The organism is Paracerasibacillus soli, assembly GCF_042432965.1.
GTDB lineage: Bacteria > Bacillota > Bacilli > Bacillales > Amphibacillaceae > Paracerasibacillus > Paracerasibacillus soli.
Map to the genome: position 1 here is coordinate 9,019 of NZ_JBHLWL010000016.1, position 57,671 is coordinate 66,689.

General features: G+C 36.7%; 61 protein-coding genes, 1 tRNA gene, 1 other RNA gene and 2 pseudogenes (1 of these 65 running past the window's edge). 10 read left to right on the forward strand and 55 right to left on the reverse strand.

Annotated features, from left to right (window positions below):
- Positions 1–567: 567 nt before the first annotated feature.
- The 6 genes from ftsH to spoIIE form a co-directional block, all read right to left on the reverse strand.
- Complete coding sequence (gene ftsH / locus ACFFIS_RS04430) at positions 568–2,652, reverse strand: ATP-dependent zinc metalloprotease FtsH (RefSeq protein WP_390186320.1); 2,085 nt, start codon at positions 2,650–2,652, stop codon at positions 568–570.
- Between the two features lie 137 nt (positions 2,653–2,789).
- The gene (gene hpt, locus ACFFIS_RS04435; protein WP_320380877.1) at positions 2,790–3,335 is read right to left on the reverse strand and encodes a hypoxanthine phosphoribosyltransferase; all 546 of its coding nucleotides are present in this window, start codon (positions 3,333–3,335) and stop codon (positions 2,790–2,792) included.
- Positions 3,336–3,338: 3 nt separating this feature from the next.
- Positions 3,339–4,736 (reverse strand): tRNA lysidine(34) synthetase TilS, encoded by a 1,398-nt coding sequence (tilS, locus tag ACFFIS_RS04440; RefSeq protein WP_320380876.1) that lies wholly within the window; start codon positions 4,734–4,736, stop codon positions 3,339–3,341.
- 100 nt (positions 4,737–4,836) lie between these two features.
- Complete coding sequence (gene prkT / locus ACFFIS_RS04445; protein WP_390186321.1) at positions 4,837–5,757, reverse strand: serine/threonine protein kinase PrkT; 921 nt, start codon at positions 5,755–5,757, stop codon at positions 4,837–4,839.
- Entirely contained in the window at positions 5,726–6,463 is a 738-nt protein-coding gene (locus ACFFIS_RS04450; protein ID WP_390186323.1) for a VWA domain-containing protein, read from the reverse strand. The genes prkT and ACFFIS_RS04450 overlap by 32 nt, the downstream gene beginning before the upstream one ends.
- A 371-nt stretch (positions 6,464–6,834) precedes the next feature.
- On the reverse strand, positions 6,835–9,279 hold the full coding sequence (spoIIE, locus tag ACFFIS_RS04455) for a stage II sporulation protein E (RefSeq protein ID WP_390186325.1): 2,445 nt from the start codon (positions 9,277–9,279) through the stop codon (positions 6,835–6,837).
- A gap of 441 nt (positions 9,280–9,720) precedes the next feature.
- On the opposite strand from spoIIE, the gene ACFFIS_RS04460 reads away from it, so the two are divergent.
- Positions 9,721–9,794 (forward strand) — tRNA-Met (locus tag ACFFIS_RS04460).
- Positions 9,795–10,007: 213 nt separating this feature from the next.
- On the opposite strand, the gene ACFFIS_RS04465 is transcribed toward ACFFIS_RS04460, so the two are convergent.
- From ACFFIS_RS04465 to metG, 26 genes are all read right to left on the reverse strand, one after another.
- Positions 10,008–10,391, reverse strand: coding sequence for a S1 domain-containing RNA-binding protein (locus tag ACFFIS_RS04465; protein WP_390186326.1), 384 nt, complete (start codon positions 10,389–10,391; stop codon positions 10,008–10,010).
- A gap of 99 nt (positions 10,392–10,490) precedes the next feature.
- Positions 10,491–10,871, reverse strand: a complete 381-nt coding sequence (locus ACFFIS_RS04470; RefSeq protein WP_320380870.1) for an FtsB family cell division protein — start codon at positions 10,869–10,871, stop codon at positions 10,491–10,493.
- 3 nt (positions 10,872–10,874) lie between these two features.
- Positions 10,875–11,471, reverse strand: coding sequence for a spore cortex biosynthesis protein YabQ (gene yabQ, locus ACFFIS_RS04475; RefSeq protein ID WP_320380869.1), 597 nt, complete (start codon positions 11,469–11,471; stop codon positions 10,875–10,877).
- Positions 11,468–11,767, reverse strand: a complete 300-nt coding sequence (gene yabP, locus ACFFIS_RS04480; RefSeq protein WP_320381518.1) for a sporulation protein YabP — start codon at positions 11,765–11,767, stop codon at positions 11,468–11,470. The genes yabQ and yabP overlap by 4 nt, the downstream gene beginning before the upstream one ends.
- 362 nt (positions 11,768–12,129) lie before the next feature.
- Positions 12,130–12,405 (reverse strand): RNA-binding S4 domain-containing protein, encoded by a 276-nt coding sequence (locus ACFFIS_RS04485; RefSeq protein ID WP_320380868.1) that lies wholly within the window; start codon positions 12,403–12,405, stop codon positions 12,130–12,132.
- Between the two features lie 3 nt (positions 12,406–12,408).
- Positions 12,409–13,863 (reverse strand): bifunctional methyltransferase/pyrophosphohydrolase YabN, encoded by a 1,455-nt coding sequence (gene yabN, locus ACFFIS_RS04490; protein WP_390186327.1) that lies wholly within the window; start codon positions 13,861–13,863, stop codon positions 12,409–12,411.
- A 2-nt stretch (positions 13,864–13,865) separates the two neighbouring features.
- Positions 13,866–15,446 carry a putative polysaccharide biosynthesis protein gene (locus tag ACFFIS_RS04495; RefSeq protein ID WP_320380867.1) on the reverse strand — a complete coding sequence of 527 codons (1,581 nt, stop codon included), beginning with the start codon at positions 15,444–15,446 and terminating at the stop codon, positions 13,866–13,868.
- 109 nt (positions 15,447–15,555) lie between these two features.
- Entirely contained in the window at positions 15,556–16,092 is a 537-nt protein-coding gene (spoVT, locus tag ACFFIS_RS04500; protein ID WP_320380866.1) for a stage V sporulation protein T, read from the reverse strand.
- Positions 16,093–16,371: 279 nt separating this feature from the next.
- The gene (gene mfd / locus ACFFIS_RS04505; protein WP_390186330.1) at positions 16,372–19,893 is read right to left on the reverse strand and encodes a transcription-repair coupling factor; all 3,522 of its coding nucleotides are present in this window, start codon (positions 19,891–19,893) and stop codon (positions 16,372–16,374) included.
- Positions 19,894–20,046: 153 nt separating this feature from the next.
- Positions 20,047–20,277: an anti-sigma-F factor Fin gene (gene fin, locus ACFFIS_RS04510; protein ID WP_320380865.1), complete on the reverse strand. Its 231-nt coding sequence runs from the start codon at positions 20,275–20,277 to the stop codon at positions 20,047–20,049.
- A gap of 105 nt (positions 20,278–20,382) precedes the next feature.
- Entirely contained in the window at positions 20,383–20,946 is a 564-nt protein-coding gene (gene pth, locus ACFFIS_RS04515) for an aminoacyl-tRNA hydrolase (protein WP_320380864.1), read from the reverse strand.
- A gap of 126 nt (positions 20,947–21,072) precedes the next feature.
- Entirely contained in the window at positions 21,073–21,696 is a 624-nt protein-coding gene (locus tag ACFFIS_RS04520) for a 50S ribosomal protein L25/general stress protein Ctc (protein WP_390186331.1), read from the reverse strand.
- Between the two features lie 111 nt (positions 21,697–21,807).
- Entirely contained in the window at positions 21,808–22,761 is a 954-nt protein-coding gene (locus ACFFIS_RS04525; RefSeq protein ID WP_390186332.1) for a ribose-phosphate diphosphokinase, read from the reverse strand.
- 20 nt (positions 22,762–22,781) lie between these two features.
- Positions 22,782–24,161, reverse strand: a complete 1,380-nt coding sequence (glmU, locus tag ACFFIS_RS04530; RefSeq protein ID WP_320380862.1) for a bifunctional UDP-N-acetylglucosamine diphosphorylase/glucosamine-1-phosphate N-acetyltransferase GlmU — start codon at positions 24,159–24,161, stop codon at positions 22,782–22,784.
- Between the two features lie 307 nt (positions 24,162–24,468).
- The gene (gene spoVG / locus ACFFIS_RS04535) at positions 24,469–24,759 is read right to left on the reverse strand and encodes a septation regulator SpoVG (protein WP_320380861.1); all 291 of its coding nucleotides are present in this window, start codon (positions 24,757–24,759) and stop codon (positions 24,469–24,471) included.
- A 299-nt stretch (positions 24,760–25,058) separates the two neighbouring features.
- Positions 25,059–25,883 (reverse strand): pur operon repressor, encoded by an 825-nt coding sequence (gene purR / locus ACFFIS_RS04540; protein WP_390186334.1) that lies wholly within the window; start codon positions 25,881–25,883, stop codon positions 25,059–25,061.
- Between the two features lie 63 nt (positions 25,884–25,946).
- Positions 25,947–26,798, reverse strand: a complete 852-nt coding sequence (gene ispE, locus ACFFIS_RS04545; RefSeq protein WP_390186335.1) for a 4-(cytidine 5'-diphospho)-2-C-methyl-D-erythritol kinase — start codon at positions 26,796–26,798, stop codon at positions 25,947–25,949.
- Positions 26,799–27,041: 243 nt separating this feature from the next.
- Positions 27,042–27,221 (reverse strand): small, acid-soluble spore protein, alpha/beta type, encoded by a 180-nt coding sequence (locus ACFFIS_RS04550; RefSeq protein ID WP_320380858.1) that lies wholly within the window; start codon positions 27,219–27,221, stop codon positions 27,042–27,044.
- A 110-nt stretch (positions 27,222–27,331) separates the two neighbouring features.
- Positions 27,332–27,688, reverse strand: a complete 357-nt coding sequence (locus ACFFIS_RS04555; RefSeq protein ID WP_390186337.1) for an SCP2 sterol-binding domain-containing protein — start codon at positions 27,686–27,688, stop codon at positions 27,332–27,334.
- 133 nt (positions 27,689–27,821) lie between these two features.
- A complete protein-coding gene (gene veg / locus ACFFIS_RS04560) occupies positions 27,822–28,082 on the reverse strand; it encodes a biofilm formation stimulator Veg (RefSeq protein WP_320380854.1) in 261 nt (86 codons plus the stop codon).
- Positions 28,083–28,365: 283 nt separating this feature from the next.
- Positions 28,366–29,235 (reverse strand): sporulation peptidase YabG, encoded by an 870-nt coding sequence (yabG, locus tag ACFFIS_RS04565; RefSeq protein ID WP_320380853.1) that lies wholly within the window; start codon positions 29,233–29,235, stop codon positions 28,366–28,368.
- 168 nt (positions 29,236–29,403) lie between these two features.
- Positions 29,404–30,294: a 16S rRNA (adenine(1518)-N(6)/adenine(1519)-N(6))-dimethyltransferase RsmA gene (rsmA, locus tag ACFFIS_RS04570; protein WP_390186339.1), complete on the reverse strand. Its 891-nt coding sequence runs from the start codon at positions 30,292–30,294 to the stop codon at positions 29,404–29,406.
- Positions 30,284–30,853, reverse strand: coding sequence for a ribonuclease M5 (gene rnmV, locus ACFFIS_RS04575; protein ID WP_320380852.1), 570 nt, complete (start codon positions 30,851–30,853; stop codon positions 30,284–30,286). Before rnmV ends, rsmA begins: the two co-directional genes overlap by 11 nt.
- 267 nt (positions 30,854–31,120) lie before the next feature.
- The gene (locus ACFFIS_RS04580) at positions 31,121–32,332 is read right to left on the reverse strand and encodes a resuscitation-promoting factor (RefSeq protein ID WP_390186340.1); all 1,212 of its coding nucleotides are present in this window, start codon (positions 32,330–32,332) and stop codon (positions 31,121–31,123) included.
- A gap of 257 nt (positions 32,333–32,589) precedes the next feature.
- Positions 32,590–33,363 (reverse strand): TatD family hydrolase, encoded by a 774-nt coding sequence (locus ACFFIS_RS04585; protein ID WP_390186342.1) that lies wholly within the window; start codon positions 33,361–33,363, stop codon positions 32,590–32,592.
- Positions 33,364–33,467: 104 nt separating this feature from the next.
- Positions 33,468–35,429: a methionine--tRNA ligase gene (gene metG / locus ACFFIS_RS04590; protein ID WP_390186344.1), complete on the reverse strand. Its 1,962-nt coding sequence runs from the start codon at positions 35,427–35,429 to the stop codon at positions 33,468–33,470.
- Between the two features lie 301 nt (positions 35,430–35,730).
- On the opposite strand from metG, the gene abrB reads away from it, so the two are divergent.
- Complete coding sequence (gene abrB / locus ACFFIS_RS04595; RefSeq protein ID WP_320380847.1) at positions 35,731–36,012, forward strand: transition state genes transcriptional regulator AbrB; 282 nt, start codon at positions 35,731–35,733, stop codon at positions 36,010–36,012.
- A 68-nt stretch (positions 36,013–36,080) separates the two neighbouring features.
- Here the strand turns inward: abrB and rsmI are convergent, their stop codons facing one another.
- The 16 genes from rsmI to ffs form a co-directional block, all read right to left on the reverse strand.
- Positions 36,081–36,956 carry a 16S rRNA (cytidine(1402)-2'-O)-methyltransferase gene (gene rsmI, locus ACFFIS_RS04600; protein WP_390186345.1) on the reverse strand — a complete coding sequence of 292 codons (876 nt, stop codon included), beginning with the start codon at positions 36,954–36,956 and terminating at the stop codon, positions 36,081–36,083.
- On the reverse strand, positions 36,956–37,228 hold the full coding sequence (locus ACFFIS_RS04605; RefSeq protein ID WP_320380846.1) for a GIY-YIG nuclease family protein: 273 nt from the start codon (positions 37,226–37,228) through the stop codon (positions 36,956–36,958). Before ACFFIS_RS04605 ends, rsmI begins: the two co-directional genes overlap by 1 nt.
- A complete protein-coding gene (locus ACFFIS_RS04610) occupies positions 37,221–37,961 on the reverse strand; it encodes a tRNA1(Val) (adenine(37)-N6)-methyltransferase (protein WP_320380845.1) in 741 nt (246 codons plus the stop codon). Before ACFFIS_RS04610 ends, ACFFIS_RS04605 begins: the two co-directional genes overlap by 8 nt.
- Positions 37,962–38,501: 540 nt before the next feature.
- A complete protein-coding gene (yabA, locus tag ACFFIS_RS04615; RefSeq protein WP_390186347.1) occupies positions 38,502–38,861 on the reverse strand; it encodes a DNA replication initiation control protein YabA in 360 nt (119 codons plus the stop codon).
- 15 nt (positions 38,862–38,876) lie between these two features.
- Positions 38,877–39,704, reverse strand: coding sequence for a PSP1 domain-containing protein (locus tag ACFFIS_RS04620; RefSeq protein WP_320380844.1), 828 nt, complete (start codon positions 39,702–39,704; stop codon positions 38,877–38,879).
- A gap of 11 nt (positions 39,705–39,715) precedes the next feature.
- A complete protein-coding gene (gene holB / locus ACFFIS_RS04625; RefSeq protein ID WP_390186349.1) occupies positions 39,716–40,699 on the reverse strand; it encodes a DNA polymerase III subunit delta' in 984 nt (327 codons plus the stop codon).
- Positions 40,700–40,746: 47 nt separating this feature from the next.
- Positions 40,747–41,190 carry a YaaR family protein gene (locus ACFFIS_RS04630; protein ID WP_390186351.1) on the reverse strand — a complete coding sequence of 148 codons (444 nt, stop codon included), beginning with the start codon at positions 41,188–41,190 and terminating at the stop codon, positions 40,747–40,749.
- Between the two features lie 192 nt (positions 41,191–41,382).
- Positions 41,383–41,712, reverse strand: coding sequence for a cyclic di-AMP receptor DarA (gene darA / locus ACFFIS_RS04635; RefSeq protein WP_320380842.1), 330 nt, complete (start codon positions 41,710–41,712; stop codon positions 41,383–41,385).
- A 16-nt stretch (positions 41,713–41,728) separates the two neighbouring features.
- On the reverse strand, positions 41,729–42,361 hold the full coding sequence (gene tmk / locus ACFFIS_RS04640; RefSeq protein WP_320380841.1) for a dTMP kinase: 633 nt from the start codon (positions 42,359–42,361) through the stop codon (positions 41,729–41,731).
- Between the two features lie 840 nt (positions 42,362–43,201).
- Entirely contained in the window at positions 43,202–43,396 is a 195-nt protein-coding gene (locus ACFFIS_RS04645; RefSeq protein WP_320380839.1) for a sigma factor G inhibitor Gin, read from the reverse strand.
- Between the two features lie 111 nt (positions 43,397–43,507).
- Positions 43,508–43,774: a pro-sigmaK processing inhibitor BofA family protein gene (locus ACFFIS_RS04650; protein ID WP_320381516.1), complete on the reverse strand. Its 267-nt coding sequence runs from the start codon at positions 43,772–43,774 to the stop codon at positions 43,508–43,510.
- Between the two features lie 139 nt (positions 43,775–43,913).
- On the reverse strand, positions 43,914–44,132 hold the full coding sequence (locus ACFFIS_RS04655) for a YaaL family protein (protein ID WP_390186353.1): 219 nt from the start codon (positions 44,130–44,132) through the stop codon (positions 43,914–43,916).
- Between the two features lie 12 nt (positions 44,133–44,144).
- Positions 44,145–44,741: a recombination mediator RecR gene (recR, locus tag ACFFIS_RS04660; protein ID WP_390186355.1), complete on the reverse strand. Its 597-nt coding sequence runs from the start codon at positions 44,739–44,741 to the stop codon at positions 44,145–44,147.
- Positions 44,742–44,753: 12 nt separating this feature from the next.
- The gene (locus tag ACFFIS_RS04665) at positions 44,754–45,074 is read right to left on the reverse strand and encodes a YbaB/EbfC family nucleoid-associated protein (protein WP_320380835.1); all 321 of its coding nucleotides are present in this window, start codon (positions 45,072–45,074) and stop codon (positions 44,754–44,756) included.
- An 84-nt stretch (positions 45,075–45,158) separates the two neighbouring features.
- Entirely contained in the window at positions 45,159–46,847 is a 1,689-nt protein-coding gene (gene dnaX / locus ACFFIS_RS04670) for a DNA polymerase III subunit gamma/tau (RefSeq protein ID WP_320381515.1), read from the reverse strand.
- A gap of 244 nt (positions 46,848–47,091) precedes the next feature.
- Positions 47,092–47,356, reverse strand: an RNA gene (ffs, locus tag ACFFIS_RS04675) — signal recognition particle sRNA large type.
- 235 nt (positions 47,357–47,591) lie between these two features.
- Here ffs and ACFFIS_RS04680 point away from each other — a divergent pair.
- Positions 47,592–48,341, forward strand: a complete 750-nt coding sequence (locus tag ACFFIS_RS04680; protein WP_320380834.1) for a class I SAM-dependent methyltransferase — start codon at positions 47,592–47,594, stop codon at positions 48,339–48,341.
- A gap of 73 nt (positions 48,342–48,414) precedes the next feature.
- Here ACFFIS_RS04680 and ACFFIS_RS04685 read toward each other — a convergent pair whose 3' ends face one another.
- Positions 48,415–48,672 (reverse strand): hypothetical protein, encoded by a 258-nt coding sequence (locus ACFFIS_RS04685; RefSeq protein WP_390186358.1) that lies wholly within the window; start codon positions 48,670–48,672, stop codon positions 48,415–48,417.
- Between the two features lie 588 nt (positions 48,673–49,260).
- Between ACFFIS_RS04685 and ACFFIS_RS04690 the strand changes: the two genes are divergently transcribed.
- From ACFFIS_RS04690 to ACFFIS_RS04710, 5 genes and pseudogenes are all read left to right on the forward strand, one after another.
- Positions 49,261–49,932, forward strand: coding sequence for a hypothetical protein (locus ACFFIS_RS04690; RefSeq protein WP_390186360.1), 672 nt, complete (start codon positions 49,261–49,263; stop codon positions 49,930–49,932).
- 214 nt (positions 49,933–50,146) lie between these two features.
- Positions 50,147–50,800, forward strand: a complete 654-nt coding sequence (locus tag ACFFIS_RS04695) for a class I SAM-dependent methyltransferase (protein WP_320380832.1) — start codon at positions 50,147–50,149, stop codon at positions 50,798–50,800.
- A gap of 140 nt (positions 50,801–50,940) precedes the next feature.
- Positions 50,941–51,069 (forward strand): annotated as a pseudogene (locus ACFFIS_RS04700) (IS1595 family transposase); the annotation flags it as partial.
- Between the two features lie 303 nt (positions 51,070–51,372).
- The gene (locus tag ACFFIS_RS04705) at positions 51,373–52,188 is read left to right on the forward strand and encodes a class I SAM-dependent methyltransferase (RefSeq protein WP_390186405.1); all 816 of its coding nucleotides are present in this window, start codon (positions 51,373–51,375) and stop codon (positions 52,186–52,188) included.
- A 37-nt stretch (positions 52,189–52,225) separates the two neighbouring features.
- Positions 52,226–52,573, forward strand: a pseudogene (locus ACFFIS_RS04710) (GNAT family N-acetyltransferase); the annotation flags it as partial.
- A gap of 172 nt (positions 52,574–52,745) precedes the next feature.
- Here ACFFIS_RS04710 and aac(6') read toward each other — a convergent pair.
- Both aac(6') and tadA read right to left on the reverse strand, forming a co-directional pair.
- Positions 52,746–53,180, reverse strand: coding sequence for an aminoglycoside 6'-N-acetyltransferase (aac(6'), locus tag ACFFIS_RS04715; protein ID WP_320380829.1), 435 nt, complete (start codon positions 53,178–53,180; stop codon positions 52,746–52,748).
- Between the two features lie 230 nt (positions 53,181–53,410).
- The gene (gene tadA / locus ACFFIS_RS04720; protein ID WP_390186362.1) at positions 53,411–53,869 is read right to left on the reverse strand and encodes a tRNA adenosine(34) deaminase TadA; all 459 of its coding nucleotides are present in this window, start codon (positions 53,867–53,869) and stop codon (positions 53,411–53,413) included.
- 144 nt (positions 53,870–54,013) lie between these two features.
- On the opposite strand from tadA, the gene ACFFIS_RS04725 reads away from it, so the two are divergent.
- Together ACFFIS_RS04725 and ACFFIS_RS04730 are read left to right on the forward strand one after the other, a co-directional pair.
- Positions 54,014–55,300 (forward strand): glycoside hydrolase family 18 protein, encoded by a 1,287-nt coding sequence (locus ACFFIS_RS04725; RefSeq protein WP_390186363.1) that lies wholly within the window; start codon positions 54,014–54,016, stop codon positions 55,298–55,300.
- Positions 55,301–55,391: 91 nt separating this feature from the next.
- Positions 55,392–55,769, forward strand: a complete 378-nt coding sequence (locus ACFFIS_RS04730) for a tyrosine-type recombinase/integrase (protein ID WP_390186364.1) — start codon at positions 55,392–55,394, stop codon at positions 55,767–55,769.
- 481 nt (positions 55,770–56,250) lie between these two features.
- Here the strand turns inward: ACFFIS_RS04730 and ACFFIS_RS04735 are convergent, their stop codons facing one another.
- The 4 genes in view from ACFFIS_RS04735 to ACFFIS_RS04750 are tightly spaced (at most 19 nt apart) and all read right to left on the reverse strand, a layout consistent with a single transcriptional unit that may run on beyond the window.
- A complete protein-coding gene (locus ACFFIS_RS04735) occupies positions 56,251–56,481 on the reverse strand; it encodes a hypothetical protein (protein WP_320380826.1) in 231 nt (76 codons plus the stop codon).
- Complete coding sequence (locus tag ACFFIS_RS04740; RefSeq protein WP_320380825.1) at positions 56,474–57,259, reverse strand: hypothetical protein; 786 nt, start codon at positions 57,257–57,259, stop codon at positions 56,474–56,476. The genes ACFFIS_RS04735 and ACFFIS_RS04740 overlap by 8 nt, the downstream gene beginning before the upstream one ends.
- 19 nt (positions 57,260–57,278) lie before the next feature.
- Complete coding sequence (locus ACFFIS_RS04745; RefSeq protein ID WP_320380824.1) at positions 57,279–57,509, reverse strand: hypothetical protein; 231 nt, start codon at positions 57,507–57,509, stop codon at positions 57,279–57,281.
- Between the two features lie 2 nt (positions 57,510–57,511).
- A protein-coding gene (locus ACFFIS_RS04750) for a hypothetical protein (RefSeq protein WP_390186367.1) crosses the window boundary here: on the reverse strand, positions 57,512–57,671 show its end. The gene runs 338 nt beyond the window's last position; 160 of the gene's 498 nt are visible here — the last part of the coding sequence; the start codon falls outside the window, past its right edge — the gene reads right to left on this strand; its stop codon occupies positions 57,512–57,514.

Sequence of the window (57,671 nt, forward strand, 5' to 3'; positions counted from 1 at the left end):
GTTTATTGCTCATTAATTAATTATATACTCGGATTTTACACATTAAAATGCGTACTTTGCATTTTTGAGGAGTCAACGGTCCTCCAATCCAAACAACCGCCATGATTATGCTAGTCAATCTTTGTAAGTCTTTTAAGAAACATACTTCAAAGGGAAAATACTTGTGTACAATTGATTTGCATGCATTGGTAGGGAATTTACCCTTTATTAAATACTGTCACTTAGCGTAGGCAGAATACGTAGACTCCTGCGGGAACAGCACGAGTCTGAAGACCCCACAGCGGTGGTCTTCCGCGAGGAGGCTGAGGCCGTGCCCGCGGAAAGCGAAGTATTCTGCCGAAGCGATACAGCAAGCTAATTAAGTTTAAAGGCAAGTTTTCACTACTGAACAGTTTAAGTCGAATGAATCTTTATATACGTGCTTAGTCATTGCTATTCCGTTTGATTTAATGTTATCTTTTCAAATATACCATAATTTATCCATAGCTGGCTTTTAAGGTGCTTGATTTAGTTACGAAAGTGAAAAAACAGCCGCTCACGATTGTTGTGAGGGCTGTTTTTTAATTATTACTTTTTATCTTCGTCGTCTTTGTTATCTTCGTTTGGCTTACCTTTATTGGTATCTTCCAAACCTTTAATGATGTTTGATAGGCCATCGTCATGCGTTTCCTTCGCATGCTCATTAAGTCCTTTTTTTAACTTCTCATCCGACTTTTTCTTCGCCTCTTCGTAAGATACGGATTCAATCTCTTCTTCATCATCTTTAGATTGAATATTTACCTTCACATCATCTTTTGAATCCTCTTCATCACGTGGATATTCTGGTTCAGGTAAAATACCATCTTCAAAGAGTGATTTTATTTGTTTAGCATCAAGTGTTTCCACTTTAAGCAATGTCTGTGCAATTAACTCAAGCTGTTCTTTATGTTCTGTTAGGATTTCTTTTGCTCGATCATAACAGTGGTTAATAAAGTTTTGCATTTCTGTATCAATATCATGGGCAATGGTGTCACTATAATTTTGGTCATTTTGGATGTCACGACCTAAAAATACTTCTCCACCGCCACCAGAAAATTGTGTTGGTCCTATTTTATCACTCATACCATATTCGGTAATCATTTTACGTGCAATGCTTGTAGCACGTTGGAAGTCATTTGATGCACCAGTACTTACTTCGCCAAAGATAATTTCTTCGGCAACACGGCCACCTAATAGACCTGTGATTTTATCAAATAATTCCGGTTTTGTCATAAAGTAACGATCTTCACGTGGCAACATAACTGCATAACCGCCAGCTTGACCACGAGGTACAATTGTTACCTTGTGAACCATATCGGCATCATCCAATACCATCCCGATAACAGTATGACCACTTTCATGGTATGCAACAATATTACGTTCTTTTTCGGAAATTACCCGACTTTTCTTAGCGGGACCAGCAATAACACGGTCAATCGCTTCGTCCACCTCTAGCATACTAATTGCTTTTTTATCTTGTCTAGCAGCTACTAGCGCCGCTTCATTTAATAAGTTCTCTAAATCCGCACCTGAAAACCCTGGTGTACGCATTGCAATAGTCTTCATATCCACTGTTTTATCAAGTGGTTTATTGCGTGCATGGACTTTTAAGACAGCTTCACGACCTCTAACATCTGGACGATCTACTGTAATTTGTCTATCAAAACGTCCTGGACGTAGTAAAGCTGGGTCTAAAATATCCGGACGGTTTGTTGCTGCAATGATAATAATTCCTTCATTTCCGTCGAATCCATCCATTTCAACAAGTAACTGGTTTAGCGTTTGTTCACGCTCATCGTGTCCACCACCAACACCGGCACCACGTTGACGACCAACCGCATCAATCTCATCAATAAAGATAATACATGGGGCATTTTTCTTCGCATTTTCAAATAAGTCACGAACACGGGATGCACCGACCCCAACAAACATTTCAACAAAGTCAGATCCACTAATCGTAAAGAATGGTGTACCTGCTTCTCCAGCAACCGCACGTGCTAATAAAGTTTTACCCGTACCTGGAGGTCCTACTAAAAGGACACCTTTAGGAATTCTTGCTCCTAATTCCGCAAACTTACGTGGGTCTTTTAGAAATTCAACTACTTCTACAAGTTCTTGTTTCTCTTCATCTGCACCGGCTACATCTTTAAAGCGGACCTTTTTCTTATCTTCACTGTACATTTTCGCTTTACTCTTACCAAAGTTCATCACTCGGCCGCCACCGCCACCTTGTGCTTGACTAAGAATAAAGAAGAAAAATAGTCCAAGTATGAGAAACGGTATAATTCCGGTTAAAAATGTGACTAAACCGCTAGGAGTCTCTTCCTGCTTCACATTTAATACACTTTGATCCATACCCTTTTCCGTAATATCACGAACGAAATCTGGGTTATCTGGTACTTGTGTAACAAATGGCTTTTTATCCTTATCTGCCAATTCACCAGTAATTCGTATAATGCCATGTGCTGGCTGCATCGTCATTTCCTTGATTTCGCCACTATTTAAAGACTGCATAAATTCTTTTACGTTTAATTCTTTCGCTTGATCACCTTTACCATTTACCATTGTAATGATTCCTATCACAATGACTAGCAAAACCAAGTAAAAGAACGTTGTTCGAAATATCCGACTCATTACGTACCTCCTCCCAAGCGGGAAAAACTATATAACATACTACCATAGTAAAAAGTTAGAATACAACTAATTTTACTTTTTATCTTGATTAAATTTACATATAACAAAACTAGTGACAATTAGCATAAATTCTGGTCTCATTCACCACCATAAATCTTTGGTTTCAAAACACCTATATAAGGAAGGTTACGATACTTCTCATCATAATCTAACCCATATCCAACTACAAATTCATTTGGCACTTCAAAGCCGACAAGGTCTGCTTTTAGATTTGCAGTACGGCCAGAAGGTTTATCAAGTAATGTCACAATTTTAATGGAGTTTGCCTTCCGGTATTTAAATAAATCAACAAGATAACTTAAAGTTAGTCCACTATCGATGATATCCTCGATAATTAACAAATCACGGCCTTCTACTTTTGTGTCTAAATCTTTTACGATTTTCACTTCGCCTGATGACTGCATACTCTTGCCGCCATAACTTGATACGTCCATAAAGTCCATTTCCAAGTATGTTTCCGTATGGCGTAATAAATCTGCCATGAACGGCATTGCACCCTTTAATACCCCAATTGCTAAAGGAAATTTATCTTTATATTCTTCCGTTAGCTGTTTTCCTAATTCTTTGCACTTATCCTGGATTTCCTCTTCGGATATAAGTATTTTCTCTATATCATTATGCACGATTTAGTCCCTCCTATGATTGTTTTGTACCTTAAGCTGAATGTATCGGGTTCCTTCCCCGCGAAATGATTGTTCCTTCTTTCTAAGACCAACTAACCATAAGATGGTATTTGATTCATCTACAATAATTGGCCAGCTTTCTCTTTGGTGCATCGGTATTTTTTCATCAATGAAAATATCCTTCAACTTTTTACTACCATTCAATCCGTACCAGCTCATGCGATCTCCAGATTGTCTCGTTCTAGCATAAAGTGGTAATTGCACCTCATCCACAGCAAGCATATAGCTCGTGTTGTCCTCTTTTTCATACTCCTCTTTATATGTGGCTGTTAGGATTGTCCCATTAGGAAGTGAGAGTTCCCCTGGTATTTCAAGTTTCTCGTAATAAGAGGAAGCTGGAAGTGGATGCTGAAAGTAAATATTGATAACCTGATAAGACTTTTCAATAATTAACTTATTTGGAAAATCTATTTGTACGTGACTTTGTTTATTTTTTAACAATGAAAAAAAATAATCATCATGTACATAAGATAATTTTTCAGGTAACTCATGATACAGATAGTTTAATATTAGATGAAAGGCTCTTCTTTGTAAAGCAGATGAATGCGTCGTAAATTCATCGATAAAAAGGGATGCTTTTCTATCCTTTTCGTTATATTTCACGACACGATCTACAACCTTTTTTGCCTCTTCCTGTAGAAAGGCTTCATCTTCCATTAACGTATCGGATAAATGCTGTGCAGTGATATGTATATTCTCGTTTTTTTCCTTTAGTAAAGGTACAACTAATTTCCTAAAATAATTTCGAGTATAATTCGTTTCCTTATTGCTTGGATCAATGCGTGGTTGAATATGATGTGCCTCACAATATGCTATAATTTCATCCTTCGTAACAGCCAACATCGGCCGCACAATATAACCATTACTGAATGGCCTTTTAGCCGGAATACCCGAAAATGCACTTGCATTCGCAGTTCGAACAAGTCGCATGATAAGCGTCTCTACTTGGTCATCACCATGATGTCCAAGTGCTAAATATTGTGCATGATGTTTTTCCATTTGTTCTTTGAAACATGCATAACGTAATTCTCGTGCCGCAAGCTGCGTTCCAATTTGCCTTTCTTTTTTATAGTGCGGAACATCCACACTTTCTCCAATAAATGTTATATCCCACTGTTCACATATCTTTTTTACATAGTGGAGGTCTTCTTTACTTTCTTCTCCCCGCAGTTGGTGATCAACCGACAATGCTATTACTTTTAAATTCCATGCGGCTCGAATGGTGTGGAAATAATGAAGTAAAGCTAAGGAGTCTGGACCACCTGATACGCCTACCATAACTGTAGAACCTTTATTAATTAATCCGTGTTTCTCTATAAAACCAGTAATTTTTTGTTCCAACTTGTCCATCTCCAGCATGTATAATCTACTATATATTTTAGCATAGCTCATACAGACATACCCAATCGTAAGACTTTCTATTATAGTTTTATAGTTAAGATTATGGTATGAGTAAAGAAGTAAAATAATACCCACTACTAATGACCGTTAAACCAATGATCTCTATTAAAAACGGTAAGCGATCTACCCGCTCCCGTTTTCCTTTTTGTAATCGCTGTAACAAATAAATCAAATCACGCTTCATTTCCTGACTTGTATCATATTTACCTAATAATGCTTGTTGTAAACACTGCCTATAAGATTTTAACGCAGGAATCTCCTGTAACTTTTTCATAAGTGTTAATTTAGGGTGTTTTCCTTTTTCGAATTGTCGCGGATAGAACAAATTAATCCACACCATGACAAAGGCAAATAAATCATAACTTGGCTCCGCTTTTCGTGATCCCATCCCCCAATATCCACGGTCATAAAATTCTGTGTACTCTTTGATTGCCCTCCCAATTTGTGTCGTACCTCCTACATCAATCCAGCGAATCCTTGCTGGAGATGAGGACGTAACAAGTAAATTATCAACTTTTAAATCACCAAATATCCAACCTGCTTGATGTAGCTTTTCAAGATCATCGAGTAGTTGTAACATGAAAACACCAATCCATTCATGCCCGTTCTGTTGCATATAGGTTGGCAAAGTAACACCACGGACATACTCCATGACATAAAAAGTATATGTTTGGCCATTTGATAGGACCCAATCATCTACATCTAATAAAGAAGGCCCAAGATGACTTCCTTGGACCTTCGCTAGTGATTTTAGTACATTTACTTCCATTGTCATTGAAGTACTATTTTCACTTATTTTTAATGCGGCTTCCCGACCATTATACTTTACAAGATAAACAGAACCAATCGCACCACTACCTAATAATTGTTTAATCATGTATTCATTTTTATGCCATTTTCCCTTTATATACATCCCTGGTGTAATAAGACTAGTAAGCTTCTTCGATATCTTGTTCATCATGTTTTCGGAAGCTCCTTAACAAACTCTTCTTACCAAATTGATACATCGCTTCTCTCAATGCTGGACCAGTAGGCGTAATTCCTCCACTTGTAAGCTTTGGGAAAATGGTTGAGATAGAATCGAGTCTAGGTGACCAATCGAATATCTTTTGAATATCCTTTCGTTTTCCTGGGAAACTAAAGATAGAGAATCTATTCCTGCCAATTCTAGCATTAAGACTTATTGATAAATCAATTAAAGCCTCTTTAACCATTGATATTTTATTTGTCATACTCGCACTTGTATCAACCAAAACGAGTACTTCCAAATCACATGTTTCACCAAGATCCTCAACGACTTCCATGATTTCCCCCCGCTTATCAGGTGCTAAATCTTCCATCGATTGCTCAGGACCTAGAATTTGTTGCAATTCCATATTAACAAATCCTTGTAGCGTTTGTGTCATCGCTTGTTTTGTAACCATTTGTACGGTTTGCGAAAGTGATTCCTTATAAACAATCTGACTGACCCCTCCACCTGACAGAGCAATATCTTCTACTTCCCTTAGTCCATGGGCATGTTCATCCTGTTCATCGTCTAAAATCCCGATGACATTTACCGTAATGCCTTGTTCAAAAGCCAATGCAGCAACTGCCGATGGATCTTCTCCTTTATTCGAGCATCCATCCGTCAATAAAAGGATCTGTTTCAAAGTCCCCTTTTTCATGCTAAACACCTCCACGTTTTCCACTACCATCATCACCAAAATAAAGGTAGAATATACGTGGTCTTTCATAATTTCATAGTTACGTTAATGGGGATATATGGAGACATGTTGAACAATGTGAATATAAGTAACATAATCCTATTTACAATCTATTTTAAACACCTCAATTACGAATGATTTTAAAATGAAGGCTGTCTTTCTAAATATAGTTTTCATATAATTATTTGCGTAAGAATCGCCCAAACCTTTTAGCGTTATAATCTTCAAAATGCATATTTCACTATTCATAGCAAGTATTTACGAATAAAATAGATTTATATAAAATTGAAATTAAAAAGAGCGCATATCCTTATGCGCCCTAGCTAGTAAAATTATAACGCTTTTCCTTGATACATCGATACTGGTGACCACTTCGGAATATGCTTTTCTACCTTAGCAACGAGGACGGTCATATCATCCTCAATTTTCCCAGCTTGCGTTCGAACAACTTCTTCCAAAAGAAGATCTGCAATTTCCTGTGGATCATTCGTCTCCATCTCGGCAATCTTTCGTTTTAACCATTGGTCTTTATTTTCAATATGCTTTGGTCCATCAAATATACCGTCACTCATCATAATTAATATATCACCTGAAGCTAGCTGTTCCCCAACAATATCAACATCAAACTCTTGAATAATTCCCATTGGCAAATTGCCTGCTTCAATTTTTATTAATTGATTTCCCCGTTTGATAAAACTCGGTGTAGAACCAATCTTTAAAAATCTCACAAAGGCATTGTGCAAATTAATAATTGCTAAATCCAATGTGGCAAACATTTCATCTGTTGTACGTAACGCTAAAATGGAATTGATTGTTTTTATCGCGACTTTTTCCGGGATACCGATTTGTAAAATTTGCTGTAACAGCCGAAGTGTTTCGCCACTTTCTTCATGCGCACGTGCGCCATTACCCATGCCATCACTAATTGCCATCGCATATTTTCCGGCACCTAGTTCAATCGTTGTATAACTATCTCCAGAAACAATACCACCACCTCTTGCGGCACTCGCCATTCCTGTTTCTACAACAAACTCCCTTGCAGAACCGAATTTTAAAAAGGAATAACCATTTGGAAATGGTGATATTTCTTCATATTTCACGACAATCATTTCATTTAATATATCAGACAGCGTCGGTGCGATTAACTTAGCCCCTTCACCATGATAGTTATAAAAACTAATCGTCATTTCAATATCGACATTTCCCTTTTCCAACCGAAATATATCTAACTTTTCAATTTCTATCCCCATATGTTTTAATGCATGCACAATTTGTAACTCTTGCTTTTCATGATGTTCTCTTTCTTTCATGATTTCATTTGCAAAATCATCCATTACCTCCGATACTCCTTGTAACTGTTCCGCTACAAACCGCTTACTTTCAATCACTTGCTGTTTTAACTTTCGATTTGCATCAAAATAAGATATTTCCTCTTCCATTTTTTCAATAACCCGGCTCGGCTTCACACAAAAGCTTTTAAACTCCCGCATTCTCTTTTGATTTGCTGTTCCATCTAGCAGATCATCTTTGATTGATTCCATTAACGAGTAAGTTGTTTCAAACTGCTTTTGCCAACATCGTTCTTTCATAAAACACGTTTGACACGTTTTTTCCGTCACCCTACTTAGAAAGTAGTCCGTTTCACGCTTCGCATCCATATCTTCTTTGTCATCGTCTTCCATTGCAAAGCTTTTGGAAAGTGCCTCAAAAACATTTGAAAATTCCTCTACCCGTTTCGCGGTGACATCACGTACTTTTTGTAAATACTGCTCTTGTTCATTAGAATATTCCTCCGTCCCTGGAATAAATCGCGATAATTTTTTAATCCAGCTCACGGGAGTGATTAAAAACAATACAATTGCAATAGAAGATTCGATAAAAGAAGGTAATAGCTGCTCACCATTACTATAAATTCCTACGAGAAATGTTCCAACAAGTAATCCTACTGCTACTCCAATCTTTTTACCTTCCTTTAACAAACCACCTAATAATCCCGAAAAGGCAAGCAAACCCATTTGATATAAATTCGCTACATTTGCTAGTGATAAAATTAACCCCGCAACAACACCTACCGTTGATCCTATTGCAGCACCACCAACAAAGGCTAGTAACATCACAAAGTAACGTGAAAATACTTGTTCTAATGAAGCACCATAAAATTCCCAACCGATTGTTCCCGTTAAGATTGATGCAAGTAAAATAATCATACATACTATTTCTTCATTTTTTAATGCTGGTTTATATCTTTTTGGTGATAATAGTGGCACGCTCTGCATAAATATTAAAACTAAGATTGTCCCTAAAACCCCTTCAACTATGAGTAACATCCAATCATAATATGTAAGTTTTCCTGTGAAGGAATATAAAAATAAGCGTGACGCACCAGTTGCAATAAAGACAAATAATGGTATCAGCACTTGCTTATTATCCACCTTTTTAAATAAACCAGCTAAAAGAATAAATATAAACATTGTCAACGTCACATGCACACCTTGCGTTGCGGAAACAGTAAAGCCACCTATCAGCATTACGATCATCGTTGTAAACACTCTTTCACGTTGGATAAACCATAGTGTAGCTAGAAATGCTACTGTAAAAGGTGAGACAACCGATAAGATCACAGCCCGTCCAAGTAAAAAACCAACAAAATAGAAAAGCCATCCCCGATCAAATAATAGGCTTTTAATTTTCACCATGAGATAATTACGTACATTCACCATATTCATTTTTGATTTATTCAATACTTTCGTTTGTAACCTTGGCGTAGATTCTATCATTTAAAAGCCCTCCCCTCTTATTCAACTATTTAACCACAACTCTAGTAAAGATTTTGTCAAATTAAGGGAAGCATAACAAAAAATCGTTCGACTTATTTTTAATGTATTTTCTTTTTCCCGTTTAATCTTCGTTTTTTGTTTCTTATTGTCAAATAAACTAAAAAGGAAGCAAAAAACCTACTATTTTATTCGTTCTATCATGAGAGTAGTCTTATTTTCCCTATTCCTATTCCACTTTACATGTTTTCCAAGTATACTCACTGCATCATATGCTTATCATGACTATTAAAAATGATGGCGAATTCAAGCAGATTTTCTAGAAAAATGCGTAAGTATACCATATGGTAGACAAAATAAATGGCAAACTGTCATACATTCAATTTCAATAAATCTATTGACATTCACTTTATACTATTGTATGATAATCTCTGTTGACTTTTTGGCGGCGTAGCTCAGCTGGCGAGAGCGTACGGTTCATACCCGTAAGGTCGTGGGTTCGATCCCCTCCGCCGCTATACCAAAAGGCAAAGGCATCCGTTTGAATCAAACATTCGATAAGATGCTATGCTAAAAAAGTAAAAGCACTATTATCCAATATGTTGGACGATAGTGCTTTTTTATTATGTTGGAAATGTAAATAAAGCAGAAAAGGTATTGCTAACGTAGCAATACCTTTTCTATATCACATCTATATTTTATAGAGCATCTGTCTCTATAGACAGCAACTGCTATCCTCTTTTAGCACCTCTTCCTCCACGTCTCGATTCTGTGTGCTTTTTCAAAGAGGCTAGACGGTCTTCAGAATCTTTTAGAAAGCGGTTGATTTTTGCTTCAAAAGTCTCTGTGCGTTCCCTAGAGTTTCTCTGGCGTTGCGGTCTATCTTGTGCTTTTTTAATCGATAGTCCGATTTTGCCGTCCTTTTCGACATTAATAACTTTTACTTCTACTTGGTCCCCGACACTGAGGTGGTCATTAATGTCTTTGACATAATTATTGGCAACCTCACTAATATGGACAAGGCCCGTTTTTCCTTCCTGTAACTCTACAAAAGCTCCAAAATTAGTGATCCCAGTTACCTTTCCTTGCAGCTTGCTGCCTACTTCAATTGACATAAAAAAAATGCTCCTCCTTAAGATTTTTAAAAAGCTGTATAAAGTAGTATAAAAATTACTACTTCTCTTATATAGTATAGCCAAATACATGAAAAGGTGTCAATAAGATGAGTCCTCTTCATTACTTTTAAAGATTACTTCACCCTTTTTAGAAAAGAAGTAATGCGTACGAGCAATATCCAAAATATATTCCTCATCATTCAATAGCTCAATTTCCTCTTGCAATTCCTTTTCCTGGTTTTGTAAATTAACGAGTTCATCTTGTAATTTTTCAAACTGCTCAGATTTCACTTGGCGAAGATCGCGTTGTTTTAAATGGTACACAGTCACGGTACTGACAGCCAACATCACAACGACTGCAAAAAAGACGAGACGACGGATGAGACGCTGTCTTTTTTTTCTTTGCCTCTCCATATAAGCATCATATTGCTTCATATAATGCGAGTCTAGCCGAGTCACCATCTTCCTTTTATCAGACATGACTTACTTCCTCCTAGCAAAAAAGTTCTTTATCCTTATATATACATTCTCTATTTTACTATAAAGTCCTGCTATTTTGTATAAATACTTTTGAACTTTCTGTGGTAACAATCCATATAATAGCTTTCCTAGCCAAATAACTGGTGTAAATATTATTTTCAAACTGAAAGTAATGATGGTAACAAGGGCATGGACAAAAAATAAGACAACTGCAGCGATAAACTGAAGTAAATATTTTATCGGTATAACGAGTATATAATAAATGACTTTCCCTATAAATATCGCAATTGAAGTTACAATATGAATTAATCTTTCAAGCAGTTTTTTGTAAAAGGTTGCAAACAACGCTTTGTACATCGAAAAGCCGAGTAAACAAGCTAGAAAAATATAAAACCGTAACTCACCAGCATTTGTTAAGAACAAAATATAGTATAAGATAAATGTTTGCAATAACCAGAAGCTAATTTCGAAGAGATAAGTTAATACGGTGTTTTTTTGCCAGTAACGAAAAAACCGTAAATACGTATCTCGAATGACTCCTAAGTATATACCACTTACTATCATGATAATCATCGTTGCAAACTGTACGTGTAATGTCATCTAAAAAGCTTGCTAAAGAACCCTTTAGCTTTCTCCTGATGTTCCTCGTCCACATAGGCCATTTCATATACTTTTCCTTTGATTGAAACAATTCCTTCGCTGACATCGAGGTTTTTTAATTGTAAATTATGGCCTCTTATGATGAGGTATCCCATCACGGTTTGTAATAGAAATTCCTCACTATCAAAGCTATCAACTTCTTTTACACCTGTAATTTCTAGTAGTCGGCGGTTGTTTAATTTTAATTGGTGGTCTTTTTCCGGTTGGGGCCTTATATCTTTATTATAATAGTTCATCATACTCGTCCTCCTTATTACTATTACTTTATGTGCAATAGGACAAGTGTAGAACTATTAAAATGAAAATATTTTGATTCACACATTTCCCCCTTTTTAACCCCTTAATTGACCCAAACTGTTCAGTAGTGAAAACTTGCCTTACTAATATCGCTCGGAAAGCGAAGTATTCTGCCGAAGCGGAGGAGTCAGCAGTATCTTCAATAAATATAAGTAAATTAACAGGCACGTTACGAGACAGTTTGGTTCTATTGTATAAAACAACAGTCTATTTGGATAAACTTAAAACAAGATTAAAAAGGCAAATGAATGGACACTACAACATCGTGTGTAGATCATATCATTTGCGCAGTTATTTTATACTATTCGTCCTCATTATCTGACTCTATTCGCTCTTCTTTCATGACCGAATAAAGAGTTTCCGCTTCATCCTTCCGCACATTTTCCCTTAAATCCGTCACCTTTATCGTCACAAATTTTTGCCCAAAACGAATTGTTAATTCATCACCAACTACTACATTTGTGCTTGCCTTTGCTTGATTTCCATTAATCGTAATTCTCCCTTGATCTGCAACCTCTTTCGCTAATGTGCGCCGCTTAATTAACCGGGAAATCTTTAAAAACTTGTCTAATCTCATTTACTATCCCTCTCTCTTTTTCGCTTCATTCCAATAGTTATCCATTTCTAATAGTGTTGCATCGTGAATATCCTTTTCCTGTTCACGCAACTTTCTCTCTATATATGTAAAACGAGATTGAAACTTTCGATTCGTCCTATTTAGTGCAACTTCTGGTTGAATGTTATAATATCTAGTCAAATTTGCCATAACAAATAGAACATCACCAAATTCCTTCTCTATCTCCTCTTGATTATGTAACGAGATTGCTTCTTTTACTTCAGCTACTTCTTCTGTCAGCTTGGCCCAAATATCTTGCGAATTATCCCAATCGAACCCTACCTTTGCTGCCTTCTCTTGTAATTTATATGCTTTTAGCAATGCAGGATACTGCTCTGGAATTCCATCCAAAATAGAGGAACGCGTTTCACCCTTTTCCTCCTGCTTGATTGACTCCCAGTTCTTGTTTACATCTTCAATAGATTGAATAGAAACATCACCAAACACATGCGGATGACGATGTATCATCTTTTTCGTCAATCCCTTTATTACATCGTCTATCGTAAAATATCCCGTTTCTTCCCCTATTTGGCTATGCAGCATGACTTGTAATAGTAAATCCCCCAACTCTTCCTCTATCCCAATATCATCCTTTGCATCAATTGCCTCAATCAATTCATACGCTTCTTCTAAAACATAAGGACGCAACGTTTCATGTGTTTGCTTTTGATCCCACGGACAGCCATTTGGACCTCTTAATGTTGCAATAACTTTTCTTAACTGCGTAAAGGTATGGCTTAATAAGTCTTCTTCAACTGGTGGGATATAAACACTAATTAAGTTACTAGTCGGGAAGTTATGATCTAATTCTTCAAGTGGCATAGTGATTAGCCTTTCCCCACTACTTCCAGCAGCTTCCACAATCGTCACTTCATAATCACTCGGAAGGTCCTCTAATAATGTTAGCTTTAATTCTGACGCAATAAACTGGTTATATACTTGGCAAAATATGATATGTTGTTTGTACTGTATATCAGAGCGTTGAAAGTCGGTTGCATCGATAAACTGAAATCCATCAATCGGGTCTATTTTTAATGATGTAAATAAATCATCAAGATAACTCTGTCCCCCCATAATTTCTACCTCTACGTCATCTTGTTCAATTAACAATTGTACAGTTCTTTCAGCTAGCATTGGATGACCTGGAACAGCGTATACCACATTTTCTGACTGCGCCAGTAATAGTAGTTTATTCACAATACGTATATATACTTCTTCAAATTGCTTCTCTTGTTCGTAATAGGCATCAAAGGAAGAAAAGGGTACTCCCTCGGCTTGTAATTGCTCGATTACAGGGTGATCCATTGTTCTTACAAACACTTTATTAGACATTGTTGTTAACTTCTTATATACCCCGAAAGGTAACTGGTTTATATCCCCTCCGCCTAAACCAATTACTTCTATTTTATGTTTTGACATTTTTATTTCTTTTCCTCCTTGGCCATCCGACTTAAAAGCGAAGAAAGTGGGAACATAGCAAGCTCCCTATCCGTAAATGCCTGTAGCCGAATTAAAATAAATAAATATAGAATACCACCTGTCCCTACTAGAAAGAATACCTCAAGGAAAAGTGTAAAACGTGATAAATCGAAAGGATTTGGTAATAGGAATTGAAAAATAACTAAATAAATAACCATTGAAAAACTTGCGATCAGAAAGGCATGCCACTTCACATCTTGCAGTAAAGCTAGTTTTATATTCGTACGTTTTAATTGATAAAAAAGTATGACACATAAAAGAAGCAAACTTAACACCGTAGCTACAGCACTACCCGTGATTCCCCAATATGGAACGAGAAGATGATTTAGGGCAATTTTTAATAAAAAGGTACCAAAAATAAAACTCGCGGTATATAAAATACGTCCGATACCTTGTAATATCATACTTGCTGTAATTGCTAATGCGCTTAACAACACACTAAGCGATAAAATTTGTAAACTAAATGTCCCTTCATTATCTTTATAAAGCAAAATATTCACTTCATTAAATATAGTACATAAACCAATGGTTGCACCAGCTGCTAAATAAAAACTTAACTTTAAGGCACTTTTTATAGATTGGTTGGCGGTTGTTGACTGAGTAACAAGGGATGGAATGAACGCCATTGCAAAAGAGGAACCTAAAACTGCACCTAATTGAATGAGTGGTTGACCACGGTCTAAAATACCCTTTGCAGTCATTGCTTCGATTTTACTATGCCCGAATTCCATCAAGGTTGGTAACAAAGAAAGCGAATCAGCAACTTGGGCCAAGAGCAAAATCATATGTGTGAACGAAGCAACAAACCCAAATAACAAGATGGTTCTTATATACGTACCCCAAGGAATAATTTGATTATTTTCCACACGCCTGTTATTTCCTCTTTGTTTCCAAAAACATAGTAAAAGTATGCCACTAGCCGCTGTAGCGCCAGCCATTGTAGCAATACTTGCTGCAAAGCCAATTTGATATGGGCTTCCTCCGGTATAGGAGACGATAACAGCTGCGATAATAATAATGGTTACGCGCACAACTTGTTCTCCTACTTGCGAATAAGCAGTTGGCTTCATGTTTGAACTCCCTTGTGTCACACCTCGTAATAATGCCATGAAAGGAATAAACAAAAAGGCAAATGAAGCAAGTTGATAAATTGTGGCTAACTGTTCATCGCCAATGAACATCGCTATATCGTGTCCAAAGTAAAATAATATAGTGAAAAATCCACCGCTCACGACAAACAGTATAAGGAATATAGGGAAATAAAACTGCCTAAAGGTGAGCGTTTTACCATCTAATTGCGTCCGTGCAGCTAAACTGGATACTGCTGTAGGAAATCCATACAAAGCTAAAATAGTTACAATACCTAAGATTGGGTACACTTGTTGATATATGTAAAAACCAATATCTCCCGTTAGATTTTGTAGTGGTATACGATATGCTGCGCTTAATATTTTACTTACGATACCTGCTATTGTTAATACAAGGGCACCTTTAACGATTGTTCGATTATCATGTTGTTTCATTTTCTAATACCTTCACCTTATCATCATTACGTTCATTATATCATAAGGGTATTGGCAATTATCATAACAAACGGACAAAACCATAGTACGATTTTGTCCGCTCTCACTTTTATTCCATTTGTTTTGCTAAAAAACTAGCACCTGTTTCCACTACTTTACTTTCCGTACTAGAGACTGGATCTCCTTCACGCGATAACATCATCATACTTCCGATGGGATCCCCGTTAGCGATGATTGGGCTAATTACATAAGAACCAACTTGCTCCTCTTTGCTTTCAATAACCTCTATCGTTCCTTGTTCATCGATTAATACATTTGACCGTTCTTCCATTGCCTTTTCCATTGTTTTCCCAACGTTTTTATTCAAATAATCCTTTTTAGAATCACCGGCTACTGCAATAATTTCATCACGATCACTTATGAATACCGGAAAATGTAACGAGTCAAATAAGGCATCTGCATATTCTTGTGCAAAATTACCTAGTTCACTAATTGGAGAGTACTTTTTTAAAATGACTTCACCTTCGCGATCAATAAAAATTTCCAAGGGATCTCCTTCACGTATCCGCAATGTTCTTCGAATTTCTTTTGGGATGACTACTCTACCTAAATCATCAATTCTTCGTACTATTCCTGTTGCTTTCATCTATGAAGCCTCACTTTCTTATGATGATTTTCCTTTTTTAGTTGGTTATTTGGGACGTCCTACCCCTCACCAATATTGATTATTCATCAGGTAAGGGGATGTTTTGTCTGCATGTTTGGCTCCAGAACATCATTTAAAAAAGGGACACGGCTTTATACACGACATCACTTTTTCTATTTGAACCACTTTGTTAGGGAAAATCTCCCATGTCGTGTTTTTTTATTATGAATCATCTTCACAGGAACTATACATGAAACTAGAAATTTACGTTGATTTACGTCAATCCCGATTTACAGTTTCTAGTTTTTTCATAAATGCCATGACGGTTTGATAACGTTTATGCGTTGCCTCCCGTGTAGCATGATAAGCAATTTTAAGTTGGTTACCCTCTGTGCCCAATTGAATACTTCGACCATAGTTATTTGCCAATTCGAATAACTTTGCTCCATCAACTTTTTGGCTTCGTTCTTCCGTAAGCAACAGTTCAATTTTATTGCCTTGTTCTAATATAGACGATACACGTTCCTTTTCAGCTATATACCGAAGGGTTGCCACTGTTAACAGGTTCTCTACTTCATCTGGAAATGTACCGAATCTATCAATTAGCTCATCTTGTAATTCAGACAAGTCATCAGAAGATGAAATTGCTCTTATTTCTTTATACATTTCTATTTTTTGCTTTTCATCATGAATATAGGCATCAGGAATATAAGCGTCAACTTTCAATGAAATTTCCGGTTCAAATGGTGCTATATCCTCTATTTCTTTTCCTTGTTTTCTTGCCTCAATTGCTTCTTTTAACATTTGTGAATACATGTCAAAACCAACCGAGTCGATAAATCCATGTTGTTGTGCCCCAAGTAAATTCCCAGCACCACGAATAGATAAATCACGCATCGCAATTTTAAATCCTGAACCTAATTCAGTAAATTCCTTAATCGCTTGCAGACGTTTTTCAGCTACCTCTGTGAGTACCTTATCCTTTTGATACGTAAAATAGGCATATGCAATACGATTGGAACGACCTACACGACCACGCAATTGATAAAGCTGACTTAGTCCCATATGATCTGCATTATATACGATGAGCGTATTGACATTTGGTATATCTACACCAGTTTCAATAATTGTTGTACTTACTAATACATCAAATTCGCCTTCTAAAAAGCCTAACATAATATTTTCTAATTCTGCCTCATTCATTTGCCCATGAGCAACAGCTACCTTTGCATCTGGGACAAGCATACCGATATCACGTGCCATCTTTTCAATATTTTCAACCCGATTATATAAGAAGAATACTTGGCCTCCACGAGCCATTTCTCTTTCAATTGCTTCCCGTACAAGAACAGGGTTATATTCTACTACATACGTCTGAATTGGAAAGCGGTTTTCTGGTGGGGTTTCAATAACTGATAAATCCCTTACACCTAGCATAGACATATGGAGTGTTCTTGGAATTGGCGTAGCGGTTAAAGTAAGTACGTCAATATTTGATTTCATCTGTTTTATCTTTTCCTTATGTTTAACTCCAAAACGCTGTTCCTCGTCTACAATGAGTAAACCTAAATCACGATAAACAACATCTTTAGATAATATCCGATGTGTCCCTATGACGATATCAACTGTCCCTTTTTTAAGGCCATCAATTGTCTCCTGTTGTTGTTTTCTTGTCCGAAAGCGACTTAACAGTCCAATTGTTATCGGATACTCTTGGAATCGCTCACGAAATGTTTCATAATGTTGTTGTGCTAGTATCGTTGTTGGAACAAGTACAGCTACTTGCTTACCATCTGCAACTGCTTTAAATGCTCCCCGAATTGCAACTTCTGTTTTTCCATAGCCAACATCTCCACACAATAAACGATCCATTGGACGCGTACGTTCCATATCTTGCTTGATTTCTGTTATACAGCGTAATTGATCTTCCGTTTCTTGATATGGAAAGGATGCATCAAATTCACGTTGTAATTCTGTATCTTTGCTAAATGCATATCCTTTTTGTGCCTCACGCTCTGCATACAATTTTATTAAATCATCGGCTATATCCTCAACTGAAGATTGTACCTTTCGTTTTACTTTCGACCACTCCGAACCACCTAATTTATATAAACGTGGTTGCTTACCCTCTGATCCAACAAACTTTTGCACAAGGTCGATTTGATCTATCGGGACAAATAACTTATCATCCCCAGCATATTTTATAAGCATATAATCTTTATGTTTATCTTTTACCGCCAATGTTTCAATGCCATAATATCTACCTATCCCGTGATTTGCATGGACAACATAATCACCAACTTTTAATTCCTGGTAACTTTGAATTCGCTCCGCATTAGATACTTTTTGCTTCTTTTGGGTCCTTCTCACACGCTTTTTAAATAATTCACCTTCTGTTAGGAGGACTAATCGATGCATTGGTAATTCTATACCATTTGCTAAGTTCCCAACGGTTATCATTGGCTTTTCGATTGGTAACTCTATTTTTGAGACAACATCTGCTTCCATATCATAGTCAGATAAAATAGTTTGTATCTTATGCGCTCGCTGTTCGTTTGGCGCTAAAACAACAATAGAGTAATTTCCCTTTTCCCACCGTGACAATTCATTTTTAAATAGATGCATTTGGCCGTGAAACTCTTGTGTTGTTCGTGCTGACAGATTAATGATGTTTTGTGGATTTGTATTTGGTATATGGCGTAAAAATAATGACATATATAAACGGGTTTGTGTTGCTTGATTCCATACTGTCAACCAGTCAAATGAAAATTTATGGTCTCTTACCACTTTATTTGATTCAAGCATGGAACTATGCCATTCCGCTTCTTCCCGATCGAGGTTTGTTGCAGTTTCCTGAATTCGACTCATTTCATCCATTACTATCAAGCCATTTTCAGGTAAGTAATCTAATAGACTAGCAGGTTCCTCATACAAGTAATTTGCATATTTCGCTAGCTCTGAAAAATGTTCTAACTCTTTCATCCGATCTATGTCATGCTTGATTATTTCTGTAATCGTTTCTTTTTCTTCAGAAGTTTTCATATATTTTAATGTTTGTGCTAAAGCATCTTCTAAACGTGCAGCACCAGCTAATAAATCCTCATCTGTAACTAGCAATTCTACTGCAGGTCCAATAACAATTTCTTCCTTCGTATGGAGCGAACGCTGTGTATCAGGGTCAAAATAACGAATAGAGTCTATTTCAACATCAAATAACTCAATTCGTAACGGCTTTTCTTCTGTAACCGGGAAGATATCAATAATGCCACCTCTTCGGCTAAATTCACCAGGATTCATGACCATTGACTGATTTGTATATCCCATATTCACTAAATTTTGCAGGCTTGTTTCAATTTCTACTTCCTCACCGACTGCAAAATGTAGTTGATAAGCCGTCCAATACTTTGGAGGTGGTAAAATTCGCTTCACTGCAGCTACTGGTGCAATTAAAACACCGGATTTACGTTGTGTCCACGCTGTTAGGGATTCAATACGCTCATTTCTTAACTCAGGACTAGCGATAGAAACTTCGGATGCGACGAGTTCATTGACAGGATAAAGATGCACTTGGTCATGTCCAATTAACGCAGTCAAATCATCATACAACTGTTGCGCTTGCACAAGTTGATATGTTACTAACAATACGGGTTGACTTAAAGATTGCTGAACAATCGATACAAATAGACTTCGTGCTGAACCAGTTAAACCGGCAATCAATTGTTCTTTCAATCCATTTTTTACACCATCTAAAACAGTTTGTATATCTTCTTTCGTTTGTAAATATTGAATAATTCCTTTCATGAACATCCCCCATTAGGAAATTTATAGACAGATATGCAACAGTTAGGCAAGATAGACAAACTACACTTCGTAAAAGTTTTATCTCTACCCAATCCCATAGAAAAAGCGCAAAAATGCCTTGGTTCAAAAAACCAAAGCTTTTTAAGTGCTACGCTATTGAATAAAATTTTCTAGTTCATGGTAAGTTGGGTTGTTGTCTAATGCATCTTGACAGTTATCACAAATTATATTCATTTGGATACTTCCATTTGTTTTATATTCAATCATTTCGTCACGTTCTTCACTTGATAACTTATCCCACCCAAGTTGGGAAGTTTCTATAACAGATTGCTTTAGTTCGCCAATAACATAGTTGCAGTGTCTACATTTATAAACAATAGACATCTCAAGACCTCCTCGAATAAACTTACATATCGTTTAGTTTATCCGATTCAAGCCGTTTTATACTATCTCCAAAGAGACATTACTTCATTCTTACATCTTATGCTTTCATCCACGATTAAATTCATTCATCACTTCAAGAAACGGCTTCTGTAACCACATTTCACAAGCATCTGCTGCTTGTATGATACCTTGTGTGACCGCATCTGCCTCGTTCTTATGAAATTTACCTAATACATAATCAACAACAGGTATAGGCGTATCTGGCCTTCCTATTCCAATTCGTAATCGATTGAATTCCTTCGTCCCAAGGTGGAGAATTGTTGATTTAATCCCATTATGACCACCGTGTCCACCCTTTTGGCGTAGACGGATTTTACCCGTTGGTAAATCTAAATCATCATAGATAACTAGTACTTCAGATGGCGATATTTTATAAAAATCCATAAATGGGCGAATCGACTCTCCAGATAAATTCATAAACGTCTGTGGTTGTAGCAATAAAACCTTTTCCCCATTTAATTGCTCCACTACATATAATCCATTATACTTTTCCTTATTTAATTTCAATTTATGTCGGTTTGCTAATTCGTCAATTACTAAAAATCCAATATTATGACGTGTTTTTTTATATTTACGACCTGGGTTACCAAGTCCAACGATACATTTCATTTTGCTTCTTCCTTTTTTTAATATCCTTCATTATGCATATCCGCCAATACGAAGACAAATGTAATAATCCCTCCTTGTAAAGATGATACTGCATACAAGGAGGGCTGTGCTTACAATATGTTTATTTTATTCATCATCTTTATTTTCGCCAATTACTTCTGGCTCCGCATCAAAGTCTACTTCTTCCGGCTCTTTATCACTCTCTGGTGGTAAAACAGTTGCAATTGTAAATTCTGGATCTGATAAGATCTCATACTTATCAGAAGCCGGTATATCAGCTACTGCCAACACATCCCCAATATTTAAGTCTGATACATTTATCGTAATCTCATCAGGAATATGATTTGGTTTTGCACGTACTTCCAACTCATAAACTGGTTGTTGTAAAATACCGCCTTCTTTTGCACCTGCAGGCTCACCTTCTAAGCGAAGTGCCACTTCAACATTCATTTCCTCTGTCAAGTCAACAACGTAGAAGTCAACGTGCGTTAACTCACCTCTAATGGCATCCATTTGATAGTCATGCAGCATTACACTATGTTTTTCTTTCCCGCCTGTATCAAGGGAAATAATTGTGTTACGCCCTTCATCACGAATTAATTTAACTAATTCAATACCATTTACAGCAATTGACTTTGATTCCTTCCCTTTACCGTAAAGAACACCCGGAACGTTTCCTTCCGTTCTTAATTGTTTTGTAACTGATTTAGCAAGGTTTTCTCTATTCATTGCTTTTAAAGTTGTCGCCATGTAATCATCCTCCATTATTTTAAACCCAATATTTGTATAAAAAGTTTTACGATAATGAATTACTGTCACACTTTGATTGATAGTAATATCTTCTACGTTGTTATCTTCCTTTTAATCAAATAGAATACTGACAGACTTCATCTCATGTACGCGAATAATTGCTTCACCAATTAATGAAGCTACAGATAACTCTGTAATCTTGTCGATTCGTTTTTCATCAGATAGCGGAATTGTATTTGTCACAACTAACTCCTTAATTTGGGAGTTTTCTATTCTTTCAATTGCTGGCCCAGACAATACCGGATGCGTACAGCAAGCATATACTTCTTTTGCGCCCTTTTCAACTAATGCATTTGCGGCAATCGTAATTGTACCTGCTGTGTCGATGATATCATCGATTAGTATAGCCGTCTTTCCTTCTACATTTCCAATAATATTCATTACTTCGGCCACATTTGGTTTAGGCCTTCTCTTATCTATGATGCCAATCGGAGCACGAAGACGTTCAGCCATCTTTCTAGCCCGTGTTACGCCTCCATGGTCAGGAGAAACAACAACGATGTCATCGAGATTCATTTTTTCGAAGTAATCTGATAAAATTGGGACACCTTGTAAATGATCAATTGGAACATCAAAGAATCCTTGAATTTGTGGTGCGTGCAAGTCTAGCGTAATAACACGGCTTGCTCCTGCTGTTTCTAAAAGATTTGCAATTAGCTTTGCAGTAATTGGTTCTCTTGAACGAGCTTTACGATCTTGCCTAGCATATCCATAATAAGGAATGACAATATTAATCGATCGTGCGGATGCACGCTTTAATGCATCAATCATGATAAGTAGTTCCATCAAATGTTCATTTACCGGAGAACACGTTGACTGAACAACATACACTTCGCATCCTCTTATACTTTCTTCGATATTAATTTGTATTTCCCCATCACTAAATCTTGAAACAGTACACTTTCCAAGTTTTGTTCCAATATGGCTTGCAATGTCTTCCGCTAACTCATTGTTTGAATTTAACGAGAATACCTTCAAGGACTTGTCTTCGTAGGTGGACGCCATTAAAAAAACCCTCCAATAGTTTAGTCTTTTTTATGTTTATTTAGTCTTGCTGCATATCCTTCTTTATTCGTCTGTCTCGCGCGAGCAATAGACAGTGCATCGCCTGGGACATTCTTTGTAATTGTAGATCCTGCAGCAACAATGGAACCTTCTCCAATCGTAACCGGAGCGATTAAATTAGCATTACATCCGATGAACGCATCGTCTTCAATCGTTGTTAAATACTTATTTTTTCCATCATAGTTCACTGTTATTGTACCACATCCGACATTTACATTGCTTCCCACATGCGCATCGCCAATGTAACTTAAATGAGAAACTTTACTTTTTTCACCAATTGTTGACTTTTTCACTTCAACAAAGTTACCAATTTTAGCTTCATCTTTAATCGATGCTTCTGGTCGAATATGTGCAAATGGGCCGATGTGAACGCGAGCACCAATATAACTATCTTTTGCTACACTATGAGACACAACTGTAGATTCTCCAATTGTGCAATTTATAATTTCACTATTTGGGCCAATCTCAGCCTCTGACTTTATAATTGTGTTTCCCTTTATGATGGAACCTGGTTGAATAACAACATCTTGTTCAATGATAACCCCTGATTCAATATACGTATTTTGTGGGTCAATGATTGTGACACCATTTCGCATATGTGCCTCATTAATACGCCTTCTTAATATGGCTCCAGCATTTGCTAACATTACGCGATCATTTACACCTAATGTTTCATCAAAATCTGGCGTTACATATGCAGTAACAGTTTCACTTTGCTTTTTTAGTATTTCTATCACATCGGTTAAGTAATACTCACCTTGTGCATTTTCATTTGAAATCCCTTTAAGTGCTGCAAATAAAAGTTTATTATCAAAACAAAATGTTCCTGTATTTATTTCCGTTACTTTTTTTTCGTCATCCGTTGCATCTTTATGCTCCACAATTCGTTCTACTTCGCCTTGCGCATTACGAATAATTCGACCATAACCAGTAGGATCTGGCGCATGCGCAGTAAGAATGGTTGCTTTTGCTCCGATTTTTTCATGATGCTCGATTAGTTTTGCATACGTTTCTTGCCTTATAAGTGGCGTATCCCCACATACAACAACTGTTGTACCTTCTTTATTTTTAAGTATCGCTTCTGCTTGGATTACAGCATGCCCGGTTCCTAACTGCTCCTCTTGAATAACGAAACTACATTGATCACCGATCTCACTTTGAACTTGGTTAGCCCCATGACCAGTAACCATTACAATTTCACTGTTCACTACTGGTTTAATTTGATCAAGTACATGTTGTACCATTGGACGTCCCATAACCGGGTGTAAAACTTTAAGTAATTTAGACTTCATTCTGGTTCCTTGTCCCGCAGCGAGGACGACAGCATATCGTTTTGTCATAAGGAATCCTCCATTTCTGTGCATAGAGACTAGCGTCATTACTTTACTACCACTGACCATTCATACACTGATTAACGATCCCTTACCAGTAAAGTCATTTATCGCTAATCAGGTACTTCCGCTTTTCTTACCATTATGAATATATCTTATACAAGAAGCAAATTCAACAATTAGAGGTTAATTGCTACATATAGTGGGTATATATGATGTATAGGGAGGTAACAGAACATCAAAAGGTGAATACGTTTACAAAAGCAGAAACCTAACCAACAGTCACCATTGATTAGGTTTCCATCTTATTCATTATTTAGGATACACCTGCTTCTTCGTACTCTACCTCTTCTTCACCTGCACGGCGATATTCCTCTAATACGGCATTTTGAATTTTTGCACGTGTATTAGAATTAATCGGGTGTGCAATATCTCTAAATTCTCCATCTGGAGTTCGTTTTGATGGCATCGCTACAAACAATCCGTTGTTTCCATCAATAACACGAATATCATGGACAACAAATTCTTGATCCAACGTGATAGATGCAATTGCTCGCATTCTTCCTTCCGTGTTTACACGGCGTAGCCTTACATCAGTTACTTCCATGCTGTTTCACCACCTTTTTAAAATAGAACTTATGTAACATATTCAACATAAAAATCATAAATCCTGCTTAATTTTAAAAAAAGTTACATTATTTATACAAATTTTTTAAAAAAATAAAAAGCCCTCCTTTAAAAATTGTCCAAAAGGAATGAAAATGGCCTTATTTGCAACAGTTCCTCACACATTCCTAGCGCCCAAGACTGACGCATTCGAGCGGTAAGTTCTATTACAATAAAAATACAAATAGCTCATTTTAACGATATCTTTTGAAACAATCTCTTTTAAAGAGAACTTTTAGTCTATTTTTTTAGATATTGAAATACATTTCCAGGTTGAACATCAATCTTTTTATGATGCATATCAATACCTGATATTTTGATAAGTGATACATAATCATGGATAACGCGCTCTTCTTCCTCATCATCCGCTTCTGCCAATACACCTATTGCAACAGCTTTTGCATCAAATTCCTCCAGCAAGTTTACCATCCCATTAATGGTACCACCTGCCTTCATGAAGTCATCAATAATACAAACATTCATACCTTCTTGTAAACTTCTTTTCGGCAAAACCATCGTTTGGATTTTCCGAGAAGAACCTGATACGTAATTAATACTTACAGATGGGCCCTCTGTAACTTTAGGATCCCGACGTACGATGATGACTGGGACTTTCAAACTAGCTGCAACAGCGTAAGCTAGCGGGATTCCTTTCGTTTCCACGGTCATCACTGCATCAATTTCTCTACTCTCAAAGACTGCCGCTAATAATTCCCCTACTTCTTGTACAAACTCTGGTCTACCGAGTAAATCAGACATATACAAATATCCGCCAGGTAAAACACGGCTTGAATCGTGCAGTTGTTCACATAATTCACCAATAAATTGTTCACTTTGTTCTAGCGTAAGTTTCGGAATGAATTTTACGCCACCCGCACGACCTTTCACACGCTCTAAAAAACCAACCTTTTCTTTTTTAAATAATTCATTTAAAATATCTAAGTCTTCACTAATAGATGTCTTTCCGGCATGAAATTTCTCAGAGAAGAAATTAAGTGTCTGATGTTTTCGTGGATTCATTAAGAAATAGCTTATTAAGCCAATTAACCGCTCATTTCTATTCATATTTTCACCTCAATCCGAACATTAATTTTAAATATATCATTTATATACGCATTTTGGAAGTCTCTAACCGAGTATCCTAACTAAAAACACATCTTTACAAAAACCCCGCATCGCATTATAAATCTTTTGTGCCTTTCTTTCTTGTTGAACAAGCCCATACACAGTTGGACCACTTCCACTCATTAAAACACCGGTCGCTCCAGCCTGTTTCATCCTATTTTTTATTTGTAATACTTCTGGATGTTGATTAATCGTTACAGCTTCTAATGAATTTCCGATAGACTCACACATCATGAAAAAATCATTATGATGAAGAGATGTAATCATTACGTCTGTTCTAGGATGTTGCATTTTGTCTACATGAACCTGTTGAAAAATAGACTTTGAAGAGACGCCAATATCTGGCTTCGCTAGAACTACCCAACAGGAAGGAGGGCTAGGCAGTTTTTCAATTATCTCTCCACGCCCTTTTGCAAGGGCTGTCCCACCATACACACAAAAGGGAACATCCGAACTTATGGTTGCGCCTAAATGCGCGAGTTCCTCAATAGATGCTTGTACATCCCAAAGTTTGTTTAATCCTCGTAAAACCGCAGCTGCATCCGTACTTCCGCCACCTAAGCCCGCGCTAACGGGTATGCTCTTATCTATTTTAATGTGTACACCACTGCTAATTGCATATTTTTCCTTAAATGCTTGTGCGGCTTTGTACGCTAAATTCCGTTCATCATTTGGAACAAATCGACTCCAAAGCGTTACCTTAATACAATCCTCTTTTAAAGTTGACAGTTCTACACGATCGTATAGATCGATTGTTGTCATAATCATTTCTACTTCATGATAACCATCGGTCCGCTTGTTTAAAATATCTAATGTCAAGTTTATTTTCGCCGGTGCCTTTTCATATATAGCCACTACGTCACCTACTTTTTGTCCCAATTTCAAGTATTTAAATTGTATCATAATCCGATATGGTAGGCTACGCTTTCCATATTATAGAAATATGCTACCCACCGTACAAGTAAAATACATCATATTTTGGGAGTTTACGTATTATTTGGGCAACTTCCATTTGATTGGCCTCTTATACAACGAAACACCAACAATCACAATCATTATGCCAATCACCACTTCCGCTGTATGAAAAAAGGCAGACCATTATGATCTGCCTTGTTGCATACTTTCTTGCGCTATTTCTATTGCTCGCTTTACCATATTTCCGGCGTCTTTTGCCCTTATTCCGCCCCAGCCTTCTTTTTGAACCGTGTCGTAAAATCCTAATTCCTTAGCAATTTCTTCTTTCAATTGGTCTGACATGATTCCTCCACGTCTTGCCATGAAAGAACAACCCCTTTCGTAATGAAAGAATTAAAAACCCTTTACGACACATTTAGTTTATGCGAGTTGCAAATAAATACTCTTGTTAAGTTCATGGAAATTTGGCTAACTTAGGATTCAAAAGAATATTGTTTTAATATACTTTCTAACTTTAATGCTGTACCAATATTTCCTTTTACCTTTAATTTACCTGTCATAAACGCAGTTGCACTATTTACATTGCCAGTTAAAAACTTTTTAAAAAATGCTTCCTTCATCAATAATGTACAATCTGGCTCCTTCTCATTACCGTGTATTACAGTCGCTGTTCCATTTTCAAAAATAACTTGATAGCAACCTTGCACTTGATCCGTTATTTCAAATTGAAATATAGCCTGTACATTTTCATACGGTATTTTATTTACTCGTAACTTTTGATCAATTATATCCCACAGCTCTGAAATTGACTTGTCCTTTAACAATGTCATCATTCTCCCTCCCATTAATAGAATCATACAACAATTTACAATATATGTACAAAGGTAAAAAAGGAAAAAAATAAAAGACCAGCGCTTTACACTAGTCCTTCATAAATTGATAACCGTAATAAATATATATTTACTACTCTGCAATAGCTTTGTTTCGCTCATCGAGGAAGTTTAGTTCAACCGTTTCGGTTAACACGTCTGCATAGCTATAAGAAACACGTTCGAATGCATTTTCGTCCTGATCAAGCTCGACAATGAATACCGCTGGATATGTCTCTGTTAATATCCCATTTCGTTCAATTGTCTTTCTTCTGCCCCCGTTCGCTCTTAGGCGTAAACGTCTGCCAATTTGACCTTCTAGACCACGCTTTATTTCGAGTAATGTCTTTGCCACTACACTCCACCTCACTATATATAATATAACATAAGCTTGTTTTAAAGTCAAATAAAATATTATATTATAACAAGTTATGTTTTTTGTTGTCAACTACTTCACGCTATATTCTTTCCTATTATGGCAATTTGTTAACAAATTATGTATGAATCATGTAAAGTTTTTCTTTTCTGGCATTTGCAACCTATAGCGCGTGTTAAAAATGATGGCAAAAAGATGAAGATACAGATATAACACCTATACATTTAAAAAGCCAGCTAAGCAGCTGACTTTTTGATACCATTTATTCTTCTTTCAAGTAAGGCATTCCTGTCCGTAACATTCCTCTTGTTTCCACACCACCAAGGCCCTTTTCTCCAGTTAATGTATTTCTTAAGACATCCCATACATTTACCTTATCCATAAAAGGGGTGTAGGCAATTTTTGCGGAAATAAAGACTGGATCAAGTGCATGTATATTAATTCGCGAAGGGGAACTGGCGAAATTTGCACCTGCTCGTATTAATGATTCAAAATGTGACTGACATGCACCTGCAAAAATGAATAATTGGTCTAAATGCGGAACGACCTTTCTTGCCTCCCTTACCGCTTCAGTAAAATACTTTGAATGTCGATAGGCACGTAGGTCGGATTTATCCCCTTTATTTTTTGAATAAGAATCGTGACCTGTAATTACGATAATATTTGGTTGAATCTTTTTAATTAATGATTCTATTTGTAGCGGCATATCCTTTTCATGAAGATGTACACCATGTACTTGTAAACCAACACGTTTATATAACTCAATACACTTTTTTAAATACATTTGATCACCGTCAAGGTGTAGCACACGAGCTGGTAATTGAAACCCTTCGATATGCTGATAGCCATCACTTGATTCATAATCTCTCTTTTCCTTCATAAGTAAATAGTCTTGACGAAATAAACGATATGAAAAGTCTTCCCGTTCTTTTCCCTTTTTTTTCATCTCCTGTAAATCACGTTGATTCACTCGTTGCAAATCGGAAATGGTTGAGTCTGCAATGAGGCGGATTTCCTCTCCATGTAAAGTGGCCTGATTAGAGCTTAAGCTGGCTATACGGAATAAAACGTCATGCTTATATGATTTTCGAGTTACCAATTCACCTTTCGCTAGTTGATCATTTCGTTTCATCTCTACACCTCACAAGCCTAATTATATATATGCGGCATTGCACCATTATATGTGCACCGTACCTTTAACGTGCCAATAAGGGGGACAAAAATATTGTGTCTTGTTTTTGATGAAAATAAAAAAGCTGTCCACATGACCAGCGAACAGCTTTTTAAAATAAATTGCTTATTATTTTTTATCATCCTGTACATAGGAATAAAATATATTCCCAATTGCAGCAAATTCCTGCATAGTCAATGACTCACCCCGACGTGTTGCATCTATGTCCACTTCTGACAAAAGCTGCACAATTTTCCCCTTTTGTAGCGTTGGCTTGAAAAAGGCTGTTAAATTATTTAATATTGTCTTCCTTCGTTGGGCAAAGCAAGCCTTCATGACAGAAAAGAAAAACTCCTCATCCTCTACATGCACGGGTGCCTTTTCACGCATTGTCAGTCTTAAAATACTGGATTCAACATTTGGTTGCGGCATGAAGACAGTCTTTGGTACTTGCATCACTACATCCGCTATTGTGTAATACTGAATCGCAAGACTTAAAGAGCCATAACTTTTCGTATTCGGTTTAGCCGCCATCCGATCGGCGACTTCCTTTTGAATCATCACCGTTATATTTTCTATCGGGAGGTTTTCATGTAAAAGCTTCATCAAAATTGGAGTTGTAATATAATACGGCAAATTCGCTACAATATGTATGTCTTGCCCTGGCCTAAAATGACTTTGAATCAACTCATGTAAATTTGCCTTCAAGACATCATCATGTACAATCGAAACATTGTTATATTCATTTAATGTTTCATCTAAAATAGGCAATAATCGTTGGTCAATCTCTAAGGCCATGACACGTTCAGCATGAATTGCTAATTGCTCTGTTAAAGCACCAATCCCTGGGCCTATCTCAATGACACCAGAATCTTTTGTAATACCAGAGTGGCGGATTATATTTTCTAAGATATTCACGTCAATTAGAAAGTTTTGCCCTAAACTTTTCTTAAACGCAAATGCGTATCTTTTAATAATTTGCTTTGTGTATGATGGTGTTGCAATAAAATTATGATTCATTTTTTACCTCCATATCGAGCGCCTGCATCGCCTGGTCAAGTTCCTCTTTTGTTATTTGAAACATGTTAAGGCGTTTTAACAATTGTTTTCCGTTTGGTTGGCCTATTTTTAAATACTCTCCTAGCCACTTTCTTCTTACACTCGCTTTATTTCCACCAATAAGCCCATACGAGATTAAATCTACTTGTTGAATGTCCCCGATATGTTCTTCTGCTACATCATAAACCTTCGCCAAGGCCTCTTTTATATCTGTAACAGATGCATGTTCAATACCTAAACTTTTATTGTGAGGATGTTTAGCTCTTGCTTTTTCCTTTGTAAGAAATGCATGTTTACATCCTGGAACAGCTTCATTAATCATTTGCCTAATTCTTTCACCTGGATAATCAGGGTCTGTAAAAACAATGACACCTCTTTTCTGCTTCGCATGCCTGATTTGATTAATCACAGACTTGCCGATTGCAGAGCCATTTGTTTCAATTGTATCCGCATATACTGCTTGTTTAATTTTTACAGTATCATCTTTTCCTTCTACAACAATCACTTCTTTTACTTTCACATTGTATTCCTCAATTTCAATTAGATTCGTTAACTTTAGTTTGTTATTTGGTTACTGATGTATACACGTATTTACTTTATCTAAATGCTACTTTCTAATACCGCGTTGTTTTATACAATAAAATCAAACGATAACGTGGTGAGATTTTGAACTTTCACTGATACACTTAGATATGGCTACGGAAATACATTAGCTTTCCGCAGACCTGCAATAAGGTCTAAAAAAATAATGCCTTTACCAGTATATCATGGTAAAGGCATTTTAGACTTAATCAATAATCTTTACTTTTACTTGCTTTCTTCCAAATTGATAGGCAGCGGATTTCGTTGGAAAATGTAAATCCACTCGGTGCCCACGAATCGATCCACCAGTATCACCCGCAACTGCATTTCCATATCCCTCAACCCATAATTTTGTACCTAAGGGAATAACACTAGGGTCAACTGCAACAACTTTCATATGTGGATTCGCTTTTAAGTTTATTCCCGTTGAGGTAAAGCCAGAACAACCGTTACAGCTTGCCGTATAAGCACTTGCAGTCATATAAAAAACCTTACCAGATTTTGGTTGACTTGCTGGCTTACCTTTTGGTTTACTTACCGCCTTTTTTACCGGAGCCTTTTTCGTTCCGATTGCGATAACGCGATCTTTACTATCTTCTACTTTTTCATCAATTAGTTTCCGATCGACTTCTTTGCCATTCTCTTTTGTTATTTTATAAATTTTTGTTATAAGTCCATTTTTACCTTCTTCAACAACCTTCTCTTTCCCTTTATCTAGGTTCGGATCATTTTGTTTTACTGTTCCAAATGGCAATTCTTCTTTCTCTTCGATTGTTTTCTCACTAACTCGTGTAATTTTAATTGTTTTACTATCCGCGACTTTCTGCTCGAGTGATAGATTTATTTTATCTTTACTTTTTTTATTATATGTAATGTCTCCGATAGATAATATGTCTGCTACAGTACCACCCGTAGTCCATACCTTTTTCTTTTTCTTACCGTCCATTATTGTAACTTGAAATGCCTTTGTTACGTTAATATTCATACCATCAGCAATTTCATCTTTTAATTGATGTGTGACTTGATCACGATTTGAAAATGACAAATTATGTTCTTCAAAAAACTTTTCAACTGTCGGTTTTACGGTGTAATAGATTTCCTCTTTACCGTCAATGGTGACAACTACCTTTTTAGCAGTTTCATAGTTAATTTTCATGCCATCTTTTAATCCGGCGTTTAAGTTATGTGAAAGTTCGTCATACTCCCCTACTGAAATTCCTAATTCATCTAGTAAATCTTGGACGGTATTTGCATGGGTTTTAAATTTCTGGTTTTCGCCGTTTTCCGCAAACACTACTTCAACTTTCGTCATTTCGTAAACAACGACCCCTGAAAAGACGACTAATGCCATTACTCCGATACATGAAATAATTAATTTTAATCGAGCAGCTGGCAATAGTTTTGAAAATATTCGCATGCATTCTGCCTCCTTAATAATCGAGTTTGATTATATAAATAGACAAATGCAAAGTCAAAGGCTTTCCGATTACGATTACATTACAGTTTAGTTACAACACAGACTAATTTAGAAGCTTATTAAGGTTAACTACTTGGATAATCCTCTCTATATCAACGCTTACGCAATTGGCATTATTTTACAAATGCATCATTTTTATCCCTTCTAATTCCTTTTAAAATTTGTGACAAAATCCCATTCCCACCTAAATTTGGATTTTATTTTTGGATAATATTGTAAACATTAAGCGCATTTTCCGTTGTCGCTTTGGCAACTTCTTCGAACGATATGCCACGAAGTTCAGCAATTTTTTCTGCAACTAATTTGACATATGCCGGCTCATTCCTTTTCCCACGATTTGGATGTGGTGCCAAATAAGGGGCGTCTGTCTCAATTAATAACCGGTTCAACGGAACATCGACCGCAACCTCTTTTGGGAGCGGCGCATTTTTAAATGTTACCGGTCCACCAAGTGAAATATAAAAATTCATATCTAGACAAGTTTTGACATAGTCAACAGAATCATTATAGCAATGCATAATCCCACCAACCTCTTCCGCCTTTTCCTCTTGCAAAATCGTAATAATGTCTTCAGTAGCTTCACGATTATGGATAATAATTGGCATGTTTAGTTGCTTTGCTAATCGAATCTGTTGTCTAAAAACATCCTTTTGAATATGCTTTGGTGACTTATCCCAATGATAATCTAATCCCATTTCTCCAATCGCTACAACTTTTGGATGTGAAGCAAGTTGTTTAATCCACGATAAATGCTTTTCCTGCATATCTATCGCATCAACGGGGTGCCAGCCAACAGCTGCATAAATCGTCTCATGACTTTCAGCAATCTCAATTGCAAGCGGAATTGTATGTTCATCAAAACCAACAACTGTCATATATGTAACGCCTGCATCGAATGCTCGTTTCATTACTTCTTCTCGATCTTCCATAAATTGTTCAGCATTTAAATGTACATGTGTATCAAATAACATCCTTCTAACCAACCTCTCATGAAATTTAGAAAAGGCCAACCCATTATAGAGTTTGGCCTTCCCTCGTCTTTTTTATTTAAGCTATTTCTCTCACAACATTGCCGTTATTTAACGATTGATCCATTTGGTAGTGATTGATCAACTGTTGCTAAAGATAAGTTTCCAGTAGTTGGGTCTTCGCCTGAAAGAATCATTCCTTCTGACCATTCACCACGCAATTTAACTGGCTTTAAGTTGGTCACACAAATTACTTTTCTTCCTATTAATTCTTCTGGATCGTAATATTTAGCAATTCCTGAGATAATTTGTCGTTTTTCTGTTCCAAGGTCTAACTGGAATTTCAACAGTTTATCAGCCTTTTTCACTTTTTCACACGCCAATACTTCTGCAACACGTAAATCAACCTTCATAAACTCATCAAAAGTAATTTCTTCCTTCTGATTTGCTTCTTGCTTTTGTTGTTCTTTTTCCTCAGCAGCAGGATTTTCCATCATCTTTTTAATTGCTTCTATTTCTTCTTTTACATCTAAACGTGGAAAAATTGGATTACCTTTTTGAATCGTTGTGCCTGCATGAATTTGCCCATGTTGGCTTAAGCTTTCCCACTTTGTTAATGTTTCATCTTCGATACCAAGCTGGCGGAAAATTTCCTTCGGTGATTCTGTTAAAAACGGCTGTAACATCACACCAATAAGTCGTAAAGACTCTACTAAATGTGCCATTACATTACCTAAGCGGTCTTGCTTCGCATCGTCCTTCGCAAGGTTCCAAGGCTCTGTTTCATCAACATATTTATTTGTACGACTAACTAGTTTCCAAACGTTGGACAGTGCTACACTAAATTGCATGTCATCCATTGCCTCTTCGACTTGTTGTACTGTTTCAGCCATCAAGTTCTCAAGTGATTGATCTACGTCTGTCTCGGCTTCCTTATAAGCCGGAATTGCTCCATTAAAGTAACGGTCAATCATTGCAACTGTACGGTTTAGTAAGTTTCCTAAATCATTTGCTAAATCAAAGTTTGTTCGTTCTACAAATCCTTCTGGAGTGAATACACCATCATGACCAAATGGAACCTCACGCATTAAGTAGTAACGTAAAGCGTCTAAACCATAGCGATCAATCAATTTCACAGGATCCACAACATTACCTTTTGATTTCGACATTTTTCCATCTTTCATCAAAATCCAACCATGCGCAAATACTTTCTTTGGTAATGGTAAATCGAGTGCCATTAATATTATCGGCCAATAAATAGTGTGAAAACGAACAATCTCTTTACTCATTAAATGTACATCAGCTGGCCAATATTTACGGAACTTTTCATCATGTTCTGTTCCGTAGCCTAAAGCCGTTATATAGTTTGATAGTGCATCAATCCAAACATAGATAACATGCTTCGGATCACTCGGTACTTTTACTCCCCAATCAAAAGATGTCCGGGATACTGCTAAATCCTCCAAACCAGGTTTTAAAAAGTTATTTAACATCTCATTTTTACGACTCTCTGGCTGAATAAAATCAGGATGATCTTCATAGTATTGAATGAGCCGATCCGCATATTTACTCATTTTAAAGAAATAAGACTTTTCCTTCACCTTTTGTACAGGGCCTCCACAATCAGGGCAATGTCCATCTTCTAATTGTCGCTCTGTAAAAAATGACTCACAGGACGTACAATACCATCCTTCATATTCATCTAAATAAATATCGCCTTGCTTTAATAGTCTGTCAAAAATTTGTTGTACGATATCTTTATGTCTTTTTTCTGTTGTACGAATAAAATCATCGTGACTTATTTTTAACTTTTTCCATAACTCTTGAATACTACTTACAATATCATCAACATAGGCTTGAGGAGTTACTCCCTTTTCCTCTGCTTTTTGTTGAATTTTTTGTCCATGTTCATCAGTCCCCGTTAAATACATGACATCATATCCACGCATTCTTTTATAACGGGCCACAACATCACCTGCCACGGTCGAGTATGCATGACCAATATGTAACTTTCCACTCGGATAATAAATCGGAGTAGTTAAATAAAAGGTTTTCTTTTTTTCTGACATGAGATTTCCTCCTCAAGCTATTTACACTACATATATTATGTATTCATTTATGTATTCTATTGTAGCGATTTATTTGTTACTTTTCCATTAACGTTTCCTACTAACTATCATATCTTCTATTTTTAATTAATAAAAGTAGTATTCCCATCTATTGGAATTAAAATAAAGGTAATAATAAATTTTCTAACTAATTTTTAAATTTCGGTTAAATAAATATTGACACTAATAGTAAACACTGGTACTATATACCTAAAAGCTGTCGAAGTATGACGAATAGGGTAAAAAAATGGAGGAGAAGAAAATGAAATCTACTGGTATCGTAAGAAAGGTTGATGAATTAGGCCGCGTTGTTATTCCAATTGAGTTGCGCCGCTCGCTAGATATTAATATCAAGGATCCTTTAGAGATTTACGTGGACCAAGACCGTGTTGTACTAAAGAAGTATCAACCTAGTATGGCATGCCACGTAACAGGGGAAGTATCAGATGACAATCTATCATTTGCCAATGGTAAGTTGATTCTTAGTCCGAATGGCGCCGAAAAGCTCGTAAGTGAAATTCAATCTCAATTTACTGATAAGTGAAAATTTAAAGTTTACTATTGCGCTTGAATACATATATCAAGCGCTTTTTTTATACAAGCATACTCTATTTACTCAACATGGTACATTTGATAAACTTCTCGTTTTGGCATTTTTCTTTCTTGAGCGACAAGTTTTATTGCCTCTTTACTAGACTTTTGTTCATCCTCCATATAATGTTTCACATGGTCAACCACAGATAAGTTACTCCACCACAAAGGCTGGTCAGGCGCAAAATCACCTTGATTACCTTCTACAACGAGACAACATTCCCCTTTTACGTCATGCTCCTCCATCCATTGATTGACTTCATCAATTGTCCCACGAATATACTCTTCAAACTTCTTTGTTAACTCTCGGGCAATGGCTATTCTCCTGTCACCACCGAATTCCCGCTGCAATATTTGTAATGTTTCTTTCACACGGTATGGTGATTCATAAAAGATAATCGTCCCTGTATATTGTTTTAATCGATCTAGTTCTGCAATTTTATCATTCCTTTTTCGGGGTAAAAAACCATAAAAGGTAAATTCATTTGTTGATAACCCTGATCCTACTAAGGCACATAAGGCTGCACTTGCTCCGGGTAATACAATAACAGGAAACTCCTGATTGATAGCAGCCTTTACGATTTCGTATCCCGGATCGGAAATTGCTGGCATTCCTGCATCACTAACTATTGCAATAGATCTACCGTGCATTAGTTCTTGTAAAAGTCTTTCTTCTCGTGCTAGTTTATTATGTTCATGATAACTGATTAACGGTGTTTGTATATCAAAGTGATTAAGCAATTTTATCGTATTTCTAGTATCTTCCGCTGCAATTAAGGCTACTGATTTTAGTATTTTTAATGCCCTAAATGTAATATCCTCCAAATTACCAATCGGAGTCGGAACAACATAAAGTACGCCTTCACTCTCAGTTACAAAGCTCTTTTGTATATTCATTATGAACAACCTTCCTCTGCAAACGTACTAATTAATTGTAGTTTTTTAGTACGGCTTAACTGTTTAATCGCATATTCCCACCGCATCGCCTCTTCCTTTGTAAAAAAGGCTTCTTTATACATCAATTGAAATGGTCCACGTCCACGTGTATATTTAGCACCTTTTCCATTTTCATGCATATGTAGACGATGTTCTAGATTATTTGTATATCCCGTATATAGTGTTCCATCTTTACAACGAAGGATATAAACAATATGTATGGCATCATCCATAAATAATTTCCTCCGCTTCATCTGTATACGTACCATCTTTCTGATAGATAAACAGTGGCGGTAGAATTTTTAAATCTGCCTTTCCATCACGTATACCTTCGATTAATAGCATATTAGCCTCTTTACCTTGTTTCGGATAAACAAGACGCATTCGCTTTGGTTCAATATTGTATGCTCTAAACAATGTCAAAATATCCACAAGACGACCTGGTCGATGAACCATCGCTACTTTACCACCCGGACGAACATGCAATTTACAAGCCTTCACCACATCTTCTAATGTACAATACAGTTCATGTCTAGCTATCGTTAAAAATTCATTTTGATTATGCTCTGTTGTCGCAGGAGTAGCAAAGTATGGTGGATTACAAGTTATCGCATCAAATGTACTATGTCCAATTACAGGTAGCATCTCTTTTAAGTCACCATGAATAAAATTAATTTGTTCTGTAAGATGATTAAGTGCTATATTACGTTCTGCCATATGATAAATTCTCTCTTGAATTTCTACGCCCGTAATATGTGCGTGCGTTCGCTTTGATAAAAGGAGGGGAATAACGCCATTCCCTGTACATAAATCAAGTATCTTTCCTTTTTTTATTGGTATGGATGCAAAGTTTGCAAGTAATACTGCGTCTAAGGAGAATGAGAATGCTGTTGGGCTTTGGATAATTTTCATCTTTTCGTCTGCCAACAAATAATCCATTCGTTCATCATCAAATAAGTCTACCATCATCATTGCCTCGCTTATGTCATTATATTTAACCAGTCCTGCACTTTTTCATTTACCTTATTTTAACATGATAATATTTTATTTCGGGATATTACCTACGCAACTATTGTTGTTACACAATAGGACCAAACTGTCTCGTAACGTGCTAGGTTGCTTTCCGCTACGGACCGTTGCTTTCCGCGGGCAACGCTTCAACTTCCGACGTACAGGAAGTACTAGTGCAGGTGTTGCAACAGGACGTTGCGAAATTAACCTGCCTTGCCCCAACACTGGGGTATGCCGACGTTGGCCGCAAAGGCCTTATTTAGTCGGCCCTCCTTAAATTTTTTCCTGTGGGATTTCCGACGCACAGGACGTGGTGAACTTAGCCCTGCGTTCACCTGTTGCTATTCCCACAGGATTACTGAACAGTTTTAGTCTATTACGATAGGTTAAAAGGTAACTGTTGATTTGAAATGGAGTTTTATTTTTAGGTTTGAAAAAACTGCCCCTGCAAAATGCAAGAGGCAGTTTCCTAAAAGTCTATTTGCCTTGTTCATACTATGTGTTCTTTTTATTAAACAAATCAAGGCAAAAAATACAATCTTCATCTCGTGGACTACCGAATTCCAAGTTACAAATATGAAAGCCTTCTTCATAAATCCTTGCTAGGTTATCATATCCTTCACCAGGTGGAGTGTCCTTTGTTGGCAATTCATCTTGGTCAAGTTGTTTATCATCATTTCCATGTTGCTCATCCAATTGCAAACGATTACGCATATGATGATTTTCCATTTCCAACCGATGATTTTCCTCCAGCAAAAGACTCAGCTTATTTTTCAAATCACCAAGCTGTTCATATAGTTCCCCTATCTGCTTTTTCATATCCATCACTTGGTCAAATATTCCTCGTTTATTCACGCTTTATCACCCTAGTCATTCTGTGGCTTGCGTTGAAATAATGCCCGCTTCGATTAATTCATCTACTGTATATTCTATCACACGTTCCTTATCATTAATCTCAATTTGTATCAATTTTTCTAAAATATTTAAACCAATTACTTCTCCGCTTCCATACGGTGTATGTATCTTATCGCCGAGATCAGGCATGTCCCGTTTCGCCTCTTCGTATTGGTCATTTTCATATTTTAGGCAACACATTAATCTTCCACACAAACCCGATATTTTAGCCGGATTCAAAGATAAATTTTGATCTTTTGCCATTTTAATAGATACTGGCTCAAAGTCACCTAAAAATGTAGAGCAACAGAGCATCCGTCCACATGGCCCGATACCACCGAGCATCTTTGCTTCATCACGAACGCCAATTTGCCTCAATTCAATTCTAGTTTTAAACTGTGAAGCTAAGTCTTTCACTAAATTACGGAAATCTATTCTACCATCTGCCGTAAAGTAAAAAATAATTTTATTACGATCAAATGTATATTCCACATCAATGAGGTTCATGTCCAATGCGTGTTCTTCAATTTTCTTTGAACAGATCATGAGTGCCTCATCTGCATTTTTTTGGTTTTCTACTACCGTTACTTTGTCGTTGTCATCTGCAACTCGAATGACCCTTTTTAAAGGAAGGACAACATCTTCTTCATCCACTTTCTTTTTAGCTATGACAACTTTACCAAACTCTACACCCCGAACTGTCTCGACAATTACATAGTCATGCAGATTAATTGATTCTCCGTTTGGATCAAAATAATATATCTTACCAGCCTTCTTGAAGCGCACACCTATTACTTCTATCAATTAAATCACCTCTATATTTGAAGTGTAAGCTGTTCCATTACTAAAGTTGGCTGTACATTTTGTTTTAACATACGCTTCGCATGCATAATATCTTCTAATATCTTAACTAATTTTTCCTGAGGGAAGTAAATCAATGCCTGGTCCAGTCGCTCATCTTCCACAGAAAAAAATACAAGCGCCTTCTCATTTTCAAGATGTGTAAAAAGAATATCACGAAAAGCAAGTAACAATAAATCAAGTCCCTGCTCCTGTTGCTTGCGTTCTTTAAAATGTTTCAGCCAATGTTGATGAATAAATAAATACGCATCATCTTTGTTTTTAATGAGTATTTCTATTAATTGTACCACGTATTTTCTTGCTTGTACAAACCACTCATCATTACATAAATGAAATGCTTCCTCTACATCATTCGTGATGGCACTCATTAGGATAGCATTGGATTTAGACATTCCCTTCTCAACCAACTGATTTTGGAACTGTTGCGGATTTAACGGTTGGAAATCAATCACTTGGCATCTAGAACGAATAGTTGAAATAATAGCGTGACTATTTTCAGTTAACATAATAGCCGTCGTTTGCTGGCTTGGCTCTTCTAAAAACTTCAAAATACGATTAGCAGCATTAACCGTTAATGTATCTGCATCTTTAATGATATAAACCTTTTGATTAGACTCCAAACCAGAATATGAAAACTCTTTTTGCAAATGACGAATTTGCTCTATTTTAATAGATTGTCCATCAGGTTCAATCCAATGGACATCAGGATGATTTTTCGATTCAATTCGCTTACACATTACGCAATGTTGACAAGGATTTAATTCCTGTTTATTTTGGCAAAATAATACTTTTGCTAATAAAAGAGCAGTTGCCTCTTTTCCCGTACCACGTGCACCTTGAAATAAATAAGCATGTGATACACGATTTCTATTAAAACTGTTCATCAAAATTTTACTTACTAATGGCTGCTCTTCTCCTAGCTCTTCCCACGTATTCATTCTATTCATCCTTCATTTCATCAATAGTAGTCCTATGCATGTACATATTACATATAAAGATTAACGAGTAAGCCTTTTATTTCACCAATTGTTCCTAATAAGTCGACTACCTTTTTTTCTTCATTTAAGACATCTTCTGTTAATTCTAGTAATTTTTTATCTACCTTTTTTACAATGACCATTTCATTACTTTGGCCTGTCATGGAAAAATTATGTGACTTCTGCAAATCCAACCCTGTAGATACTGCTTCTTTTAGAAAGTCCTTTACAAGACGCTTAAAAGTCGCGAGGTCTCGGAAGTTTCGTGACTTAGCAAGCCGCTCCCCCTGCACATTAATTTGTTCCATTACTCTTTGTAATTCATCTTGTTTCATTTGATCAACTTGGGACTGAACAATACGGTTAAAAGGTTGTTTACTTTCTGTCCCCGTTCGAGCATTCTTTTTCACTGTTTCTAACTGTGCACGCATTTCTTGTGATATTTTCATCATTCAGCCCCTCTCTTACCTTGTCATATAGTATACAGCTATGCCATTAGCACCTGCATTTATAATTTTGTCAAAGTGAGCTTTCGCCCATGCTAGATTTATCAATGTAGTAAAAGCAGACATCTTTCCCTAAGTTGATACCGATAGATGCCCTCTGCATGAATTATACAAATAATAAGCAAACCTGAAGCACTATTAAAAGTGATAGAATGATTCAATTGGTAAGATGAATACAATTGCTCCGCCAACTTCTACTTTTACAGGTTTTGGAATGTATGAATCTGCATTTCCACCCATTGGAGAAATAGGCGCCACCATTTGCTCACGTTGCGAACAGTTTTCCCGAATAATGTCTAATGCTTCATCGACATATTCATCTTCACACCCTATCATAAGTGTCGTGTTTCCTTCTTTTAAAAAGCCCCCCGTTGATGCCAACTTTGTTGTTTTAAAATTCCCCTTACCTAAAGCATCTGTTAATCGATTTGAATCTTTGTCTTGGATAACCGCTATCATTAGCTTCATCCTTTAATTCCTCCCATCATTTTTTATTTAAAAAGGATAAGATTTTTTCCATTGTATCATGTTCGACAAGTTCCATTTTCTGATCCGCATTAACTGATTTAATCCGATTAGAAAATTGCTTCTGTAATAATAAGTATGCCTCATATACCTTTTCATGAAAAGCCAAATTTTCATCATCTAATCGGTTTCTCTCTCTATCTTTATTCTCTATAATACGCATTAAACCCTTTTTTGGTTCGATATCAAAAAATATTGTTAAGTCTGGCATTGTCTGCTCAATTGCAAATTGGTTAATCGAGAACACTTCCTCCATTCCTAAGCCACGTGCAAATCCTTGATACGCCAAACTTGAATCAATAAACCGATCGCATAAAACAATCTTCCCCTGTTTTAAAGCAGGATAAACTTTTTCTACTAAATGTTGTCTTCTGGCAGCCGCATATAATAGTGCCTCAGTCCGACCATCCATTTTTGTATGGTTAGGATTTAAAATGACATTCCGTATTTCCTCGGCAATATCTATGCCCCCAGGTTCTCGTGTCGTTATGACGTCATAACCTTGCTTTTTTAGCTGGTCTCCTACTTTACTTAAAATTGTCGTTTTTCCAGCACCTTCTCCGCCTTCAAACGTTATAAAATAACCTTTCACGTCTTTTTCTCCTTTAAGGGTATGTTACAAGCATGATTTCTTCATATATATAGCATGTATTAATAATAGATTATAAATATAAAGTAATATACCTTATATTATAACATGATTTTATCTCCATTTATCTTATTTAGAGAAAAGGGTTCTATTCAAATTTCATTAAAAGTAGCGTTACCTCGCTGTCCACTGGAAACACTTCGTCCTTTTCCTCACTGAGTTTCCAGCAAATGCTACTCTCATGAGAAAGGAAATTGGCCGTGGAGAATACAGATTTGATTTAGCTATGAGGTATATGGGGTAAATGTATTTATTTTAATAAAAATAGACTACAAAGATATGTAGCCTTAAACAATAAGTTTAGTTAGGTTAATCAGTTTTAGTTTTAAAATACTTATATAATCCGATAATTAATAGTGCACTGGATAGGAGAACTTCAATACTAAATATAGTCCAGAATCCATTGAATACTTCATCTTCCAAGGGGTCCGCAGAATTAAAGTATTGTAGTTTTTTAAATACTATCCATTGGGTATAAAGCATAACAATAATATACTGAGTAAATGTTATAAATAATGATGCCACACCGATTTTTATGAAATCCATACAAATTCTCCCTTGTCTTTTTATTAGATTAGTATGAAGTAAATTTATGTTATATCTAGTTATATTAATCGTCAACTAATAAAAAAACATGATTTCAAAACGAGACTATCCTTTTCTTATGTTAGAAAGTATTACGTTTTAATTAAATTTTAATATACATGGGAATACAGCCTTTATAAAATACAAAAAACCTTTGCAAATACTTCTTGCAAAGGCCCTATATGATGTCCATCATATCTATGAATATAATGTTGGTTGATTAATATTTTTTAGTTTTTGTAAATAATAGCGATATTTCTCTTCTCTTGGTTCCGTGTGAATCATGTTGTACTCACACTCGGAACAGATAAACATATTATATAAATGAATGCCTATATTCTTCTCTTCCTCACATATTCCACAACGATGTATATGCATAATTGGTGTTTCCATTTTTCCCACCTCCAGTAATCTAGTATCCCCAAATTACTAGAACATATACATTACTCTTTGAAACATTTTTCAAAGAATAGAGAGAAAATGGAGGAATGATGATTTTAAGTACTAACCGATAATGAATAAATGAATTGCAGTTAGAGATGCCATTCCAAATAATCCTAAGAACCCAGTAATGATGACGGTAAATATATTTATTGGAATATGCAAGCCGAACGAACCACCGATCACATTAAAGAAAAATAGTAATAAAATGCCTATCCCTAGTTTTATCATAGATTGTCCAATAAATCGCATAGGTTTTACAGGAGCACCAACAAATAAAAGAATAACAATTAATATCACCATGATAGAAATGACCAATGTAGAACTCATCGCACTTATAGAACCCATTGTTTCACAACTCCCTTTTCTTTCTTCTTTATATGATTATGAATAACCTATCTAAAAAAGAACAAAAAAAGGACAAGATGGAAAGTTCCACCTTGTCTTTTACAGCAGTCAATCTCATAATCTAGTTATATTGCATGGCACTTATTTGTCTATACTTTGCCTCTTGCAATAAATAAACATATTTTGCCTGTGAAATTGCAACTCTATTTTCACCGTCAAATGTTGGCTCGATACTTTTATCTACAATAGATTTAATCTGTTTCCATTCTTCGCCTACCCTGAAGATAGCCTGAAGTAATTCCTCATCGACTTCTTGTCGTCTCTTTCTACCTTTTCTCAAGCCGCTCACCTTCTACAATTCTCTTCTACCCTCAAGTGCTTTCGATAATGTTACTTCATCTGCATATTCTAAATCCCCACCAACAGGAAGTCCATGTGCAATTCTTGTCGTTTTAATACCTGAAGGCTTTACTAATCGCGAAATATACATTGCTGTTGCTTCCCCTTCAATATTTGGATTTGTAGCTAAAATAATTTCCTTTACCTCTTCATCCTTTAATCGATTGAGCAGAGATGGCACATTAATATCTTCTGGACCTATTCCATCCATTGGTGAAATAGCACCATGGAGTACATGGTATTTTCCATGATACTCACGCATTTTCTCCATTGCAATGACATCTTTCGGATCTTGAACGACACAGATAACCGAGGCATCCCGACTTGTATCTTGGCAAATGGAACATGGGTCTTGATCGGTAATATGACCACATACAGAACAATGTGTAAGTTGCCTTTTCGCATTAACAAGCGATTGGGCAAATTCCATCACATCGTCGTCGTCCATCGTTAATACAAAAAAGGCAAGACGTGTAGCTGTTTTAGGTCCAATACCTGGCAACTTTGAAAAGCTATCAATTAATTTTGCAATGGGTTCTGGATAATACATTTTGCGTTCCCCCTAGAACATTCCTCCACCAGGTAAACCTTTAGTAAATTGGCCCATTGTATCGTTTGTTTTCTGATCTACTTGGTTTAATACATCATTTGTTGCAGCTAAGATAAGATCCTGAAGCATTTCAACATCATCTGGATCAACGACTTCTTCTTTTATTTCAACGTCTAAAATTTCCTTTTTTCCATTTGCTTTAACAGTAACCATTCCGCCACCTGCTGAAGCCTCAAATTCCATTTCAAAAAGCTCATCTTGTGCTTTCATCATTTTCTTTTGCATTTTTTGCATTTGTTTCATCATGTTACCCATATTTCCCATACCTTTCATGGAAAACGCCTCCTTAGTATTTGTATATTTAGGTTATTTACATATGTTCATTATTTCATGTTTTGGATGTTTACTCCAACCGCTTTATTCATGAACTTGAATAATATCTTCACCAAACAATTTTTGGGCCTCCATCACAAGCGGGTCATCTTTCTTCTCTTCACCACCAGGATCAGCCTGTTCTTGCTTTTGGACATATTCACTGCGTAACTTTTTCCAATCTTGAATTGGAATAGGAATAATGGAAGCAGTGTGATTCAAGACAGTTGCTAAAACTGATTCCACTAATTGCTTATTGTCCAAGAATAAAGAGCAATGTATTTCATATTTAAATGCAACAACAATATGATCGTTTGAAGCAGCAACTGGCTTAGAGTCTTGTATTGTTGCATGAGCTGGAGCACTTGTTGCTTTTAATTGATTTAAAAATCCTGCCCATTGCGTTTGGACATTTTTTAATGCTTGCTTTTCTGCCTCTTGCAATGTTTGGCGGATTCGCTCAAATGGAATTTTATAACTATTTTTTGATGAACGCATTGTCCTTCGTTTTGGTTCACTCGTTTGTGTTTCCTTTGCTACTGGTGCTTGCTTCAATACCGCAAGTTCCTTTTCTAATGCAGTTAATTTTGCTGTAACCTGCATCAGTGCGTCTGAGTCAATATCTGTAGACTGAGCAGTGACCGTTGTTTCATAACGGTTTGTAATTGCAATGAGGGTAATTTCAATAAATACCTTTGGATGATTTGTCCATCTTATTTCTTGTTGGCATTCATTTAGTTTTAACATGGCATGTTGAATCCATGCTTCTGTTACATGAGCGGTTAATTCCTTAAATGGCTCATCAATTGCTGCCCGCTCTAAAATTCCCTCAAGCGAAGGAGCACTTTTATACAATAATAAATCACGCAAAAAGTAAATCATATCATAGACAAATCTTGCTGGGTCTTTCCCGTTTTGAATTAACGTATCAAGCAATTCCAAAGCTTGCTTCACGTCTTTTTCAAACATTGCTTGTACAATTTCCGTAAGAATTTGTTGTGAAACCCCACCTGTAACAGCTAAGACATCGTCTAACTCCACAACATCATCACTATAGGATATTGCTTGATCCAATATACTTAGCGCATCACGCATGCCACCTTCTGCTGCTAAAGCTACAGCATCTAGCGCTTCTGGTGTTACGGATATTTGCTCTTGTTCCACAACATATTTCATACGATCAACAATCGCTTGATTTGAAATTGGCTTAAAATCAAAGCGCTGACAACGTGAAATAATCGTGAGCGGAATTTTATGTGGTTCAGTTGTTGCCAATATAAAGACAACATGTTTTGGTGGTTCTTCTAATGTTTTTAAAAGTGCATTAAACGCATTAACGGAAATCATGTGTACTTCATCAATAATATATACTTTATAAGGAACGACACTCGAAGCATACTTTACATTATCACGTATTTCCCGAATATCATCAACACTCGTATTCGATGCAGCATCAATTTCAATGACATCAGAAATAGAACCGTCCAAAATACCGCGACAAGCTGCACATTCATTACATGGTTCTTTAGCTGGAGCATGTTCACAGTTTATCGCTTGTGCAAAAATCTTCGCTGCACTTGTCTTTCCTGTTCCACGTGGTCCTGTAAAAAGATAGGCATGCGAAAATTTATCCTGCATCATTGCATTTTGCAATGTACGTGTGATATGTGATTGACCAGCAACATCTGCAAATGTTCTTGGACGCCATTTTCGATATAATGCTTGGTAGCTCATATTCTTCGTTCCCTTCATCGTTTCTATGTTATTATAGCTTATTTTCATAGTAATTGTGAACCAATTAATTTTTCCTATAATACGTACATCATCTATTTGAATTTGCTTGGTATATATCACGTTATATGTTAGCGAGGAAATAAATGGAGTATTTCCAAAGTGAGGATTCATTCGTATATAAAAATAAACCCTTTTTCACATTTTGTTTGTAAAAAAGGGTTAAGCTATTATTTTAATATGTATACCGTGCACCCGCAATCGATGGGACGACCCTATGCGTTACTTAAGTTCATGGCTCAGCCTAGGTGACCCTACGGCACACAAGAGTGACCACTTACTGCTGCTTCCTTCCGGACCTGACAGGGTTCGTGGGTTCCTGTTGCGTAGGACCTAAGCGTCAACACCAATCCCTTAAGGCAGACCATAAAATCGCCCACCTCAATTGGGAATTCAGCCTCGCTATAGCGGATTGCGAGTACAGGGCACCGCTACCTCCCCGCCTAGCACGGTACTAATCATTATACGTGCTTTGAGATAAAATTGCAATGGATTTTTGCTTTTGGTAAAGGTTTCTAAGATAAATTTGATTAACATTTGATAACGATTGCATTTATTCTCCCTTTTAGATTTAATAGAGATAGGAATTTTCCTAATCTTCATTATGGAGGTATTGTATGTTCCTTTTATATCTAATCCGCTAACCAGTCCAGTTATCTAATTTTATTAAAAGGGAGATGTTTTCCAGTGGAATGGGTTAAGGATTTTTATGATAAACAATATCATTACACAAAAGTAGACCAGCCAAAGCCTGGAATTGATACGTACCATACAGAGTTAGTAATGAAATTAGAGTCTTTAGCAAACCAGCCTTTATCAAGTCTTTTAGAATTAGGCGCGGGTTCTGGCGAAGTTGCAATGGCTGCAGCTCAAAAAGGGTATGATGTGACAGCTATTGAATTAGTTCCTGCTTTAGTTGAGAAAATGAACGAAACAGCAAAAATGTATTCCTATAAAGGCACATTCACTAGTATTTGCGGCGACTTCTATAACGTTGACTTTAATGAAAAGTTTGATCTTGTTTACTATATCGATGGATTTGGTGTCGGGAATGATGAGGATCAAAGACGTTTACTAAAACGCATAAACAGTTGGCTTACACCTAATGGTTGTGCATTAATTGATATTTATACACCATGGCATTGGTCCAAACATGCTGGGCAAACGATGGAATTTAGAAGTTTTTCTAGAAAATATGATTATGATTTTTCAGGTGCAAGAATGCTTGATACGTGGTGGACTGCTAGTACGGAGCCGATCACACAATCATTACGTTGTTACGCACCTGCAGATTTATATATGCTATTAGAAGGGACAGGGCTTAAAATTGCAGACGTCGTACCAGGTGGTTCGATGAATTATGAAACATGGGAATTTAAAGAGCATGCACCGCTAGATGAGGCGATGAGTTATATGGTAAAACTTGTAAAAGGATAGACTATGCATAAGCCTAACACTACTATTTAGTGTTAGGCTTTAACAGGTATTTTCGTTACGTAATTTTCGATGCCTAACCTTTTTTTTTCGTATGATACATGGATAAAGAAAATGTTATAATGGATAAAATGAAACAAAAAATGCCGATAATCAAAGGAATATATGTAAAACTGTCTATCAAGTTCCCCGAAGTTGACCATGATGATTCTCCAATGGGTTTTGAAATTCTCACAGCGATTTGTTCCCCGTTATAGCTAATTATTAATAATAAAAGACCCATCAGGAAATAAAATCCAGAGCTTTGAAATATTCTTCGTATCGCTTTTTCCACTAACAACTCCTCCTTACGGAATTTTACCTTTTTAGCGTAACATCGTGTTGTGTACAGAAAACTTTGCTATCAATAGAATACAACATGATTATGTTAACATCAATAGTACTACACTATAAGTCCTTTTTTAATATTTATACCTTTTCGAAAGGGAAGAAGTTAATAAATACGCTATTGTATAGTTGCTGTTTTTCCCCGAACATTCTTTTTGATAGGGTAAATAAATAGTGCTATATTCCTTCTTTCTAGTACACTTAACACAATTACATATCTTTAATATATAATTTATTACACAATATAAATTAAATTTGCAAGCAAAAACACCTTAAAATAAATATTTCCCAACATGATGGAAAACTGGAGGCGATTTATATCGAAAACGTGTCGTAATGAGTCGAATTATGTAGGGAATTCATATGAGTTTCCCAACATCGCAAATTTTTATTTGTGTTATCATTAATTGTATAAATAATGTGAGGAGTGTAAAGAATTTAATAGAAAAATTTACTTGGTTTTGAAGACGGTTTTTGTCACAACCTCTATTAAGAGAAGATTAATAGTTTAATAGTAACGAAGGGGGAGTTTTTTATGAAAACAAATTTATTTAAATTTATTTTAAGTTCTTTTTTTGTATTATGCCTTTTTCCAGTAATTACTTATGCCGAAACAGATGAGCCAACGGTGACATTTGAAAAACAGGAATTAAAAGAAAAGATTACCCAAGAAACTTTGGATTACTTATTAGAACAAGCTGATGGTGAGGATATTATAATACACGATGTTTATGAACCAATAACAGATTTAGTGGATTACAATTTATTGGTGCCTGATTTAGGTGTTCAACCCAATGCAATCTGGCATTCCTATTCCATAACCTCTAGAGTATTTTCGCATAGGGCGCCTTTAGCTGCACAGCTTTATGCATCTGTTCCTCGTGGTCAGACTCTTACATTATCAACATCATTCACTAGCACTAATAGTCTAAGTATCGGTGGCGGTATTCCTGTAGGGGCAAAAGGGGAAATTACAGCCACGTTTGGAACAAATAAAACTAAAACTATTAAGAAAGGCATTAAATTGAAAGGACCAGGCAAATCTTATAAATATCGACAATATTATATTACTAGGTTCCAAGATCACGGTACCTTTAAATTGATAGAAAAGAACATTTTTACAGGTGGTAAAAAGACTTACAAAAAGTCATATGCAAAGCCTTCATCTCAAGATCCATTTGTTAATTGGTCCAGAGATGTAAAATAATATTAGAATAAGTGAATAATAGGCAAATTTTATGCTCTATAGGGAAGTTCACCTTCCAAATAAATCATGATTTATAAAAGGACGAATGCGCTTTTATTATATATTACTGTATTGCCCGACTTGATAGTATTTATCTTTTTATGATAAACAACATCATTACACAAAAGTAGACCAGCCAAAGCCTGGAATTGATACGTACCATACAGAGTTAGTAATGAAATTAGAATCTCTAGCAAACCAGCCTTTGTCAAGTCTTTTAGAATTAGGCGCAGGTTCTGGTGAAGTTGTAATGGCTGCAGCTCAAAAAGGGTATGATGTGACAGCTGTTGAATTAGTTCCTGCTTTAGTTGAGAAAATGAACGAAACAGCAAAGATGTATTCCTATAAAGGCACATTCACTAGTATTTGCGGCGACTTTTATAACGTTGACTTTAATGAAAAGTTTGATCTTGTTTACTATATCGATGGATTTGGTGTCGGGAATGATGAGGATCAAAGACGTTTACTAAAACGCATAAACAGTTGGCTTGTACCAAATGGTTGTGCATTGATAGATATCTATACACCATGGTATTGGGCCAAACATGCTGGACAAACAATGGCGTTTAAAAGTTTTTCTAGACGTTACGATTATGACTTTTCAGGTGCAAGAATGCTTGATACATGGTGGACAACAAATGAAAAGCCACTAACACAGTCTTTACGATGTTACGCACCAGCGGATTTAAATATGTTATTAGATGGCACAGGATTAAAACTAGTTGATGTTGTTCCCGGTGGTGCAATGAACTATGAAACATGGGAATACAAAGAAAATGTACCTTTGGAAGAAGCAATGAGTTATATGGCAAAGCTTGTAAAAATATAGATGTAAATAGACTAGAACATAAGGGTCAGACACCCTCATTTAATTTACGATAATCAGTAATTGAGGGGTCTGACCCTTTTTATTTTGGCTCTGTTAAAGTTAGTTGTTGATTATTGATTTTTAGGAGCGAATGCTCTGTAATTTACCAATTCAAATCTGATGGTAAAATTCGTACGAAGAGGCTTTACCACATCCAAAATGTAAATAATTATCATAGGAGACTAAAAGATATTATAATCCATAGACGCCACCTCCCTTCTAGACATTTGATCTCTAAAGAAGGTTATTGGTGCGCCACCCCTCATGCGAAGCTTGTCTATAAAATTAAATCGTAACATATTTCAATCAATTTATATTAAATTTTCTAAATGAACAAAATAAATTCAATTAAGACAATCAGGTTATTTTAGCATGGATTGTTCCACAAAGGGCGCATTTGCCTAATAGTGGTATTCGGTTATCGGGCAAGTTTGTTAAATAAGGAAATCTCTTAACTTAAAGATTGTAGTGTTAAGATAGTCTTGAAACATATTAAAGATAACCGTAAATCTGGAGGTATGACATTGAAACCAATGAAGTTAAGCGAATCTACAACAACGTTTTTATCTACATATAAGCTATTTGAAGAAGATGAAATTCAACAAGTCCAGTTACAACATCGATTAGACTTAGTAAAGGAATTCGGGATAAAGAGAGGTATGAGTATATTAGAAATTGGCTGTGGTCAAGGCGATACAACGGTAGCATTAGCGGACGCAGTGGGGGAAGCTGGAAAGGTTATCGGAATTGATATTGCCAGTCGAAATTATGGAGCCCCTTTGACTTTGGGACAGGCAACAGACCTGATTAAAAAAACTAAATTGGGAGAGCGCATTACATTTAATTTCGAAATGGATTTTGAGACATTTGATTCAAACGAAGTGTTCGATATAGCAGTGTTATCCCATAGTTCTTGGTATTTCAAAAGGCCCGAAGATTTATTCCGTTATTTTAAGAGGTTGCGAAGAGTGGCTAAACGTATATGCTTTGCGGAATGGGATATTGACTTTAGACATATAACCCAACGTGCCCATTTTTGTGCAGCCTCCATTCTGGCTTTATACTCTACATTCGTAAACAATGATGGAAATATACAAAACTTGTATCACAAAGTACAAATTCGAGAGTTACTTAAAAAGGCAAATTTTCATATCGAAAAGCAATGTACCATTAATGCCATGTATTTGCAGGATGTAAAGTGGGAAAAAAGTTATGCGAATAGTATTCGTGATGAGTTCACCAAATCTCCCCTAACGATACAATCAATGGTCAACGGTTACTATGAACTGATGAATACCTCAAATGACAATGAGCAATCATTATATGTGCAAGGTGATAAAACCTTGTAAACACAGAACTTATGCTAGATCAAATCAACTTCTACGTATTGCACATATACTTTTATCCAAAGTGCCAATTGATAATGGCAATCAATAGACAAAATCATTAGCACTTGCACCTGTTTCTGTCTTACCCGATTATCAGAATAAGAGTATAGGAAAGTCCTTAATATAGAAGGCATTAGCAAAAGCAAAGGAGTTAGGATTTCAGTCAGTTGTTGTATTAGGTCATCCAAAATATTATCCGAAGTTTGGCTTTAGGAAGTCATCCCTGTGGCAAATTAAGGCACTATTTAAAGTACCCGAAGAAGCATTAATGGCTATTGAATTACAAGAAAGTTCCCTTGATAATGTTTCTGGTGTAATTGAATATCCAAGTGTCTTTTTTGAATAAGGTATTCAATTAACGGGCGCTTTAGTGTAATAAAACATTATGACTAATTAGAACCTCCAAAAATGGAAGTTCTAATTTTTACTTTAAATCAACAATTAACATTAAAATAGCCTTTATTTTAAACCTATAACTAGAGTTTGGTTAACATGATGCCCCTTGCATTGTATGACACTTATAACTCCTTTTTAAAGCAAATAATTCGATTGGCCTCGTGAAATCCTAATTTGAGATGCATTGCCAAACTTTCCTCATTTTCCAATTCACAGTCACTAGCAAATTCACGACACCCCTTTTCTTTAGCCCAATTTTCACAGGCGTTTACTAAACTTTTAGCGATACCTTGTTTACGAAAGGCCGTTTTTACAAAGAGTCCCTCCAAATATCCTACCGGACTTGAACTTGTTCCCTCCACATAATCATATCGCAACTGACATTGCGCAAACCCGACTACATCATCTTCATCATAAGCTAATAGTACTTTGGCATCAGTTTGGGCAATGAGATGGGTGAACTCCTCCGTAAATTCTGCTAATGTATGACCTGGCCAAAGCAGTAAGGCAAGTTGTGCAGCTTCCTTTACATCCTGTAATGTCGCCTCTTTTATCATATAAGACCTCCGAAATTTGATAGTAATTATATCCTTTATCAATACGTTAAAGCGTTTGTCGCCACACGCTACATATAAAAACTGGTCGAAAAAAACTAGCTATTCCTATTCTTAATCGTAAATACCTCAAGCGAGTGACGGTGTCATGTCCAGTAAGCTTTCCTCCTTTTTTGCCTTTTATTATCATCCATCTATACATGACGCACCCACAAAGACAATCTACCTATTACCTAATTTTTCCTTTTCCGCAACTCTCGGAAAAACTCAGTCAACAATGCACTACATTCATCTTTTAATACACCAGATTCTACTTCTACTTGATGATTGAATCGATTATCATCTAATAAATTCATTAGTGTCCCTGCACAACCTGCCTTTGGATCTGGGGCGCCATAGACAACACGTTTGATTCTTGATTGGACGATAGCACCGGCACACATCGGACATGGCTCTAGTGTGACATATAATGTACAATCTTCTAACCGCCAACTACCAATTTCCTTATTTGCCGCTTCAATGGCAATTAACTCTGCATGTGACAATGTTGTTTGGGATGTCTCTCGTATATTATATCCTGTTGCAATAACTTCTTCGTTATATACAATAACTGCGCCAATTGGCACTTCATTTATTTCTCTTGCCTTATATGCTTCATCAATTGCTAACTTCATAAATCTCTCTTCGTTCATGTTATCATTTCCTTATCTTCTAACTTTTTGTTGATCAACTATTTTCCCATTCTGCCATTCCTCTATTGTAAACAAATCATAATAGGTAACGTACAAGAATACAATGTAAATAGCAATTCAAAATTTATGTAAGGAGGGAATTCTGTGCAGATCCATGTTGTAAAACAAGGAGATACAATATTTAATATTGCGAATACATATGGAACAACATCCAATGCAATTATTGATGCAAATGAGCTCGATACACCTAATCAGCTTGTTATCGGGCAAGCACTTGTTATTCCGATTATCGGACAATTTTACACCGTTCAACCTGGTGATAATCTTTATACAATTGCTCAAAGATTTGGCTTATCTCCCGAAGAACTCGCTCGTATCAATAATATACCAGAAACAATGAATTTATCAGTTGGCTTACGTTTATATATTCCGCAACAACCTAGACGAGAAATAACTTCAAATGCATATATTGAGCCGTATGGTACAACTGTTTCTGAAGCACTTGTGAACGCCGCAACAAAACATACACCAAATTTAACTTATTTGGCACCATTTAGCTTCCATGTAAATCGTGATGGTACACTCCAACCACCTCCATTAGATAATCTTCGACAAATAGCAAATAACAATAACACTGCACTCATGCTCGTTGTCACAAACTTAGAAGAAGGTGCTTTTAGTCAAGAACTCGGACATATTATACTAACCGTTCAAGCTGTACAAAATAAATTACTAGATAGTATTGTCAATACAGCCCAAAATCTAGGATTCCGTGACGTCCATTTTGATTTTGAATTTTTACCAGCTGATGATCGTGATGCGTACACTGCGTTTCTGCGTAAGGCAAAACAAAGGCTATCACAAGCAGGACTCTTAATATCAACTGCACTTGCCCCAAAAACAAGTGGAACACAAGTTGGTCAATGGTATGAAGCACATGATTATCAAGCTCATGGAGAAATTGTTGATTTCGTTGTGCTCATGACATATGAGTGGGGATATAGTGGTGGTCCACCGATGGCCGTTTCACCAATTGACCAAGTAAGAAGAGTCGTAGAGTATGCTACATCAGTCATGCCTGCAAATAAAATTTTACTAGGGCAAAATTTATATGGATATGATTGGACATTGCCTTTCGTTCCTGGTGGCCAGTATGCACGTGCCATAAGTCCACAACAAGCCATCCGAATAGCACGTGAGCATCACGTTGCCATTCAATTTAATACAACTAGCCAAGCACCATTTTTCCAATATACAGATGCACAAGGTAAACAACATGAAGTTTGGTTTGAAGACGCAAGGTCCATTCAGGCAAAGTTTGATTTAATAAAGGAGTTCAATTTAAGAGGAATTAGTTATTGGAAGCTCGGTCTAGCCTTTCCACAAAATTGGCTGTTGCTCCGTAGTAATTTTACAATTAAGAAATTATAAAGCACAAAGTACACTATAAGACGTTGTTAACATATAAAAATAGCAAGGGGAATATATACATCCTCTTGCTATTTTTATGCAGATAAAAAAAGTGAAGAAGAGCAAAGATTATGAAAACCACAATTTAATGATTACCACGTATTTAGGTACTCATGTGCTCCCTTCGAATTTAGGTAGGGCATTTAGACGTTGTTTAGATACCGTAGAAGTAGATAAGATTCGTTTCCATGATTTACGGCATACACATGCTAGTATGTTATTCACATTAAGGGTACATCAAAAAGTTGTGCAAGAAAGATTAGGGCATTCATCTATAACTGTAACCTTGGATACCTATTCCCATATGTTATCAAACATGCAAGAAGCCGTTGCGGAAAGTTTGGAATCTGCATTCAAAAAGGAGTCTGAAAAAGAGCCAAAAATAACGAACGAACGCTCCGTTCAAACCGCCGTTGTGACCACTTTGTGACCAAATGTCTTTTTTGCAATAAAAATAGCAGGGGGAATATATACATCCTCTTGCTATTTTTACTGCCTCTAAGTAAACGCCCCCGGCAGGATTCGAACCTGCGACACACGGTTTAGGAAACGTAGTTAAACACGTCCATTAGGCGTAAACCTATATGTATGCTTATTCGGTGGCTTTACGATAAATCACACGGTCTAGCCGTTGTCATTCCGTCCTATTTCGATTAGTTAAAAGTATTCTACCGCAAATCGACGAATAAAACAAGGTAGACGTTACGTCTATAAGGAAATAGCTAAAAACGCGCTCATGCCCGGTAGTATGCGGTTAGTGCGTTTCCTAACGATTTTCTACTCGAGAAACATTCCTAGAATACTGTTCGGAAATAAAAAAAAGGCGAGGAAAGCCGTTAAGCCTTCCCCGCTAATTATCCGCTCGCTGGCGGACGTTCCTGCGGTTGCTCCTCCGCCGGGCAAATACGGCTTCATCGGAGCTTGTCCATAGCCTTTCTGAATTTACGTCGATACAACGCCGCTCTTATTCGCATTTTGCCCACGTCCGCGAGCATGGCCAATGTTCCATAACGAAACGCCTCTCGCTCTGCTTGCGTTTTTAGTTGATTATGCGCGATAGCATAAAAGCTGTACATCGTATCTTCGTCCTGCTTGCCGATTCCACTCGCTAGCGCTTTGAGATATGTTATTACGTTATCCATTCATAAACGCCCCTTTTCCTTTAAGGTGTTTTTCGTAGAAATCGCGGTCTATTCCGCCTTGCGCCTGTGAAAATGTCGATTCTGCGACTACTTGCTTAGCTAAGTCGTGTATACGTTGCTGCGTCAATACGCTGTGGGGAAGCTGTTCCGCGACCTTAACCGCGAGCAAGTCGCTATTCCGTATGTTTTGTACTGCGCTTACTAATTTGTGCTTATCTGTCGCATCTAACTCGCTTAGTAACGCGCTAATCTTACTCTGCATTGCCGTTTTCTCTGCGTCTGTTAAGTGCGCAATATCGTTGATAATATCGTTAACTACCGCGCTCTTTTCGGTATCACCTATTGCTGACGCTAGTTTTAAAGATGCGCGAGTAACAAACTGCTCTGCGACCTCTCGATCATCCTCCGCGACTTTAACGACTGCTCGCGCTGCTCTTACCTTTGCTTCGTCAATCTGCGCCTGTTTCCACGCTTTATAATCTGCCTCAACCTTAGCGGACTGCTCGCGCATCTGTTTGTCGAGTTTATCAATCTCGTACGCTTTTACCTCGTCAGTCATAAGCGGATTATCGGACGCTTTAATGCGCTCGACTTCCTTTTTATAGTTCGCGTGTATCTCGTTCGCCTTGCGCTCAAACGCATTAAGCTCGGGCAGGTCTAGCTTAACTGCTTTTCCGCTCTCGATTAAAGCCTCTGCCTCCTCTGGCTCTGCATGAATCACTTTATGCTTGTCGATATTGCCCTCTGCTTGATACGTAAATAATCGCTGTGTTTCCATATATTATCGTCTCCTTTTATTAAAATGGTTTCCATGTTCTCTCGTCGTGATAAACGTCTGTTGCTGTACTTTGCTGCTTTATATCTGCTACGATTGCCTGCGCCTCTTTCTCGATTTCCTTTTCGTCATCTGACGCTAGGTATTTGACGTAAGTATCGACGTCATTATAATCGACGCCCGCCTCGAGTAGTTTTAATCGCTTTAGCTTATCCGTATAATCTGCTCTAGCTTGCGTTAGTTTTTTGCTCATACTTACCACCCCCACCGTAATTTGCCTTTTATACGCTCGAATGCCTTCCTGCCGATTTCGCCGGGGTCCGCGTGCGTCGGCTTTTGCTTGGCGCCGTTCATAGCGCTAGGATCGCCGTAGTTATCACGCGGCGGAATCTCTGTCGTTAATTCGAGTATCGAC

Bases quoted from the DNA above. Each gene is read 5' to 3' on its own strand.
- ftsH (WP_390186320.1), bottom strand. From the start codon at position 2,652: ATGAGTCGGATATTTCGAACAACGTTCTTTTACTTGGTTTTGCTAGTC.
- prkT (WP_390186321.1), bottom strand. From the start codon at position 5,757: ATGATGAACAAGATATCGAAGAAGCTTACTAGTCTTATTACACCAGGG.
- ACFFIS_RS04450 (WP_390186323.1), bottom strand. From the start codon at position 6,463: ATGAAAAAGGGGACTTTGAAACAGATCCTTTTATTGACGGATGGATGC.
- spoIIE (WP_390186325.1), bottom strand. From the start codon at position 9,279: ATGATAGAATCTACGCCAAGGTTACAAACGAAAGTATTGAATAAATCA.
- ACFFIS_RS04465 (WP_390186326.1), bottom strand. From the start codon at position 10,391: ATGTCAATTGAAGTAGGCAGCAAGCTGCAAGGAAAGGTAACTGGGATC.
- ACFFIS_RS04470 (WP_320380870.1), bottom strand. From the start codon at position 10,871: ATGTCTGATAAAAGGAAGATGGTGACTCGGCTAGACTCGCATTATATG.
- yabQ (WP_320380869.1), bottom strand. From the start codon at position 11,471: ATGACATTACACGTACAGTTTGCAACGATGATTATCATGATAGTAAGT.
- yabP (WP_320381518.1), bottom strand. From the start codon at position 11,767: ATGAACTATTATAATAAAGATATAAGGCCCCAACCGGAAAAAGACCAC.
- ACFFIS_RS04485 (WP_320380868.1), bottom strand. From the start codon at position 12,405: ATGAGATTAGACAAGTTTTTAAAGATTTCCCGGTTAATTAAGCGGCGC.
- yabN (WP_390186327.1), bottom strand. From the start codon at position 13,863: ATGTCAAAACATAAAATAGAAGTAATTGGTTTAGGCGGAGGGGATATA.
- ACFFIS_RS04495 (WP_320380867.1), bottom strand. From the start codon at position 15,446: ATGAAACAACATGATAATCGAACAATCGTTAAAGGTGCCCTTGTATTA.
- spoVT (WP_320380866.1), bottom strand. From the start codon at position 16,092: ATGAAAGCAACAGGAATAGTACGAAGAATTGATGATTTAGGTAGAGTA.
- mfd (WP_390186330.1), bottom strand. From the start codon at position 19,893: ATGAAAGGAATTATTCAATATTTACAAACGAAAGAAGATATACAAACT.
- fin (WP_320380865.1), bottom strand. From the start codon at position 20,277: ATGTCTATTGTTTATAAATGTAGACACTGCAACTATGTTATTGGCGAA.
- pth (WP_320380864.1), bottom strand. From the start codon at position 20,946: ATGAAATGTATCGTTGGACTTGGTAACCCAGGTCGTAAATATAAAAAA.
- ACFFIS_RS04520 (WP_390186331.1), bottom strand. From the start codon at position 21,696: ATGGCGACAACTTTAAAAGCAATGAATAGAGAAAACCTTGCTAAATCA.
- ACFFIS_RS04525 (WP_390186332.1), bottom strand. From the start codon at position 22,761: ATGGCGTCCACCTACGAAGACAAGTCCTTGAAGGTATTCTCGTTAAAT.
- glmU (WP_320380862.1), bottom strand. From the start codon at position 24,161: ATGACAAAACGATATGCTGTCGTCCTCGCTGCGGGACAAGGAACCAGA.
- spoVG (WP_320380861.1), bottom strand. From the start codon at position 24,759: ATGGAAGTAACTGATGTAAGGCTACGCCGTGTAAACACGGAAGGAAGA.
- purR (WP_390186334.1), bottom strand. From the start codon at position 25,883: ATGAATAGAAATGAGCGGTTAATTGGCTTAATAAGCTATTTCTTAATG.
- ACFFIS_RS04550 (WP_320380858.1), bottom strand. From the start codon at position 27,221: ATGGCAAGACGTGGAGGAATCATGTCAGACCAATTGAAAGAAGAAATT.
- ACFFIS_RS04555 (WP_390186337.1), bottom strand. From the start codon at position 27,688: ATGACATTGTTAAAGGACAAGTCAATTTCAGAGCTGTGGGATATAATT.
- yabG (WP_320380853.1), bottom strand. From the start codon at position 29,235: ATGAAACGAAATGATCAACTAGCGAAAGGTGAATTGGTAACTCGAAAA.
- rsmA (WP_390186339.1), bottom strand. From the start codon at position 30,294: ATGAATCATAATTTTATTGCAACACCATCATACACAAAGCAAATTATT.
- ACFFIS_RS04580 (WP_390186340.1), bottom strand. From the start codon at position 32,332: ATGCGAATATTTTCAAAACTATTGCCAGCTGCTCGATTAAAATTAATT.
- ACFFIS_RS04585 (WP_390186342.1), bottom strand. From the start codon at position 33,363: ATGTTATTTGATACACATGTACATTTAAATGCTGAACAATTTATGGAA.
- metG (WP_390186344.1), bottom strand. From the start codon at position 35,429: ATGTCAGAAAAAAAGAAAACCTTTTATTTAACTACTCCGATTTATTAT.
- abrB (WP_320380847.1), top strand. From the start codon at position 35,731: ATGAAATCTACTGGTATCGTAAGAAAGGTTGATGAATTAGGCCGCGTT.
- rsmI (WP_390186345.1), bottom strand. From the start codon at position 36,956: ATGAATATACAAAAGAGCTTTGTAACTGAGAGTGAAGGCGTACTTTAT.
- ACFFIS_RS04605 (WP_320380846.1), bottom strand. From the start codon at position 37,228: ATGGATGATGCCATACATATTGTTTATATCCTTCGTTGTAAAGATGGA.
- ACFFIS_RS04610 (WP_320380845.1), bottom strand. From the start codon at position 37,961: ATGGTAGACTTATTTGATGATGAACGAATGGATTATTTGTTGGCAGAC.
- holB (WP_390186349.1), bottom strand. From the start codon at position 40,699: ATGAATACGTGGGAAGAGCTAGGAGAAGAGCAGCCATTAGTAAGTAAA.
- ACFFIS_RS04630 (WP_390186351.1), bottom strand. From the start codon at position 41,190: ATGATGAAAATATCACAAGAAATGCGTGCACAGTTAGAAACAGTGAAA.
- darA (WP_320380842.1), bottom strand. From the start codon at position 41,712: ATGAAGCTAATGATAGCGGTTATCCAAGACAAAGATTCAAATCGATTA.
- ACFFIS_RS04645 (WP_320380839.1), bottom strand. From the start codon at position 43,396: ATGGAAACACCAATTATGCATATACATCGTTGTGGAATATGTGAGGAA.
- ACFFIS_RS04650 (WP_320381516.1), bottom strand. From the start codon at position 43,774: ATGAGTTCTACATTGGTCATTTCTATCATGGTGATATTAATTGTTATT.
- recR (WP_390186355.1), bottom strand. From the start codon at position 44,741: ATGTATTATCCAGAACCCATTGCAAAATTAATTGATAGCTTTTCAAAG.
- ACFFIS_RS04665 (WP_320380835.1), bottom strand. From the start codon at position 45,074: ATGAAAGGTATGGGAAATATGGGTAACATGATGAAACAAATGCAAAAA.
- dnaX (WP_320381515.1), bottom strand. From the start codon at position 46,847: ATGAGCTACCAAGCATTATATCGAAAATGGCGTCCAAGAACATTTGCA.
- ACFFIS_RS04690 (WP_390186360.1), top strand. From the start codon at position 49,261: ATGAAAACAAATTTATTTAAATTTATTTTAAGTTCTTTTTTTGTATTA.
- ACFFIS_RS04695 (WP_320380832.1), top strand. From the start codon at position 50,147: ATGAAATTAGAATCTCTAGCAAACCAGCCTTTGTCAAGTCTTTTAGAA.
- ACFFIS_RS04705 (WP_390186405.1), top strand. From the start codon at position 51,373: ATGAAGTTAAGCGAATCTACAACAACGTTTTTATCTACATATAAGCTA.
- tadA (WP_390186362.1), bottom strand. From the start codon at position 53,869: ATGAACGAAGAGAGATTTATGAAGTTAGCAATTGATGAAGCATATAAG.
- ACFFIS_RS04735 (WP_320380826.1), bottom strand. From the start codon at position 56,481: ATGGATAACGTAATAACATATCTCAAAGCGCTAGCGAGTGGAATCGGC.
- ACFFIS_RS04740 (WP_320380825.1), bottom strand. From the start codon at position 57,259: ATGGAAACACAGCGATTATTTACGTATCAAGCAGAGGGCAATATCGAC.
- ACFFIS_RS04745 (WP_320380824.1), bottom strand. From the start codon at position 57,509: ATGAGCAAAAAACTAACGCAAGCTAGAGCAGATTATACGGATAAGCTA.